The following is a 56,320-nucleotide window of genomic DNA, read 5'->3' on the forward strand; positions in this document are numbered from 1 at the left end:
AGGAACCTCGACCATCCGAAGATGGACGGGGTATCAACTAATCTGGCGTTGATTTTTGGCACGCTGTTGAGTTCTCAAGGAACGGACGCTTCCTTCGTACTCACCCTCTCGGGCTTTCCTCCGGGCTTTTCCCTTCGGTCTTTCGTGTTTCCAGCTTAGCAGATCCGATTTCCGTTTCTGCCACCCGCTGGAGCGGGCTGCCGTTTTCGGAATTCGCTTTTCGCGCTTTCCCTTGCGGCGGGGTCAAACACTACCAGGCTTTTTCGCTCCCCCTGACCACACCCTGCAGGCATGCAGAGGTGTAGACCACTGGGGTTAGGATCTGGCTCGATAGGTGCTGCCGACCCACGACTCAAAGCCGCGTTGGGGTCAGGCAGGAGTACGACAGTACATCCCACCGTCAGCTGAGGCAAATCGTTTCCGGTAGTCCCTAGGTCCGCCAACTGGTACGTCTCGTGCGGAACCGGGACTTCCTATGACTTAGGCTTCTGAACAGTACGCCGTCCAGGACAGGCAGTGACGGCGCCACACAATCTCCGCCCCTGGGAGGCTTCCCATGACATCCGTGACGTCGCCGCTTGCTGGTCGCGCCATCGGTCTCGCCGCTGTACCCGACCCGGTCTTCTCCGGCGCGATGGTCGGTCCCGGCACCGCCATCGACCCCGTACGTGAGCCGTCGGAGGCCGTGTCTCCGGTCGACGGCGTCATCGTCTCGCTCCACCCGCACGCGTTCGTCGTCGTCGACGGCGAGGGTCACGGTGTGCTGACGCACCTCGGCATCGACACCGTTCAGCTCAACGGCGAGGGCTTCGAGCTGCTCGTCAACAAGGGCGACACCGTGCAGCGCGGTCAGGTCGTCGTGCGCTGGAACCCGGCCGCCGTCGAGGCCGCCGGCAAGTCCCCCATCTGTCCCGTCGTGGCCCTCGAGGCCACGGCCGACTCCCTCTCCGATGTCGTCGAGAGCGGCGACGTGAAGAACGGCGACCAGCTCTTCAGCTGGAGCTGACGCCGGCGTCGTTCCCCGGGACGACCACGGTTCGACATTCATTTGCGGCGGCCGGATGCCGCCGCTCTATCGGAGACGGTGAGATGGAGACAACGCTGCGAGGCGTCGGCGTCAGCCACGGAGTGGCGATCGGCGAGGTCCGGCACATGGGTACGGCGGTGCTCGAGCCGCCGGCCAAGCAGATTCCGGCCGAGGAGGCGGAGCGCGAACAGGGGCGTGCCCGTCAGGCCGTGGAGGCTGTGGCTGCCGACCTGATTGCGCGCGGCAATCTGGCCGGCGGCGAGGCCCAGCATGTGCTGGAGGCCCAGGCGATGATCGCCCAGGACCCCGAGCTCATCGCTGACGTCGACCGCAGGATCGCGGTCGGCAGCACGGCCGAGCGCGGTATCTACGACGCGTTCTCCCACTACCGCGAGCTCCTGGCGGGTGCGGGTGAGTACATGGCCGGGCGCGTGGCCGACCTCGACGACGTGCGGAACCGTATCGTCGCGCGGCTGCTCGGTGTGCCGATGCCGGGTGTGCCGGACAGTGACGAGCCGTACGTGCTCATCGCGCGGGACCTGGCGCCTGCCGACACGGCTCTCCTCGACCCGGCGCTGGTGCTCGGCTTCGTGACCGAGGAGGGCGGGCCGACCAGCCACAGCGCGATCCTCGCGCGGGCGCTGGGTGTGCCCGCCGTGGTGGCGCTGCCGGGCGCGGGTGAGATCGGCGAGGGCACGGTCATCGCTGTGGACGGCTCCACGGGTGAGATCTTCGTGGACCCGAGCGACGAGAAGAAGGCGGCGCTGACGGCGGCCGCCGCCGAGCGCAAGGCCGCGCTGGCCGCGTCCAGTGGCCCGGGTGCGACCTCGGACGGGCACAAGGTGCCGCTGCTCGCCAACGTCGGGGGCCCGGCGGATGTGCCGGCCGCGGTGGAGGCCGGCGCGGAGGGTGTCGGTCTGTTCCGTACGGAGTTCCTCTTCCTGGACGACAGCAAGAAGGCTCCGACCGAGGAGAAGCAGGTCGAGGCGTACCGCAAGGTGCTGGAGGCCTTCCCCGAGGGTCGTGTGGTCGTGCGCGTGCTGGATGCCGGTGCGGACAAGCCGCTCGACTTCCTGACGCCTGCGGACGAGCCGAACCCGGCTCTGGGTGTGCGGGGTCTGCGTTCGCTGCTCGATCACCCGGAGGTGCTGCGGACGCAGCTGACGGCGCTGGCGAAGGCCGTCGAGGGTCTGCCGGTGTACCTGGAAGTCATGGCGCCGATGGTGGCGGACCGTACGGACGCGAAGGCGTTCGCGGACGCGTGCCGTGAGGCGGGGCTGCAGGCCAAGTTCGGTGCGATGGTGGAGATTCCCTCCGCCGCGCTGCGGGCCCGTTCGATCCTGCAGGAGGTGGAGTTCCTGTCGCTGGGCACCAACGACCTGGCGCAGTACACCTTCGCCGCCGACCGTCAGGTCGGTGCGGTGTCGCGGCTGCAGGATCCGTGGCAGCCGGCGCTGCTCGACCTGGTGGCGCTGTCCGCCGAGGCTGCCAAGGCCGAGGGCAAGAGCTGTGGTGTCTGTGGTGAGGCCGCTTCGGATCCGCTGCTGGCCTGTGTGCTGACGGGTCTGGGTGTCACCTCTCTGTCCATGGGTGCCGCGTCGATCCCCTATGTGCGGGCGACGCTGGCGAAGTACACGCTGGCGCAGTGCGAGCGTGCCGCGGCCGCGGCTCGGGCCGCCGACACGGCCGAGGAGGCGCGGGTCGCCGCGCAGGCGGTGCTGTCCGGGGAGTGATCCCCGCCGCGTGAGCGGGTTGTTCTGGAGGGGCTCTTCGTCACTGCGGTGACGGAGAGCCCCTTCGGCGTCCGTGGTGTCAGTGGTGGGTGGGCCAGTCGTCCTCGTCGGGGGCGAGGGGGAAGCCGGCCCGGTGGTCGACGCCGGGTTCGGGGGCGATCGGGTCTCCGGTGCGGGCGTCGGTGCAGTAGGCGCTGAAGACTTCGGCCTCGGTGAGGGGGTGGAGGTTGCCCGCGGTGAGGCGCCAGCCGTGGAGGCGGTCGCGGGTTCCCGGGGTGGTGGTGCGCAGGACGACTCCCCCGGGGCTGTCGAGGGCGATGCCGACGGCAAGCACGGTGGCGAACTCGGCTGCTTCGTCGCGGTCGAGGTAGGCGGGGCCGTGGTCTTCGCGGGTCGCCCGGAGGACGGCGAGGAGGTGTTCGTCGTCGGCGGGGACGCTGCAGACGAGGTGGTGGGTGCCGGGTCCTGCGGCTTCGAGGAGCCTGGTGAGCTGGCGTGAGGCGTGGGCGAAGGCCTCTCGGCCGATGTCCTGTCCGCAGGTGGCGCAGTCGCCGACGCCGGAGAGGAGTGTCGTGGCGAACTCCCAGGTGGCGTGGCGGACGGCGGTGTCGATGAGGGTGGGGACGAGGGTGGTCATGGGTTGGCCGGTGTAGGCGACGAGGGCGCCGGTGGCGGCCAGTTGGGCGGTGTAGCGGCTGCGGCTTGCGGGGCGGTCGGGGTCGAGGCCGGTCTCGTCGCAGTACTCCGCGTACTCCTCGGGGTCGAAGAGGGCGACGGTGGTGTGCCCGCCCTGGGTGGCCAGGGACTTGAGGAGGCCTTCGATCTGCTGGAGGTAGGCGGGGTGGTCGTCGAAGGCGAAGGTGGCGTATCGGCGCATGGCCGTGAAGTCGTCCTCGTCGGCCAGGAGGCCGACGGTGCTGGGGACTTCGCGGCGCAGGGCGCGACGCAGTGATGTGGTGGACGGGGTGGTTCCGGGTCGGGTCATGTCTCCCCCTCGGCGCTGTCGATCAGTGCTCACTCACCGTAACCTTCGGCACTGACAGTGACGGCTTGGTGAGGCGGTCGCGGATCAGGCGGTGCTGTGCCGCGCCTGCGGCGACCAGGCCGAGGCCGAGCAGGGGCCAGGCGAGCGCGCCGGCGGCCATGACGCCGGTGACGAGGAGGGGGCCGGCGAAGCGCTGGGTGGACTGGGCGAGTCCGTGGACTCCGAGGTAGGAGCCCTGTGCATGGGCGGGTGCCAGGGCGACGGAGAGTTCCCAGGAGGCGGTCGCGTGGATGATCTCGGCGAAGGTGAGGGCGATGACGGCGACGACGAGGGCCGTGATGGCCAGGGCCGTGCCGCCCGCGGCCGAGGCGGCGAGGGCGAGGGTGCCGACGAAGAGCAGGGCGGTGAGGGGGACGAGCAGTCGGCGGGCGGCTCTCGTGGTGGTCGCGAAGCGGGCGAGGGGGACCTGGAAGAGGACGACGAGGACGGTGTTGAGGACGAGCAGCAGCGGGGCGAGGCCGATGGGCGCTGTGGTGGCGTGGACGATCCAGAGGGGCACGGCGACCTGGAGGATCGTGTCGTCGAGGAAGAGGACGGCGTCGGTGGCGGTGTAGCCGAGGAAGGTGCGGTCGCGCCACGGGGAGGTCGGCGGGGTGGGCGCCGGGTCGCCCGGGTCGCCGCTCGGGTCGCCCGGTTCGGCGGAGGCGGCGGCGACGCGCGACGGGGCCGGGGGTTCGGCGCAGCGGAGGGTGAGCGCGGCGATGACGAGGTAGGTGACGACGTTGGCGAGGAGCAGCAGTCCGTAGGCGCGGGTGCTGCCGGTGGCGAGCGCGGCGGCGGCGCCGAGGCCGCCGATGGACCAGCCGATGTTGACGGTGGTCCGCTGGATGGCCTGGTAGCGGGCGCGGTCGGGGCCGGCGAGGCGGGCCGCGTAGAGCTTGATGAGGACGCTGCCGGCGCGGTCGGGGAGGGCGCCGAGGGCGGAGTAGAGCGTCAGGAGGAGCAGGTTGTCGGTGGTGAGGAGGAGCAGGAGGGCGGCGCCGCGGAGGAGTTGGGCTCCGACGATGATCTTGACGAGGGGGAAGCGGTCGGCGAGGCGGCCTGCGAGCGGGGCGCCGGCGATGCCGACTCCGCCGGAGACGGTCATGAGGAGGCCGACCTGGCCGAGGCCGAGGCCGGAGACGTAGGTGAAGTAGAGGACGGTGCAACTGGCCCAGAGGCCGGTGCCGGTCTTGTCGATGATGCTGACGACGAGCATCCGGCGGCCGTCGCGACCGCCGGGTATGCGGTTGAGGACGGTGCTGGGCCGTGGAATCGGGCGGCTCACTCGGGTTCCCCCTTGACCAGAGTTTTGTATTGATACATAATTTGGTACGTGGCAACACAATATTCGATCCAGGGGACGACGGCCAAGGGGATTGCCGCGTCCGTCGAGCGCGGCGTGACCGAGGGCGAACTCGCGCCCGGGGACGCTCTGCCCCCGGTGCGGCGGCTCGCCGACGAGTTGGGGATCAGTGCCGGCACGGTCGCGACGGCGTACAAGGAGCTGCGGCGGCGCGGTCTGGTGGTCACGCGCGGCCGGGGCGGCACGGTGGTCGCGGAGGCGCCGTCGGTCGCCTCACGGCGGCCACCGCGGGTGCCACCGGGTCTGGTGGACCTGGCCAGCGGCCTGCCCGACCCGGCCTTCCTCCCCGTCCTGCGGCCACCGGCGGAGGTCCGGCCGGTGTACGGCTCGCACCGCGCCGTGCCTCGCCTCGCCGCTCTGGAGGAGCTCACGCGCGCGTGGTTCGCCCGGGACGACGTGCCGGCGGAGCGGGTGACCTTCGCGCACGGCGCGCTCGACTGCGTCGCGCGGCTGCTCTCCGTGGAGCTGCGGCCGGGGGACGCGGTGGCCGTGGAGGATCCCGGCTTCCACCATCTCCTGGACCTGGTGCCGGCCTTGGGCCTGCGGATGGTGCCGGTCGCGGTGGACGACGTGGGCATGACGCCGGAGGCGCTGCGGACCGCGCTGCGCGCGGGGGTGCGGGCGGTGGTGTGCAGTCCGCGCGCCCAGTGCCCCACGGGGGCGTCGTTCTCGCTCGCGCGGCGGGACGAACTGGCCGCGCTGCTGCGGGAGTTCCCGGAGGTCTTGGTCGTCGAGGACGACTACCACGTGGAGCTCGCCGGTCCGGTGGCGCCCACGCTGGCCGCGGCGGGGCTCGAGCGGTGGGCGCAGGTACGGACGGTCTCGAAGCGGCTGGGCGTCGATCTGCGGTGGGCGGGGGTGGCCGGTGATCCGGTGACGCTCGCCCGGCACGACGGGCGGATGCTCATGACCTCCGGCTGGGTCAGCCACGTGCTGCAGGAGACGGTCGTCGGGCTGTTCTCCGACCCGGCCGTCGCCGGTCTCGTCGCGGCGGGCGAGGCCGCGTACGCGGAGCGGCGCGCGGCTCTGGTCGACGCGCTCGGCGCGTATGGCGTCGGGGGTGGCGGGGGCGGCGCCGCGAGCGGGCTCAACGTGTGGGTGCCCGTGGGCGACGAGTCGGCGGTCGTCAACGGGCTGCGGACGCGTGGATGGTGGGTGGCGGCGGGGGCGCGGTTCCGGATCGCCTCGCCGACGGCCGTGCGGATCACTACGGCGACGCTGGGGGTGGCCGAGGCCGGGCGCCTTGCCTCGGACTTTGCCGATGTGCTGGGTGAGGCGCAGGCGACGTACGGCGGGTAGGGCTCCCCCACCCCTTCCCGAAACTCTGACGAGACCGGGGGGGCTGCCGCCCCGAACCCCCGCGACGCGGCAGCTGCGCGCCGGGGAGTGGTGGGACGGAGGCGGGCCAGGATCCGGTGCCTCCGGCTCCCCACACAAGGCAAGGCCGGGGCCCCACCCCGAGACCCCCGCGACGCGGCAGCTGCGCGCTGCGGGTGGTCGGACCGCCGTGGGGGGTGGTATCCGGCACGGCCCGGCTTCCCTGCACGACGAGACCGGGGTCACCGCCGCGGAGCGCCCGGCTCGGCACCTGGGCGCCGCGGGGTGCCCGGCTCCCCCGCGGGACGAGAACAGGGCCGCCGCCCCGCGGCGCGGCAGCTGCGCGCCGCTTGGTGGGGAGCGCGGTTCCCTTCGCGCCCGCGGTCGCGGCGTGCTGCTCCGCCGCGCCTGCGGGCGTGGGTGTCAGGTGTTGCGTTTGTGGGCCAGGGCCTCGTAGAAGTGCAGCAGTTCCAGGTTGTCGACCGAGCCCGGGTTGACGGCCTTGGAGAGTGGTGTGCCTTGGAGGAGGCGCTTGACGGGGACTTCGATGCGCTTGCCCGTGAGGGTGTGCGGGACGGCCGGGATCTCGATGATCTCGTCGGGGACGTGGCGCGGGGAGAGTTCGGTGCGGATCGTCTGCTTGATGCGGGCGATCAACGCTTCGTCCAGGGTCGCGCCGTCCGCGAGGTGCACGAAGAGCGGCATCCAGTAGCCGCCGTCCGGCTCTTCGAGGCCGATGACGAGGGATTCGCGGATCTCGGGGAGGCGTTCGACGGCCTCGTAGATGTCGGCGCTGCCCATGCGGACGCCCTGGCGGTTCAGGGTGGAGTCGGAGCGGCCGTGGATGACGACGGAGCCGTGGTCGGTGATCGTGATCCAGTCGCCGTGCCGCCAGACTCCCGGGAACATCTCGAAGTAGCTGTCGCGGTAGCGGCTGCCGTCGGGGTCGTTCCAGAAGCGGATCGGCATGGAGGGCATCGGGTTGGTGACGACGAGTTCGCCGACCTCGCCGATCAGCGGCTTGCCGGACGGGTCCCAGGACTGGAGGTCCGTGCCGAGGCCGGCCGCCTGCAGTTCGCCGATGTGGACCGGGAGCGTGGGGACGGCTCCCGCGAAGCAGGAGCAGACGTCCGTGCCGCCGCTGACCGAGGCGATCCAGAGGTTCGCCCGTACCTCGTCGTGCAGCCAGCGGAAGCCGTCCGGCGGGAGCGGGGAGCCCGTGGTCGCGACGCACTTGATCGCGGAGAGGTCGAAGTCCCGGGCCGGGTGGACGTCCGCCTTCGCGCAGGCCATGACGTACGCGGCGGAGGTGCCGTACAGGGTGGCCCCGGTCCGTTCGGCGACGCGCCACTGGGCACCCGTGTCGGGGTAGCCGGGGCTGCCGTCGTAGAGGACGACCGTGGAGCCCGTCAGGAGGCCCGAGACCAGGAAGTTCCACATCATCCAGCCGGTGGACGTGTACCAGAAGAACACGTCCTCGGGGCCGAGGTCGCAGTGGAGGCCGAGCTGCTTGAGGTGCTCGACCAGGATGCCGCCCTGGGACTGCACGATGGCCTTGGGCAGGCCCGTCGTGCCCGAGGAGTACAGGACCCAGAGGGGGTGGTCGAAGGGGACCTGGTCGAACGTCGGTTCCGTGTCGGCCGCCGTGAGGGCCGACCAGGCCAGGGCTCCCTCGGGGGGCTCCGTGCCCAGGAGCGGGATGTGGACCACGGCGCGGAGGGTGGGGAGTTCGGCGCGGAGTTCGGCGACCGTCTCGCGGCGGTCGTGCTCCTTGCCGCCGTACCGGTAGCCGTCCACGGTGAACAGGACGACCGGCTCGACCTGCTGGAAGCGGTCGAGGACGCTGCGGGCCCCGAAGTCGGGCGCGCAGGAGGTCCATACGGCGCCGACGGCCGCGGTGGCGAGCAGGGCGACCACGGCCTCGGGGATGTTGGGCAGGTAGCCGCTCACCCGGTCGCCCGGGCGCACACCGAGGGCGCGGAGTTCGGCGGAGAGGGCGCCGACCTGGCGGCGCAGCTCGGCCCAGGTGATCGGGCGGGGCTCATGTGTCTCGTCCACATGGAGCAGGGCCGTGTCGTGGGGGCGCTCGCCGGCGGCGCGCAGCGCGTGCTCGGCGTAGTTGAGAGTGGCTCCCGGGAACCACTGGGCGCCCGGCATGGAACGGTCGCCGAGGACGCGCTCGTACGGGGTCGAGAAGCGGACGTCGAACCACTCGGCGACGGCCCGCCAGAACGCCTCCAGGTCCTCGACCGACCAGCGGTGGAGGGCCGGGTAGCCGCCCTCGGCCGGGGCTCCGTGGTGTTCGGCGGCCCAGGCCTGGAAGCGGGTGACCGCGGCGGCGGCGATGTGTGCCTCGTCCGGCTGCCAGAGCGGTTCGGTGTGCGCTGATGTCATGTGGGGTGGCTCCCTGGGCGTACGCGGGGTCTGCGTGTGTCCCGCGCACGTGCTGGGGTGTGCGCGTGACGCGGCTGACAGGGACGATGCCATGGGAGCGGCGTTCGCACCAGGGTTCCCCGCCCATGGTCGGGCTGCTGAATATGTGCTCTCACCACGGGTGAACGGCAGTTGAACGCAACCCGCCGGGGCTGTGCCGACTGGCAGGCTGAGCAGCATGGACGGTCGTGAGCTGGTGCGTTCGGTGAGGGTGTTCGGTTCGGTGCAGGGATTGCGGGCGGTTCGTTCGGCGTGGCGGCAGCGCAGGACGGACGCGTGGGGGTTGCCGCCGAGGGGTGCGGAGCGGGCCCGGGTGCCGGGTCCTGTGGGCGAGGTGGAGCCGCTGCCGGGCGGCGGAATCGTCAGGTTCGCCCGCTCCGAGCTGCGGATCAGCGTGTCGGCGGGGGGCACGGTGTTCTGGGGCTGGGACGGGGCCGGGCAGCTGCCGTCGTACGCGCTGGCCGGTGAGGCGCCGGAGGCGGACCCCCGGGCCCGGCTCGAGCCGGACACGGACGGCGGCTGGCGGGTGGTCTCCGAACGGGTGACGGTCGCGGTGTCGCGGCACGGCGCGGTGGAGATCCGTACACCCGGTGGGGTGGTCCTGCGGCGGGATCTGCCGCCGCGCTGGTGGGAGCCGGTTGCGGGCGGCCCCGCGCGGTGGGTGCAGCGCAGTGAGGTGCCCGCGGACGCGCGGTTCTTCGGGCTCGGCGGGCGGGCCTCGGGGCCGCGCCTGCGCGACGGTACGTACCGGCTGTGGAACACCGACCCCAAGGGGCGCTTCTCCCCTGGCGACGATCCGCTGTACATCACGATGCCGGTGCAGTTCGTCGTCGCCGACGCGGGGACCCATCTGGCGTTCCACGACAGCACCTGGGACGGGCGGGTCACCCTCACCGAAGGTGAGGAGGGGGCCGGTTCTGGGCACGACCGGCCGGGGACCAGCGAGGTCCGGATGAGCGGGGGGCCGCTGCGCTGCTGGGTGGTGGTCGGTACCCCCGCGCGCGTGCTGCACGGATGGGCGGCCCTGACGGGTGCGCCGGCGCTGCCGCCGTCCTGGGCGCTGGGTGCGCAGCACGCCCGGTGGGGGTTCGGCAGCGAGCGGGAGGTGCGGCGCGTGGTGGACGGCTACCGCGAGCGGGGTCTCCCTCTGTCCGTGCTGCACCTGGACATCGACCACTACGACGCGCACCAGGTGTTCACGGTGGACCGCGAGCGGTTCCCCGATCTTCCCGGGCTCGCGAGCGAGCTGCGGGAGCGGGGCGTACGGCTGGTGTCGATCGTCGACCCGGCGGTGAAGGCGGAGCCGGGGAACGCCGTCTACGACTCCGGGAAGGCGGCCGGTGCCTTCGTCCGGGACGCGCGCGGCGAGGAGGTCCACGGGGTGGTGTGGCCGGGCGAGTGCGCGTATCCGGACTTCACGGACGCGGCGGTACGGGAGTGGTGGGGCGGCCTGTACGAGGAGCGGCTCGGGCAGGGCTTCTCCGGTGTCTGGCACGACATGAACGAGCCGGTCTCCTTCGCCCCGTTCGGCGACCAGACGCTGCCGCGGTCGGCCCGGCACGCCCTGGAGGGGCGCGGCGGGGACCATCGCGAGGGCCACAACGTCTACGGGCTGACGATGGCGCGGGCCGGCTACGAGGGGCTGCGCCGGCTGCGGCCGGACGAACGGCCGTTCCTCTTCTCCCGCTCGGGGTGGGCGGGCATGCAGCGCTACGGAGGGACCTGGTCGGGCGATGTGGCGACCGGCTGGCCGGGGCTCCGGGCGTCCCTGTCGCTGGTCCTGGGCCTCGGGCTGTGCGGGGTGCCGTACTCGGGGCCTGACGTCGGCGGCTTCGACGGGAGTCCCTCGCCCGAGCTGTTCCTGCGCTGGTACCAGCTCGGGGCGTGGATGCCGCTGTTCCGCACGCACGCGGCGATCGACGCCGGGCGCCGCGAGCCGTGGGAGTTCGGCCCCGAGGTGCTGGAGCACGCGCGCGTGGCGCTGGCCGAGCGGGAGCGTCTGCTGCCGTACTTCGTGACGCTCTCCCAGCTCGCCCGGCTGACCGGGGCTCCGTACATCCGGCCCGTGTGGTGGGGGGCGCCCGAGGACCGGGCGCTGCGGGACTGCGACGACGCGTTCCTGGTGGGCGACGCGTTGCTGGTGGCCCCGGTGCTGGCCCGGGGCGCCGACCGGCGGGCGGTGCGGCTGCCGCGCGGTCGCTGGTACGACACCGCGACGGGACAGGCGTACGACGGACCGGGGCAGGTCCTGCTGGACGCGCCCTGGTCCCGGATCCCGGTGCTCGCGCGGGCCGGGGCGGTCATCCCGGTCCGGGATGCGGACGGGGGGCTCGAGCTGGAGGTGTGGGCCCCGGCCGCCGGGCGGACCGGCGGGGGGCTCGTCGTACGGGACACCGGTGACGGGTGGAAGTCCGGTGTGATCGAGCGGTACGCGTCGCGCCTTGTGGACGGGCGGGTGGTGGTGGAGCGGGTGACCGACGAGGGGTCGGCCGAGGTGGAGCTGCCGGTGCGGGTGCGAGGGGTGGAGGGGTAGAGGGAGTGTCGGGCGGCGGCGGATCAGGGTCGGTCCCGGCGTGATCCGCCGGACAGGTGCCAGGGGCCGCGGTCAGGCGTACGCACCGGACCGGGAGCCGCGGTCAGGCGTACGCACCGGACCGGGAGCCGCGGTCAGGCGTACGCGCCGGCGAACCAGCGGCGGGCCGCCTCCGTGTGCAGGGGGAAGGCCAGTTCCGTCGGCGCGCGGAGGATGTGGCGGCCGCTGGTCTCGTCCGTCGGGGCGGAGGGCGGCAGTTCGTCCGCCGTGCGGGTGGGGAGGAGGCCGAAGAGGAGCAGGTGGCCGCCCGGGGAGCTGAGCGCGTCGGCGAGGCGCACGTCGTCCGCGGACGCCTCGATCCAGGTCTCCTCCCGCAGTTCGCGGACCACGGCGTCCCGCCAGTCCTCGGAGTGGTCGATGAAGCCGCCGGGGAGGGCGACGCCGCCCAGCGCCGGTTCGATGGTGCGGGTGATGACGACGAGTCCGGTGCCGTGGTCGTCCGTGACGGGGAGCAGGGCGACGGCGACGGGAAGCGGGTTGCGGTAGGCGACCGCGCCGCAGGCGGCGCAGGTGCGGGGCCAGTCGGCCGGTTCGGCGTAGCGGGTGCCGCAGCTGGAGCAGTGGGTGTCCTTCACGTCAGGACCGTACGCGATCACTCTTTCCCGTGCCCCGGGAACCTGATAGACGGTGCGCATGACGAGACGTGCTTCCGTTTTACGTACCCTCGGTGTGCTCGCGGCCGCGGCGATGCTGGCCGCGACCGCCGCCGTGCCGTCGGCGCAGGCCAGGCCGGAGCCGCGGGCTCCGAAGGAGTTCGTGGCCCTGAGTTCGGTGGACCGGACGATCCTTCAGGAGATGCGCTACACCACGGTGCACAACTTCGTGGGTGAGCGCGTGGACGGCTACCGGCAGCCGCTCTGCATCCTGACCCGTCCGGCGGCCGACGCGCTGCACCGGGCCCAGGTGAGACTGCGCGCGTGGGGCTACACGCTGAAGGTCTACGACTGCTATCGCCCGCAGCGGGCCGTCGACCACTTCGTGCGCTGGGCGAAGGACCTGGACGACGAGCGGATGAAGAAGGAGTTCTATCCACTCGTCGACAAGTCGAGGTTGTTCGAGGACGGTTACATCGCGGAGAAGTCCGGGCACAGCCGGGGCTCGACGGTCGATGTGACGATCGTGCGGCTGCCGGCCCTGCCCACGCGTCCGTACGTACCCGGCGAGCCGTTGGCGGAGTGCTTCCAGCCGCAGGCCGAGCGTTTTCCGGACAACTCCGTGGACATGGGCACGGGCTTCGACTGCTTCGACACCCTCTCGCACACCGACGATCCCCGGATCCAGGGGGCCCAGCGGGCGAACCGGCAGCTGCTGAAGGAGACGCTGGCCGCGGAGGGCTTCGTGAACCTGCCCGAGGAGTGGTGGCACTTCACCTTCAAGCCGGAGCCGTTCCCGAGCACGTTCTTCGACTTCCCGGTGGCCCGCAGGTCGGTCGCGGGGCACTGATCGCGAAGGAGGGAACGGGCGGCCGGAACCACCCCCGTGGGTCCCGGCCGCCCGTTCCGTACGTAGGGACGCGATAAAGGTCCGTACGGTTCTCAGCGCGCGGCATCCATGACAGACTTCCTGACGCTTCGTCAGATCAGGGTGATCTCGGGTCGGGGAGGGCCGTCGTGACACGGACGCGCAGGCCGGTGGTGGCCGGATGGTTCACGGACGACGGCGGTGGCGCCGGGCCGGGCGGGGCGGCGGAGTTCCGGCTCCTCGGCACCCGCTGCACGGCCTGCGCCTCGGTCTTCTTCCCCCGCGAGGACGGCTGGTGCCGCAACCCCGGCTGCCCGGGCGGCGGAACGCTCGTCGAGACGCCGCTCTCGCGGCGGGGCCGGGTGTGGTCGTACACCGACGGCCGCTACCGCCCGCCCGCGCCCTACGTCTCCGACCCGGACGCGCCCTGGGAGCCGTACACCCTCGTCGCCGTCGAGCTGGCGGCCGAGGCGATGGTGGTGCTGGGACAGGCGGCGCCCGGAGTGCGGACCGCGGACCTGGCCGTCGGCATGGAGGTGGAGGTGGTGCCGGGCGTCCTCGACGGGGACGACCAGCACATCTGGACCACGTGGAACTGGCGACCCGTCCACGCGCGCGTGGAGCCCTCACAGACGACCGAGCCGAAGGAACGGTCATGAACGACATCGCCGTCCTCGGCGCCGGGATGCATCCGTGGGGCAAATGGGGCCGGAGCTTCGTCGAGTACGGTACGGCGGCGGCGCGGGCGGCCCTCGCGGACGCCGGCATCGGCTGGCGGGACATCGGCTCGGTGGTCGGCGCGGACACCGTGCGGTGCGGCTACCCGGGCTACGTCGCGGGCGCCACGTTCGCCCAGGCCCTCGGCTGGCAGGGAGCGCGGGTCACCAGCGTGTACGCGGCCTGTGCCTCGGGCGCGCAGGCCGTCGGCACGGCCCGGGCCCAGATCCTGGCCGGCCTGGCGGACGTGGTCCTGGTCGTCGGCGCGGACTCCGCGCCCAAAGGGTTCTTCGCCCCGGCGGGCGGGGAGCGGCCCGACGACCCCGACTGGCTCCGCTTCCGTGTGCTCGGGGCGACCAACCCCGCGTACTTCGCGCTCTACGCCCGCCGCCGGATGGCGTTGTACGGCGACACGGTGGACGACTTCGCCCAGGTGAAGGTCAAGAACGCGGCGGCAGGGGCGCTCAACCCGCTGGCGCGCTACCGCAAGACGGTCACCGCCGAGGAGGTCGCCGCCTCGGCCGTCGTCGCCGATCCGCTGCGGCTGCTCGACATCTGCGCCACGTCCGACGGGGGCGCCGCGCTCGTGCTCTCCAGCATGGAGTTCGCCCGCAGCCACGGACACCCGGACCCGGTCCGGATCCGGGCCGTCTCCACCGTGACGCCTACGTACCCGAAGGCCGTCCTGGACCTGCCGGACATCGCCACCGACTCGGCCGTCGCCGCATCCCCCGCGCCGCACACCTTCCGCGCGTCGATCGCGCGGGCGGCGTACGAGGAGGCGGGGCTCGGGCCCGAGGACCTGTCGCTCGCGGAGGTCTACGACCTGTCGACCGCGCTGGAACTGGAGTGGTACGAGGACATCGGCCTGTGCGGCGCCGGTGAGGGCGCGAAGCTGGTACGGGACGGGGTCACGGCCCTCGGCGGCCGTGTCCCGGTCAACACCAGCGGCGGACTGGGGTCGTTCGGCGAGGCCGTGCCCGCCCAGGCCATCGCCCAGGTCTGTGAGCTCACCTGGCAGCTGCGGGGCACGGCCGGCGACCGGCAGGTGCCGGGCGCCCGGGTCGGCATCACCGCGAACCAGGGGCTGTTCGGGCACGGTTCGGCGGTCGTCGTGGTGCGGTGAGCCGACCCGTCAGGTGGACACCGGCGCGCCCTGGTCCGCCAGGACGAGGGCGTGTTCGACGACCGCGACGAGCACGTTCTTCACCGACTCGCGGTCGCGGGCGTCGCACATCAGCAGCTCGACCTCCGGGTCGAGATCGAGCGCGCCCCGGACGGTCTCGGTGGGGAAGCGCCGGGCGCCCTCGAAGCAGTTGACCGCGACCGTGAACGGGATGCCACGCCGTTCGAAGTAGTCGATCGCCGCGAAGCTGTCCTCCAGGCGCCGGGTGTCCGCCAGGACGACCGCGCCGAGCGCGCCCTGCGCGAGCTCGTCCCAGAGGAACCAGAACCGGTCCTGCCCGGGCGTGCCGAACAGGTAGAGGACCAGGTCCTCGCGGAGCGTGATCCGGCCGAAGTCCATGGCGACCGTGGTGGTCGACTTGTTCTCCACTCCGTGCAGATCGTCGACGGGCCGACCGGCCTCGCTGAGGATCTCCTCGGTGCGCAGGGGCCGGATCTCGCTGACGGCGCCGACCAGCGTCGTCTTGCCCACCCCGAAGCCGCCCGCGACCAGGATCTTCAGGGTCACCGGTTCGACGAGCGGCTTGGTGCGGCTAGAGCGCCCGAAGGCCATTGATCACCTCGCGGAGAATGCTCACGTCCGGCAGCTCGGCCGGCGGAACGGGGCGGGTCACATGGACGAGTTCGTCGTCGACGAGATCGCCGACGAGGACCCGGACGACTCCGACGGGGAGGTCGAGTCCGGCGGCGAGTTCGGCGATCGACTGCGGTGTGTCCGAGCAGCGTTCGACGATCTCCACGTGTTCGGGGGACAGGGTCTGGTCCCGGCCGGGGTCGTCGGCGGCGGGTTCGGGCACCACCACGGCGATCAGGTCGAGACGGTGGCGGGTGGCGGTGCTGGTTCGGCCGCGGGTCATCGCGTACGGACGGACCACGGGCCCGGCGTCGTCGTCGAACCAGTGGTGGGCGGGCTGCGGACCCTGGTCCCACGAGTCCGGGGCGCGTTCGCCCTCGGTCGTGGGCCAGGCCGTGCCCTCCGTCGAGCCGTCAGTCATGGTGTCCCCCCACTCACCCTCCGGCGGTCAGCCCGGAGCGAGGCGCCGTCCCCAGGTGGATGCCGACCCGCTTGACCATCAACGTCATCTCGTACGCGACCTGGCCGACGTCCGAGTCGGCGTCGGCGAGCACGGCGAGGCAGCTGCCGTCGCCCGCCGCGGTGACGAACAGGAACGCCTCGTCCAGCTCCACCACGGTCTGGCGGACCTGGCCCGCCTCGAAGTGGCGTCCGACGCCCTTGGCGAGGCTGTGGAAGCCGGAGGCGACGGCGGCCAGGTGCTCGCCGTCCTCGCGGGTCAGGTCGGCGGAGGCGCCGGTGGCGAGTCCGTCGCTGGAGAGCACCAGTGCCTTGCGGATGGACCCGACCCGCTGGACCAGCTCGTCGAGGAGCCAGTTCAGCTCGCCGTTGCCGTTTCCGGAGGTCTGGGTTCCTGCGGCGTTCGGTGCGGTCATCGACCGTCCCCCTCGGGTGTCGTTCCTGGTGCTGTCGTCTCGGCGTTCTGCCGCCGTCCGCGCTGCCAGCCCCGTTGCATCGAAGCCATGCGGTCGCGCACTTCGTCGGCGTCGCGCTCGAAGTCCGTGCCGGCCGGGGCGGTGGAGCCCGTCGCGGCCGTGGAGTCGGTGCGATCGTCCGTCTCGCGCAACTGGGGCGCGAGGCTCGCCTGCCGGACCCGGCGGGGCAGCCCGCCGAACGGTGCCGGTCCTTCGGGCGGTACGGGGACCAGGGTGGGCGGCATGCCCGTGCTCCCGGCGCCCGCGCTTGTGCCGGTGCCGGCGCCGATGCCCTTGCGGGTGCCTCTGCCCGGTGTCTCGGGCTCCTGGGCCGGGACCGGATGGGCGCGGCCCGGCTCGTCGACGCGGCGGCCCCGGTCCACGACGAGCGTGGGCGGACGGCGCCGGGGCAGCGGTACGGGGCCGCGGTCCTCGGACCGGTCGGGCGACTGGTCCGGGGCCTGGCTGTGCTGCTCGCCGTCCGGTGCGGGTGCCGGGGCGAGGCCACCGCGCCGGCTCCGGGGCCGGAAGAGGCCACCGCGCTCGCTCTCGGTGTCCTCCAGGTCGGCGGCCGCGGAGGGCTTGAGCAGCTCGTCGTAGCCGGCCGTGCCCAGGGGCGCCTCGAGTTCGACCGGGCCGTCGAGCGGGGCGCCGAGGGCCGTGTCGAACCCGGTGTCCTTCCGGCCGTCGAGGAGCGAGTGGGCGGCGGACCGGGTGGGTCCGGTGGCCGGCGCGGCGCCGCCGGGCACCTTGGTGAGCGCGGGCCTGCGCTCCGTCGCCGAGCGGTCCAGGCGGAAGCCGCTGCCCTCGGTCTCGGGGGCGTCGGTGAGCAGGGCGGCCGGGATGAAGACGACCGCGGTGGTCCCTCCGTACGGCGAGGGCTGCAGCGAGACCCGGACGTTCTGGCGCTGGGCGAGCCGGCTGACCACGAAGAGGCCGAGGCGGTCGGTGTCCGAGAGCTCGAACTCGGGGGTCTCCGCGAGGCGCAGGTTGGCGTCGAGGAGGAGGTCGGGGTTCATGCCGAGGCCACGGTCGTGGATCTCGAGGGTGAAGCCGTTCGCGACCCGCTCGCCGAGGACCTGCACGGCGGTGTGCGGGGGCGAGAACACCGTGGCGTTCTCCAGGAGTTCGGCGATGAGGTGGGTGAGGTCGGCGACGGCAGGGCCGCCGACGCCGAGCCGGGGCAGGCGCCGGACCTCGATCCGCTCGTAGTCCTCGACCTCGGCGACGGCCGCGCGGACCACGTCCATGAGCTGGACGGGCTTGCGCCACTGCCGGGAGGGCGCGGCGCCGGAGAGGATCACCAGGCCTTCGGCGTGGCGGCGCATGCGGGTGGTCATGTGGTCGAGGCGGAACAGGTCGGCGAGTTCCTCGGTGTCCTCGGTGCGCCGTTCCATGGTGTCGAGGAGGGTCAGCTGGCGGTGCAGCAGGACCTGGTTGCGGCGGGCGAGGTTGACGAAGACCTCGGAGACACCGCGGCGGAGCTCGGCCTGCTTGACGGCGGCCTCGACGGCGGCCCGCTGGAGGGTGTTGAGGGCCTGGCCGACCTGGCCGACCTCGTCGTCCTCGTACCGCAGGTGCGGTACTTCGGTCTCGACGTCGACGAGTTCGCCTGCGGCGAGGCGGCGCATCACGCTCGGCAGCCGTACGCCGGAGACCTCCTGGGCCTCCTTGCGGAGCCGGCGCAGGTCGCGGACGAGGTCGCGGCCGACCCGGACGGAGACGACGACGGAGAGGAGCAGGGCGAGGAAGCCGAGGACGCCGGCGATCCCGGCCTTGAGGAGCACGCTGTAGGCGGCGGGCTGGACGCGGTCCTGGTAGCGGTCGCCGGCTGCGGTGTTCTCCCGCGCGAGGTCGTCGAGGACCGGGGTCGCCCGCTCCTCCCAGCGCTCCGCGGTGACGGCGCGCGGGTTCTTGGTGGCGCCCGCGGCGATCAGGTCCTCTTCGGCGCTGCGCAGCGGTTCGGTGTCGGGGCTGCCCCAGTAGCGTTCGAATCGCTCGCGTTCGACGGTGGGGAGGATCTCGAGGTTGACCTCGTAGAGCAGCTTGCGCTGGGCGACGAGGTCGGTGATCTCGCGGATCTCCTCGCCGGTGACGCGCCCCGACCTGAGCGCGGAGAGGACCAGGGCGTCCTCGCGGGAGAGCAGCTCGCGGGCGCGGGTGACGCCGACGAGGGCCCGGCCCTGCTTGTCCATCTCCACGTTCTCCAGGGCATGGAGGGTGATGAGGAAGCTGTAGCAGGGGTCGACGAGGCGGTTGTAGAAGTCGAGGGCCTGGATCCGGCCGATGCTGCGGTTCTCCACCGAGCGGCGCAGCGAGTCGAGGCCGTCGAGTGCCGTGAGGAAGGAGTCGAGGCGCTGCGACGCGACGGGCCGCATCTCCTCCCGTACGCCGGAGTCGGCCGCGTTGCGCCGGACGAGGGCGATCTGACGGTCGGTCGCCTCGCGCTGCTTGCGCAGGCTGGTGAGAGCGTCGGAGGCGCGCGGGTCGGCGAGGTAGGCGAGCGACTGGCGGCGTTCCTTCTGGATGACGCGCGCGGTGTCCTCGATGGGGTAGCCGACCTTCTCCACGATGTAGCCGACGTCGAGGAGTTGGTCGGCCTCGCGGCCGGTGAGCACGGTCGCGAAGCCCCAGAGGGCGGTGAGGGAGACGAGCGGTACGAGGAGCAACGCCACGATCTTCCGGCGGATGGACTTCCCGCGAAAGCGCATGGCCTCCCCCAGTTCGGCAGGCCTCCACCCGGCGCGGAGGCCTCCTGCGCGACGCGCGGCGTCAACACACAGCGTCAACCCGGGGCGTCAACCATCAGCTTCAACAATTGGCGGCGTGAGCCTACTACTGCATCACAGCCAACTCGAAGGCGCATCCAGGCGATTTTCAGCCTCTTGAGTGAGCGTTGATCTAGAGATGTCCCGCTATCCGGGGAGTTGGGATTCCGCAATGTGGCGCAGGACACGTGGCCGAACCTTGCGGTCGGCCGTCGAGCGGATGGCTGGAATTTTTCGTTCCGGTATGGGCGCGGGGAAACCTTTTCCCCCCGCTGAGCGTCTTTGTCCGTGGGGAGGGGTGCGCCCGAGTAAAGCCGCTCAGGACGGGCAGCCACCCCTGAGGACGGTCGGCTGTGGGGAGTGACGAAGCGATGGAGCACGAGGCGCGGTCCGCGCGGCAGTTGTGGGTGGAGGACGAGAGGGGCCGGCGCCGCATGCCGGACCCGGTGCGTACCGCCGCCGTACGAGCCGTCATGATCGCGTCGATCACACTGGTACAGGCCGTGGTGGCCTTCTTCTGCGCGGTCACGAACTCGTGGCTCGCGTTTCCGATGCTGCTGTCCACCGTGGGCAGCACGGTCGTGGCGACCTGGAGCGTGCTCGATGTCTGGGTGACGCGCCAGGTCTGGCGGCAGCGGAACGGCGTGGTGTCCGAACCGAGCAGCACGGCGCGCGTGTCGCGCCGTGAGCGGCGCCGGGAGCAGAAGGCCGAGAAGGCCGCGAGGGTCGCGGAAGGCGACCCGGGCGGTCACGGAGCGGCGGCGGCGCCCGCCGTACGGCGCGCGGAGGCAGCGGCGCTGTCCGAGGCGGCCTGAGGAACGGACGCGAACGGCCCGGTCCCCTTGGGGGGCCGGGCCGTTCGCCGTTGCAGCGCCGCCGATTCACTGCTGCCGCGGGCTCCGGTTCACCGCTGCGCGGGCTCCGGCTGTTCCTCGGGCGCGCGCCGGAACATCCGCGTCGCGGTGATCTCGCCGTGCACGGCGCCGTCCTCGACGGTCGGCTGCGGCAGGCCGGGCCGCAGGTGCTCCTCGACGATGATGTACTTCAGCCCCGCCCGCAGGTCGGCGTCGTTGCGCAACCGGATGACCAGCGGGAACTCTGCGAGCGCGGTCGTGTCGAACAGACCGGTCGTGTAGAGGAGCTGGACGCCGAGGGCGTCCGACACCGCGCGCTGCAGCTCCAGCAGGTACGTGGCGTTGGCGCGGCCGATCGGGTTGTCGAGGAACAGGGTGCCGGCGTGGCGGTGCTTGTCGCGGCCCCGGTCGTTGGAGCGCAGCGCGGCCATCGTGCAGTAGAGGGCGATGGCGGCGGTGAGGAGCTGGCCGCCCGAGAAGACGTCGCCCATCTGTCCGACCGGCACGCGCTCGGCCCGCAGCACGGCGTCCGGCTTCAGGATCTCGACCGCGATGCCGCGCGGCTCGAGGGCCGCCTGTACGCCCCGCAGGAGCAGGGACATGCCGTCCCGGCGCAGGTCGGAGTTCTTCCTGACGGCGGCGCGGGTCGCCTCGTCGATGACCTCGCCGAGCCGCTCGGTGAGCGTGGCCTGGTCCGGCTCCTCGAAGCGGATGCGCAGGAACTCCTGGCCCGACCACTCGCCGAGCCCCTCGGGAAGCCGCGAGAGCCGCTGGGCGGAGCGGAGCGTGGTCAGCGCGGACTCCACGAGGCCGCGCAGGCGGTCGACGATGGAGTCGCGGTTGCGCTCCAGCTGCTCCAGTTCGTCGGTGAGGACACGGAGCCGCGGTGCGAAGGCCTCGGCCCACTTCGCGGCGTGCTCCGGGAGCGCGGCGGCGGGCAGTTCACGGATCTGCTGCCGGGCGGGGGTGCGGACCTGCTCGTAGCGGGTCGCGTTGGCGTGCCGGACGAGGATGTCGCTCGCCTCGCGGACGGCCGCGTCGGCCCCGGAGAGGTCGGCGGCGCAGCCGCGCAGGGAGCGGCGGGCCTCGGCCGCGGTCTGCCGTGCCTCCTCCAGGGTGCCGGGGTACGGCTCCGGGCCGTCCTCCTCGTCCTCGGTGTGGTCGCGGAGCAGGTCGCGCAGGAGGGCCGCGGTCTCGTCGAAGCCGCCGGCGGCGTCCTCGGCGGCGCGGTGGGCGCGCAGCAGGCCGGTGTGCGCCGTGCGGGCGGCCTCCAGGGCGTCGCTGCGGGCCGCGAGTTCGGTGGTGGCGGTACGGAGCAGGGCCTGGGCCTGCTCGGCGTCGGCGGGGACCAGCTCCTCCGGGAGTTCGGTGTGCGACTCGCCGTCCTCGGGGGCCAGCCGCTCGGACTCGCCGCGGAGCCGGCCGAGCTTCTCGCTCGCCTCGCTCGCGCGGCTCTCCAGCATCTGGACGAGGGACTCGGCGCGGGCGGCGGCCGCCTGCCGGGACGGGCCGTCGGCGCCGTCCGTGGACTCCAGGAGCTGCTCGGCGCGGACGCGGACCTTGTTGGTGAGGCGGTCCAGTTCGGCGAGTGCGGCGGACTCGTCGCTCTCGGCGCGCGCCTGCTCGGCGCGGAGGTCGGCGCCGACGCCGACCTTCTCGTACACCTGGGACGCGGCGCGGTAGGCCTCCCGCAGGGTGGGCAGTGCGGTGCGCGGGGCGTCCGCGTCCTCCTCGGGGAGCTGGTCGGGGGCGCCGGCGATCTCCGCGCGCTCGGCGCGCAGGGCGCGGGCGGTGCGGTGGGCGTCGTCGGCGGCGCGCTGGGCGGCACGGCGGTCCTCGTCGGCGGCCCTGGCGCGCTCCAGGCAGGTCTGGGCGCGGGCCTCGGACTCGGTGGCGTCGTCGGCCAGTTCGCGGAGCTTGGCCTGCCAGGCGGAGCGCTCGCGGAGCCGGAACGCCAGGCCCGCGAGGGCGTCGGCGGCGCGGCGGGCGCGCTGGGCGGCCTCCTGGCGTTCGTCGCGGACGCGGGCGGCGTCGCCGGCGGCCTCGTCGGCCTCCGCGCGTACCGTACGGGCCTCGGTGAGGGTGGCCGCGGCCGCCTCGGCGGTCTCGCGGGCGGTGGCGGCGACGGCGGCCAGTTCGGCGAGCATGCCGTGCGGGCAGTCGGTGCGCCAGGAGCCGATCCGGGCGGCGAGCGAGCGGTCGCCGGTGAGGCGGGCGGCGAGCTTGCGGATCTCCTCGTCGCGGGCGGCGGCGCGGGCGCGCAGGGCGTGCCGTTCCTCGTCGGCCGCGTGCTCGTCGTGCATGGCCGGGTTCGGCGGCACGAGGAAGACGCCGGCTTCCTCGCCGGACTCCGGAGCGGGCACAGGCGCCAGGAGCGCGGCGGCGGTGCCGACGGCGACGGTGGAGCGCGGCAGCAGGGCGGCGGTGCTCAGCACCTCGCGGGCGCGGGCGTACGAGACGGGGTCGGTGATCACGACACCGTCGACCAGCTCGGGGCGGGCGGCGAGGACGGCGGCGTGGTCGGCGGGGTCGACGGCCTGGGCGAGATAGCGCCAGCCCGGGAGGGCCGGGATGCCCTGCTCACCGAGGTACTCGACGGTGGCGAGCACGTCGGGTCCCGGCGGCAGGAGTCCGCCGTCGCCGAGGGCGCCGAGGATGCGGGAGTCGTCGGCCGCGGCGGTGCGCAGGTCGAAGAGCTGGCGCTCGGCGGAGGCGATGGACTGGTCGAGCAGGCGCCGCAGTTCGTCGGCGTACCGGTCGAACTCGGTGACGGTGAACGGGCCGTGGGTCCCTTCGGGACCGGTGGCGCGGTCGGCGGCGGTGGCGCGGTCGGTGCCGGAGGCATGGTCGGGTGCGGCCGCGGGGCCGTCTTCGCCCGGCGGGAGGTCCTGGCCTTCGGCGGGGCCCGGCCGGGCCTCTCCTTCGGCCTCGCTCACGCGCTGGCCCGGCAGCGGGGACGTCGTCCGGGGCGGGAGGCTGAGGAGTTCGGCGAGGCGGTCGTCGGCGGCGAGGGACTCGGCCGCGCGGCGCTCCGCGTCGTAGGCGTTCTCAGCGGCCTCGGCGGCGTCCGTGGCGCGGGCCGCGGCGAGTTCGGCACGGGACTCGGCGGCGGCCGCCTCGCGGGCGCGGTCGGCCGCCTCGCGGGCGGCGTCGCGGGCCGCGTCGAAGGCGGCGACCGCGGTCTTCTCGGCGTCGCTCGCGGCGAGGGCGGCGCGGGCCGGGTCGGCGTCGGGGGCGGAGTCGTCGAGCCAGCCCGCCCGTACCGCCTCGGCCGTCTCCTGCTCGACCTCCGCGAGACGCTGGCGCAGGTGCCCGGCCTCGCTGCGGGCGCGCTGGGCCTCGGTCGCGGCGACGGTCGCGTCCCGGTGGGCGGTCTCGCCCGCCTCCTGGAGGGCGGCGGAGCGCTCCTCCTCCTCGGCCGCGTGCCGTTCGCCTTCCTCGGCCGCCGCGTGCAGGGCGCGGACGAGGTCGGCGGCGGCCTTGGCGCGGGCGGCGAGCGCGGGGGCGGCGTCCCGCTCGGCCTCGCGGATGGCCGCGGCCACGCGCGCGGAGCGGTCGCCGGCGGCCCGGTGGCGGAGCACGGCCTCGGCGGCCTGCCAGGCGGAGTGCAGCGTGCGGGCCTCGATGAGCTCGCGCCGCTGGGAGGCGGCGCCCTTCTCGGCGACCGTGAGGGCCAGGGAGGCGTGCCGGAAGGCGAGTTCGGCCGCGATGAGGGAGCTGCGGCCGCGGGCCGCCTCTGCCTCGGAGACGGCGTGCGCGGCGGAGGTGACCTGCTGGGCGAGCTCAGCCGTACGGGCACGTTCCTCGGTGGCGCGGGCGGAGAGCCGGCGGGCGAGCGTACGCGTGCGGCGCTCGGCCCCGGCGTGGACGTCACGCGCGCGTGCCCGGGTCTCGGCGGCTTCGACGATCCGGCCGAGGAGGTCGACGGAGCCGGCGGTGAAGTCGCGTTCGGCGGTGAGTTCGGCGCGCCGCCCGAGCTTGTTGCCGAAGCCGCTGACCAGGTCGGCGAGGCCGTCGGTGTCCCGGGTGTCGGTGACGGCCCGCAGGAGCAGGTCGGTGAAGTCGGAGTCCTTCTTGACCGCGAAGAGGCCGGCGGCCTCGCCCTCGTCGGCGTTCATCTCCCGCTGGTAGCGGAAGAGTTCGGGATCGAGGCCCAGCTCGCCGAGGTGCTCGTTCCAGCGGTCGTGAATCTCCTCCCAGTACACCTCCAGATGCGGGTACGCCTTGCCCGCCTCGGTGAGGGCGTCCCGGAAGCCCTTCATGGTGCGGCGGCGGCCCTGCGCGCCGGACGCGCCCTCGACGGGCGGGCGTACGGAGGTGGCCTCCGCGACCGGCAGGTTGTCCAGGCTGAGGCCGGGGCCGGGGCGGAAGGAGTACCAGGCCTCGGCGAACTTGCGGGGGTCGTTGGAGACCTGGCGCCCGCGCCACTCGCTGGCCTTGCCGACGACGACCAGCTCGCCGGTGAGGGTGTGCTGCCACTCCAGGGCGACATGGCCGCAGTCGTCGGCGAGCAGGAACTTGCGCAGCACACCGGAGCTGGCGCCGCCGAGGGTGTTGCGGTGGCCGGGGAGCATGACCGAGAAGATCAGCTTGAGGAGGACGGACTTGCCTCCGCCGTTCTCCAGGAAGAGCACGCCCGCCGGGGCGGGCCGGCGCGGCGGGCCGACCGGCTCCTCCTCGAAGAACTCCGCCTGAGTGGGGGCGGGGTTGGGCACGGGCGCGCCGACTCCGCGCAGGTCCAGGACGGTGTCGGCGTAACGCGCACCGGCGGGACCGATGGAGTAGAGGCGGACCCGGGACAACTCGTACATGGCGGCGGGGCTCTCAGTCGTCTTCTGAAGCTTCTGAAGTCTGGTTCTGCAGTCTGGCGGTCAGGCGTGGAAGGGCAGGCCGGCGTCGGCGGCGAGGTCCAGGTCGTCGCCCTGTGGCGGCGGCAGGAGCGTCGCACTGCCGTCGCTGACGGGGACCACGCCGAGGTCGAGCAGCTCGGCCATGGCGGCGCTGCCGGCCATGTCGCGGACCTGGAGCTGGTAGCGGGCGGTCGTGCGGTAGGCGCCGCCGGAGTCGTCGCCGGTGCGCTGGAGGAAGCCGGAGTCGGTGAGGAAGGCGACGGCCTTGCCGACGATGCCGGTGGTGGAGCCGGCCAGGCGGCGGGCGTCCTTGGTGGCGCCGGTGGAGCTGCGGCGGGCGTAGATCCGCCAGGCGGCCTCCAGGCCGGGGGCGTCGGACGCGGGGTCGGTGTTCTCGCCCAGCTCCTCGGCGCGCTCTTCGAGCCGGCGGCAGGCCTGGCGTACGAAGGCGTCGACTCCGTTGACGGTGAGCCGGCCGATGTAGCCGTCGTCGGCGAGGTCCTCGGGGCGGGGGAAGGCCATGGCGGCGACGGCGAGGTGGGCGAGTCCGTGCAGGAAGCGGTCGGCCGAGTCGGTGTTGGCGCGGCGGGCGTAGTCGCCCATGCGGACGGCGAAGACGGAGTCCTCGCCCGCGGTGACGGCCATTCCCGCGCGCGGGGAGACCTCGAGGACGACGAGACCGAGGCCGGTGGCGACGGCGTCGGCGAGACGCGCGAAGGCGGGGTCCTCGCGGTAGCGCCGGAGCAGCTCGGTGTACTCGGTGTCGCGGGCGGGCAGCAGCTTGGGCTGGAGCCCGAAGGAGACGAGCCGTGCGGCGTCGGCCGCGTCGGCGGGGGTGACCGCGTGCGCCGCGGCCTGGGTGCCGTGGTGCGGTGCGGCTGACGTGACCGGTGTTGCTGGTGTGCCCGGTGTGGCGGCGGGGGTGTGCGGGGGCTCCGGCTCGCTCCACGCGTCGGCGTGCTCGGCGTGGTGTTCGCTCACGGCTGGGGCTCCTCGGTACGGATGGTGCGGGTCGTCGGTGGTGCGGGCGGTCCGGTCGGCTCGGGCGCCGCGGTCTGTTCCGTTGCTGCGGTCGGCTCGGGGGCATCGGACGGTTCCGTCGCCGCGGTCGGCTCGGGCGCTTCGGGGCGGGGCAGCGGGAGGCGGACCGGGATCACGCGCACGGCGGGCCGCCTGGGCGGGGCCGGGTCCGCCCCGACCGGGCGGGTGACGGCGAGCCGCATGGCCCGCACGAACGGCGCGGGACTCCGGCGGACGGGCGTCGCGGGCGGAGGTACGGGCACGACCCCCAGGACCATGGGGGCCGGGGGCTGGGCGGGTACGTGCGTGCCCGGCACGGGAGTCGCGGGGGTCTGCGGAGCGGCGTGAGCCTCCGGAGTGGCGGGAGTCTCGGAAGCCTCCCGTGCCTCGGGGACCGTCGCGGGGGCCTTCTGCTCGGTGGTCATGAGGCCTCCGTGCGGTCCGCGGCCATGCCGAGCGCGTCCAGGAGTGCCGTACCGACTATCAGGTCGGCACCGCCGAACTCCGGGTCGTCCAGCTGCGTGCCGTCGTCCACCGCGAAGAGCAGGCGCTCCTCGCCCTGGCGGTACGCGGTGCCGACCGGCGGGCTCGCGGCGTGGACGGCGAGCAGGGCGACCAGGTACGGGAGATCGGTGTCGCCGGGGTCGCGCAGACGGGCCTCGGCGAGCAGGCCGGAGAGGCGGCGCGGGGCGTCGTGCTCCAGGTCGAGCAGCTCCTTCGCGCGCGCCAGCTGCTCGTCGCTGAAGCGGCTGTCGTCGGGCGTCGCGATCAGGTCGGGTTCGGGCATCTCCGCGCCCAGGTGCTCGCGCTCGACGGGCGGGGTGAGGAGCATCTCGACGAGGTCGCCGACGCGCACGGAGGCGGGGGTGCGCAGGCCGGTGCCGCGGGCGAAGAACGCGTCGGTGACCCGGGTCGCCCGCTCGACGGGGAGCGGCAGGATCGGCGCGACGAGCTGACCGTAGAGGTCTATCCCGGTGTACGAGGTCGGCGCGGCGAAGGCCTGCCGGTCCTGCTCCGCGCGGAAGAGCGGGCCCGCCTCCAGGAGGCGGGACTGGAGCTGGGTGTGACGGCGGATGCAGTCCTTGACGATGTCGACGAGTTCGGCGGCGCGGCGCTTGTGCTCGGGCTCCTCGGCCTCGTCGCGGGCCTTGCGGATGTTCGTGAGGATCGCGTTCTCGTGGCGGTAGCGGTCGGCGACGTGGTCGAGGGCCTCGGCGATCATGTCGGGGACGGTCTCGAGCCAGTCCACCGCGCGCACGTTCCGACGGGTCGCCTCCAGGGTCCTGCGGAGGGTCTCGGCGTACTGCACGGTGCGGTACCGCGCCTGCTCGGCGGCGAGCTGGGCGTCGGCGAGCCGGCCCCTGCTGATCAGCACCTCCAGCTTCACCTCGGCGGCGATCTGGGCGCTGGTGACATCGGTGTCCAGGGCTCCGACCAGGACGTTGACCGCTTCGTCGGTCGTCCGGAGGTAGACCCCGCCGCCGTAGCCCGGGACCTCTTCGATCAGTTTGAAGTCGTAGTCGCGACGGGTGTAGACGCCGTCCGCGCCGAAGGTGCCGTAGACGGCGCGGAAGCCGCGGTCCACGCTGCCGACGTTGATCAGGTTCTCCAGGACCCAGCGGGCGACCCGCTCGTGCTCCGCGGCGGGGCGCTCGGGGGCCTGGGCGGCGACGCGGGGCAGCAGGCGCGAGACGATCTGCTCGTGGTCGGCGCCCGTGTCGAAGTCCATGTTGAGTGTGACGAGGTCGATGGCGGAGAGGGCGACCTCGGCCATCGCGTAGACCGAGTACTCACCCGCCAGGTTCGCCTTGCGCGTGTCCAGGTCGTGCAGCGGGGCGGTGCACGCGAGCGCGCGGAGCCGCCGCGCGAGCCCTTCGTCGGCGGCCGGACCCGGCGCGGGCCGCGGCCCCGCGCTGAGCTGGGGCGGAACGAGGTCCGTCGAGGCAGGCGAAGTCACGGTGCACAGATTAGGTCCTCGAACTGACAACGGTCGAAACGGCGCAGATACGACCCGGCCGCGCCGGGGCCTCCGCCGCCCCCGTCCCTCCGGGGGGGCCGCCCTCCGTCCCTCCGGGGGCCGCGGGCCGCCGCTACGCCTCCGCCCGGTCCGGTTCGTCGACCGCCTTGGCGTACGCCGCGGCGACCCGGGTGCGGGAGTCGTCGAGGTAGCCGGCCAGAAGCTGTTCCGCCGTCTCGCGTTCCCCGGCGAGCAGAGCGTCCAGAATCTCCTGGTTTCGTACGAGATAAGGCTCGTGCAGTCCGCGCGGGTCGTCGACGATGTGGAAGGCGAGCCGGAGTTCGGCGAGGACGCCCCGCATCAGCTCGTCCGTGCGCGCGCTGCCCGCGAGGGCGACCAGTTCGCGGTGGAAGTGGATGTTGGCGGTGGAGACACCCCTCCAGTCCTCCGCGCCGGCGGCCGCCCTGCCCTCCTCGACGGCGGCGAGGAGTCCGTCCACCGCGAACGGCGGCTCCCCCAGCGCGTGCACGACCGCGCATTCGACGAGCCGGCGGGTGCGGTAGATGTCGGCGACGTCCTCGACGGCGAGCACCCGGACGAAGACCCCCCGGTTGAGTTCGTGGACGAGCAGCCGTTCGTGGGTGAGCAGCCGGAACGCCTCGCGCAGGGTGTTGCGGGAGACCCCGAGCGCGCCGCCGATGCTGTCCTCGGAGAGCCGGGTGCCGGGCGGGAAGAAGCCCTCGGCGATCCGGGTGCGCAGGATGTCCGCCACGCGCTCCGCCGTGCTGGTCCGCCCGAGCAGCGCCCGGTCGTCGGCGAGTTCGCCGAGTTCACCGGACTGCCCGATTCCACCCGTTCCGCCGCTTCCGCCGATTCCGCCCACCGCGCCTCGTTCCTCTCGTCGTTCGCGGCCGAGTCAATCGCAGCCGCCGCCCGGAAACAAGAACGTGACGACATGCCTCTTGTCGGATCGTTCAACGATCCCCTACCTTGACAACACCGCACGGTCCTTCAGTACGTCTCTCAGGCACGCTCCTCCCCCTCTGCGAGGTGCAGATGAGCACGACACAGACCCAGCAGCAGACCCAGGGCGAACGGCCCGACGACACGGGCGCGTTCGCCTGGCTGCGCGCCCTCGGGCCGCGCGGGCGCCGCGCCTTCGGCGGCGCGTTCGGCGGATACGCCCTGGATTCCTACGACTTCTTCACCCTGCCGCTCTCGATGGTGGCGATCGCCGCCTACTTCAGCCTCGACAAGGGACAGACCGGTCTGCTCACCACGGTCACCCTGGTCGTCTCGGCGGTCGGCGGCGCGCTGGCCGGCATCCTGGCCGACCGCATCGGCCGGGTGAAGGCGCTGATGATCACGGTCATCACCTACGCGCTCTTCACCGTCCTGTGCGGCTTCGCGCCCAACTACGAGACCCTGATGGTCTTCCGCGCCCTCCAGGGCCTCGGCTTCGGCGGCGAGTGGGCGGTCGGCGCGATCCTGGTCGCCGAGTACGCCTCCGCCAAGCACCGGGGCCGTACGCTCGGCGCCATCCAGAGCGCGTGGGCGGCCGGCTGGGCGCTCGCGGTGATCGTGTACACCCTGGTCTTCGCGTTCGTCGAGGCCGATCTCGCCTGGCGGGTCATGTTCTGGACGGGCGCCCTGCCCGCGCTGCTCGTGGTCTACGTCCGGCGGAACGTCGAGGACGCCCCGCAGGCCGCCGAGATCCGGCGCGACTCGGCCGAACGCGGCTCGTTCACGGCCATCTTCAAGCCGTCCCTGCTGCGCACCACGCTCTTCGCCGTACTGCTCTCGACCGGCGTGCAGGGCGGCTACTACACGCTCGCCACCTGGGTGCCGACCTTCCTGAAGACCGAACGGGGGCTGACGGTCGTCGGCACCGGCGGCTATCTGGCGTTCCTGATCTCCGGGGCCTTCATCGGGTATCTGACCGGCGGGTACCTCACCGACCGGCTCGGCCGGAAGAAGAACATCGCGCTCTTCGCCGCCCTGTCGGCGCTGTCCGTCCTCGCCTACACGAACATCCCGTCCGGGGCGAACACGCTGCTCCTCGTCCTCGGGTTCCCGCTCGGCTTCTGCATGTCGGCCATCTTCAGCGGGTTCGGTTCCTTCCTCGCCGAGCTGTACCCGACGGCGGTACGGGGCACGGGGCAGGGCTTCACGTACAACACCGGGCGCGCGGTCGGCGCCGTCTTCCCGACGCTGGTGGGCTTCCTCGCCGAGAGCTGGGGCGTCGGCGGCGCGCTGGTGTTCGGGGCGATCGGCTACGGGCTCGCGGTCCTGGCCCTGCTCGGCCTGCCGGAGACCCGCGGAAAAGAACTGGTATGACCCCCGCGGCGGTTGTCACCCATGGGCGAGACGCCGAACACCGCGTCGCGGCCTGAGCCGCCCGCGCCGCCGCACGTGACGGAAGGAACCACCATGACCTCGGCCTCGATCGATCTCAACGCCGACCTCGGCGAGGGCTTCGGCCGCTGGACGCTCACCGACGACGAGGAGCTGCTCTCCGTCGTCACCAGCGCCAACGTGGCCTGCGGCTTCCACGCCGGGGACGCGGTCACCATGCGCCGCGTCTGCGATCTGGCGGCGCAGAGAGGCGTGACGATCGGGGCCCAGGTCTCCTACCGGGACCTGGCCGGGTTCGGCCGGCGCTCGATGGACGTCCCGGCGGACGAGCTGGCCGCCGAGGTGGCGTACCAGATCGGCGCGCTCGACGTGTTCGCCCGGGCGGCCGGTGCGCGGGTGGCGTACGTCAAGCCGCACGGCGCGCTGTACAACAGGGTGGTCCGGGACGAGGCGCAGGCGGCGGCCGTCGTGGCCGGTGTGCTGCTCGCGGGCGGCGGGCTGCCCGTGCTCGGGCTGCCCGGTTCGCGGCTGCACGAGGCGGCCGGGAAGGCGGGGCTGCCGGTGGTGACCGAGGCCTTCGGCGACCGGGCGTACACGGCCGACGGTTCCCTGCTGCCACGGGGGCAGGAGGGGGCCGTCGTCACCGATCCGGCCGAGGTCGTGGAACGGTCGGTGTCCATGGCCAGGTTCGGGGTGGTCACCGCGCACTGCGGCCGGTCCGTCGCCGTACGGGCGCGTTCGCTCTGTCTGCACGGCGACACCCCGGGCGCGGTCGGCCTGGCCCGGCGGGTGCGCGCCGAACTGGAGGCGACCGGAGTCAGGGTGGAGGCGTTCGTATGAAGGCGCGACGGGTGTACCGGGTCGGCGAGCGGGCGCTGCTCGTCGAGTTGGGGAGCGGGACGGAGACGGAGGCGTTCCACGCCGAGCTGCTGCGGCGGCGGGCGGGCGGTGTGCTGCCGTCCGTACGGGAGATCGTGCCGGCGGCGCGGACGGTGCTGCTCGACGGGGTCGACGCGCCGGACGTGCTGGCCGGGCAGCTTCGGGAGTGGTCGGTTCCGCCGCTCCACGCGCGCGTGGAGCGGGCCGTCGAGGTACCGGTCCGCTACGACGGGCCCGATCTGGCCGAGGTCGCCTCGCTCTGGGGGGTGTCCGTGGAGACGGCGGTCCGGATCCACTCGGCCACCGAGTTCCGGGTCGCGTTCTGCGGGTTCGCGCCGGGCTTCGGGTATCTGACCGGGCTCGGCGAGCAGTACCAGGTACCGCGGCGGGCGACGCCGAGGACGGCCGTCCCCGCCGGGTCGGTCGCGCTCGCGGGGCCGTACACCGGGGTCTATCCGCGCTCCTCGCCCGGCGGCTGGCAGTTGATCGGCTCCACGGACGCGGTGCTGTGGGACGCGGGCCGTGAGCCCGCGGCGCTGCTCACGCCCGGTGCCCGGGTGCGCTTCGTCGTGGAGAGCCGGTGACCGATCGTGCGTTGGCGGTGGTCCGGGCGGGTGCGCTGACCACCGTGCAGGACCTGGGGCGGACCGGGTACGCGCATCTGGGCGTGCCCCGCTCCGGGGCGCTGGATCCGGGCGCTGCCCGCCTGGTGAACCGGCTCGTGGGCAACCCCGAGGACGCGGCCGTCCTGGAGACCACGGTCGACGGGTGCGCGGTACGGCCCCGTGGTCCGGTGACGGTCGCCGTGGGCGGCGCGCCGTGCCCGGTCACGGTCGACGGCCGGCCGGCCGCCTGGGGGACGGCGGTACGGGTACCTGCGGGGGCGCTCCTCGATGTGGGGCGGGCCACTCGTGGCCTGCGCGCGTACGTGGGGTTCGGGGGCGGGCTCGCCGTCGAACCCGTCCTCGGCAGCCGCTCGACCGACCTGCTGTCCGGGCTCGGCCCGGCGCCGCTGGCGGACGGGGCCGTGCTGCCGCTGGGAGCGGAGTCGGCCCCACGGGGGTGGGTCGACGCTCCCCCCTGGCCGGGCGCGGCGGACGAACTCGTCCTCCGGGTCCGGCTGGGCCCGCGTGACGACTGGTTCACCCCGGCGGCCCTGCGCACCCTGGTCACGCGCGCGTACCGGGTCTCCCCCGCCACGAACCGCATCGGCCTGCGGACCGAGGGACCGCGACTGGAGCGGGCGGTGACGGCCGAACTCCCCAGCGAGGGCATGGTCCTGGGCGCGGTCCAGGTGCCGCCGGACGGCCGGCCGGTGATCTTCCTCGCCGACCACCCGACGACCGGCGGCTATCCGGTCGTCGCGGTGGTGCGGGAGGCCGACCTGGCCGCGGCGGCGCAGGCGGTGCCGGGGACGGTGGTGCGGTTCGTGCCCGTGCGCTGAGGCGAACCGTACGGCTTGGGGGCTGGGTACGGTCTCACGGCGTGCCGTAGCCCCCGCCGCCCGGGGTACGTAGGACGAGGACGTCGTCACGGGCGACCTCGGTCGTGTCGACCCCGCCGAGGTGGTCGACCGTGCCGTCGGCGCGTTCGACCAGGTTCTCCCCGAGCCGTCCCGGCCCGCCGCCCGCCATTCCGTACGGCGGGACCCGGCGGTGGCCGGTCAGCAGGGTGACGGTCATCGGTTCCAGGAAGCGGATCCGGCGTTCGACGCCGTCGCCGCCGTGCCAGCGGCCGGTCCCGCCGCTGTCCCTCCGTACGGCGAAGGAGTCCACCCGGACCGGGTGGCGCCACTCCAGGATCTCCGGGTCGGTGAGCCGGGAGTTGGTCATGTGGGTCTGGACGGCGTCGGCGCCGTCGAAGCCCTCGCCCGCTCCGGAACCGCTCGCGACGGTCTCGTAGTACTGCACGCGCGCGTTGCCGAAGGTCAGGTTGTTCATCGTGCCCGAGCCCTCGGCCTGGACCCCCAGGGCCGCGTAGAGGGCGCCGGTGACCGCCTGGGAGGTCTCCACGTTCCCCGCGACCGTCGCCGCCGGGTAGCGCGGCGCGAGCATCGAGCCGGGCGGCACGCGGACGTCCAGGGGCTCCAGGCAGCCGCTGTTGAGGGGGATGTCGTCGTCGACGAGGGTCCGGAAGACGTACAGCACGGCGGCCATGACCACGGAGGTGGGCGCGTTGGCGTTGCCGGGCAGCTGCGGCGAGGTGCCCGTGAAGTCCAGGACGGCGGAGCGCCGTTCACGGTCGACGCGGACCGCCACCCGGACGACGGCGCCGCCGTCCGTCTCGTAGCGGCAGGAGCCGTCCCGGAGACCCGCCACGATCCGGCGTACGGACTCCTCGGCGTTGGCGCGGACGTGCCGCATGTAGGCGTGGACGACGGCGAGGCCGAACTGGTCGACCATGGCGCGCAGTTCCTCGATCCCCTTCTCGTTGGCGGCGACCTGGGCGCGCAGGTCGGCGAGGTTGGTGTCCGGGTCTCGGGACGGGTACGGGGCGCCGGTGAGCAGCGCCCTCGTCTCGTCCTCGCGCAGCCGGCCGTCCCGTACGAGCAGCCAGTTGTCGAAGAGGACGCCCTCCTCGTGGACGGTCCGGCTGAAGGCGGGCATGGAGCCGGGGGTGATGCCGCCGATCTCGGCGTGGTGCCCGCGCGAGGCGACGAGGAAGAGCAGTTCGCGGCCCGCCTCGTCGAAGACCGGCGTCACCACGGTCACGTCCGGCACGTGGGTGCCGCCGTGGTACGGGTCGTTGATGGCGTATACGTCACCCGGGCGCAGCTCGTCGCCGCCGCGCCGCAGCACCTCCTTGATGGACTCGCCCATGGAGCCGAGGTGGACGGGGATGTGGGGCGCGTTGGCGATCAGGTTGCCCTCGGGGTCGAACAGGGCGCAGGAGAAGTCGAGCCGCTCCTTGATGTTGACGGAGTGGGCCGTGTTCTCCAGGCGTACACCCATCTGCTCGGCGATCGCCATGAAGAGGTTGTTGAAGACCTCCAGGAGGACCGGGTCGACGTCCGTGCCGACCGCCACGCGCGCGGGGCGGGGTGTGGCGCGGGTGAGGACGAGGTGCCCGCCGTCGCCGACGGCGGCGCGCCAGCCGGGGTCGACGACGGTGGTCGCGTCCGCCTCGGCGAGGATCGCGGGGCCCGTGACGGTGTCTCCGGGGCGGAGGTCCTCCCGGCGGTACAGCGGGGTGTCGAGGGCCGTGCGGCCATGGTGCGTCCGTACGGTGGCGCGGGGTTCGGGGGCTCCCTTCCCGGCGCCCGCGTCGACGACCACGGGACCGTGGGGTCCGGCGAGGCCCACGGCCTCGACGGACACGGCCTCCACGACGAGCGGCCGCTCCATGGTGAAGGCGTACCGCGCGCGGTGGATTCCCTCGAAGGCCGCGCGCATCCGCTCGGCCGGGGCGAGGTCGACCTGGAGGCTCGCGTCCGTGCCCGCGTAGCGCAGGAGCACGCGCGCGTGGGTGGTGATCGCGGAGTCGGGCAGCCCGTCGGCGCGCAGGTCCTCCCTGGTGCGCTCGGCGAGTTCGGCACAGAGCTCCGCCACGCGCGCGTGCGTGCCTTCCGCGTCGAGTTCGGCCTCGACCGAACGTTCCCGCATCGCGGTGGCGTCGGCGAGGCCGATGCCGTACGCCGAGAGGACACCGGCCAGCGGCGGTACGAGGACGGTGTCGACGCCCAGGGCGTCGGCGACCGCGCAGGCGTGCTGGCCGCCGGCGCCGCCGAAGCTGGTGAGGGCGTAGCGGGTGATGTCGTGGCCGCGCTGGACGGAGATCTTCTTGACGGCGTTGGCCATGTTGAGGACGGCGATCTCCAGGAAGCCGGCGGCGACCTCCTCGGGCGTGCGGCCGTCTCCGATCTCCCGGGCGAGGGCGGTGAACCCCTCCCGTACGACGGTGTCGTCGAGCGGCTGGTCGCCCTCTGGGCCGAACACGGCGGGGAAGTGGGCGGGCTGGACACGGCCGAGCATCACGTTGGCGTCGGTGACCGTCAGCGGCCCGCCCCCGCGGTAGCAGGCGGGGCCGGGGACGGCGCCCGCGGAGTCGGGGCCGACGCGGTAGCGGCTGCCGTCGTAGTGGAGGACGGAGCCGCCGCCCGCCGCGACGGTGTGGATGTTCATCATGGGGGCACGCATGCGGACGCCCGCGACCTGTGTACCGAGTTCACGCTCGAACTCGCCCGCGTAGTGAGACACATCGGTGGAGGTGCCGCCCATGTCGAAGCCGATGACCCGGCCGAAACCGGCCTGCTCGGACGTCCGGGCCATGCCGACGACACCGCCGGCCGGTCCGGACAGGACGGCGTCCTTGCCCCGGAAGTGGGCCGCCTCGCGCAGGCCTCCGTTGGACTGCATGAACATGAGCCGGATCCCGGCGAGTTCGCGGGCCACCTCGTCGACGTACCGGCGCAGGATCGGCGAGAGGTAGGCGTCGACGACGGTGGTGTCGCCGCGCGGGACGAGTTTGATCAGTGGACTGACCTCGTGGGAGCAGCTGACCTGGGTGAATCCGTGCGCGCGGGCGAGGTCGGCGATCCGGCGCTCGTGGGCGGGGCTGCGGTAGCCGTGCAGCAGGACCACGGCGGCGGAGCGGTAGCCGTCGCGGTGGGCGGCCCGCAGCTCCGCGGCGACGGCGTCCTCGTCGAGGGAACGGACCGTCCGGCCCTGGGAGTCGACCCGTTCGGGGACCTCCACGACGCGTTCGTACACGGCCTCGGGGAGCACGATGTGCCGGTCGAAGAGCCGGGGCCGGTTCTGGTACGCGATGCGCAGGGCGTCACGGAAGCCCTCGGTGACGAGGAGGACCGTCGGTTCCCCGCGCCGCTCCAGCAGGGCGTTGGTGGCGACGGTGGTGCCCATCTTGACCACGGAGACCCGGTCGGCGGGGACCGGCTCGTCGGGGCCGAGCCCGAGGAGGAGGCGGATGCCCGCGACGGCCGCGTCGTGCGGACGGGCGGGGTCGTGGGAGAGCAGCTTGCGGGTGACGAGCCGCCCGTCGGGCCGCCGGCCCACGATGTCGGTGAACGTGCCGCCTCGGTCGATCCAGAACTCCCAGCGCCCGGTCATTCCCCCATTGTGGCCACCGGGGCCTCCAGGGACACGGCCGCGAGCGCGGCCTTCAGGGCGTGTTCGGCCTTCCGGTCGAGCCGGTCGTCGGTGCCGCGTGCCCGGTGGCCCAGTTCGGCGCCCGCCAGGTGCAGGAGCTGGGGCAGCAGGTCGGTGCAGCGCCGCAGGACCCAGCCGGTGCCCGCGGTGGCGAGCCAGAGCACCGCTTCCGTACGGGTGGGCGGCGGCTGCCGGGGCTCGGGCGAGGGCGGGGCGCCATGGGCGAGGTCCCTGGCGCTCAGCAGGTCGTGGAAGCGCGCGGCGATCGCCCGGTGGCCACGCTCGCCGGGGTGCAGCCGGTCCGCGCTCCACAGGGTCCTGTCGTCGGTCCACGTGCTGTCGGCGAGGTGGAGGTGGACGGCGTCGTAGCGGCTGGAGAGCGCGTGGACGAGGGTGTTCACCGCCCGCTGGCGCCGGGCGAGCGGGCGGGCGAGCGGGGCGGGGAGGGCGAGCATCCGGCCCGGGTCGGGCAGGCAGGCGGTGAGGAGGACGGCTCCGCTCGCGGTGAGGTCCGCGCAGACACGGTCGAGGCGGCGGGCCAGCTGTTCGATGTCGAAGGTGTGGCGGAGGGTGTCGTTGACGCCGACGACCACGGAGGCGAGGTCGGGCCGGAACGCCACCGCCGCGGGCGCCTGGTACTCCGCGACCTCCCGGCTCTGGGCTCCGCTGACGGCGAGATTGCGGAACTCCAGGCGCTGTCCCGGCCCCGCGAGGCCCTCGGCGAGCAGGGCCGCCCAGCCGCGCCAGGCGCCGTCGACCCGGTCGCCGACGCCCTCGCTGAGGGAGTCGCCGAGGACGGCGAACCGCAGCGGCGGGGGCGCCGCCGGATCGGATCCGGTCGCGCGGCGCGGGGCGGGGACGGCGGCACTTCGGGCAGGGATTGGATCCGATATCCAGGGCAGTGGGGCCGGGGTATTGGATATTGGATCCGATGCCAGGGTCGCGCCCGGCGGCACGGCTTCCTCCCGGGCTTCCTCGGCAGCTTCCTCCGGGGCGGGGACCGTCGTGGTCATGTCCGCACCCCCTGCTGCGGAACGAGGATCGTGGCGGGGGCCGCCTCGTGCGCGTCGAGGAACGCGGCGATCGAACGGTCCCAGCCGAAGAGTTCGGCACGCGCGCGTGCCGCCGCGCGGCGGACCGGCTCCGGGCGGTCGAGCAGCGTGCGCACCGCGGCGGCGAAGTCCGCCGGGTCGTCCGACGCGCAGGCGCCGGCGTCGCCGATGACCTCCGGGAGCGCCGAGGAGGCGCTGACCACGACGGGCGTGCCGCAGGCGAGGGCCTCCAGGGCCGAGAGGCCGAAGGTCTCGGCCGGTCCGGGGGCCAGGCACAGGTCGGCGGAGGCCTGCAGGTCGGCCAGGGCCTCGCGGTCGGCGACGTGCCCCAGGAAGCGGACCGGGAGCCGTTCCTCCCGGGCCCGGCGCTCCAGCGCGCCCCGCAGCGGCCCCTCACCGGCGACGGCGAGCGTGGCCCCGACCCCTTGGCCCCGGAGCCGGGCGAGCGCGTCGAGGGCGGTGCCCGGGCGCTTCTCCACGGAGAGCCGCGAACACATCAGCAGCAGGACCCCCTCGCCGCCCGCGTGCGCGGCGCGCAGCGCGGCACTGTGCCGCTGGGGGCGGCACCGCTCCAGGTCCACGCCCAGCGGCGCACGCAGGACGTTGCGGGCGCCGATCCGGACGAACTCCCGCTCGGCCCATTCGGTCGTGCACACGATCCGTGAGTACGCCCACGCGGTACGGCGGTTGAGCCGGTCGGCGGCGCCGGCGGCGGCGGCCGCCGGTACGCCCCAGGTCCGCAGGACACCGTTGGCGGTCTCGTGGGAGACCATCACCGAGGGCACCCTGGCCCGACGTGCCCACTCCCCTGTCCAGCGCAGGGTCGTGCGGTCGGAGACCTCGATCCGGTCGGGGGCGAGTTCCTCCAGGATCCCGCGGACGCGGCGCCGGTCGGCGAGGACGCGGTAGCCACCGGTTCCGGGCAGGACGGGTCCCGGCAGGGTGATGATCCGCCCCTGGTCGGTGAGACGGTCGCTCTCCACGTCGCCGGGGACGATGAGGACGGGCTCGTGCCCGGCGGCGAGGTAGCCGCGACCGAGCTGTTCGAGGGCGGTGCGCAGGCCCCCCGAGGTGGGGGTGACGAAGTTGGCGAGCCGGACGATGCGCAGCGGGCGGGCTGTCGCGGGGCCTCTCATGCCGCCACCGCCGTCCGGTCGCGCAGGACCTCCAGGTAGTGGCCGATCAGCTCGTCGCCGACGGCCTCCCAGGTCCGGCTCTCGACGGCCGTCCGGCCCGCCCGCCCGTAGGCGGCGCGCAGGGCCGGTGCCGCCGCGAGGGAGGCCACCGCGTCGCGCAGGGCGGCGGTGTCGTCCGGCGGGACGAGGAGACCGGTTCTTCGGTGGTCGACGAGGTCGAGGGGGCCGCCGGCGGCGGGGGCGACGACCGGGACGCCGCTGGCCATGGCCTCCTGGACGGTCTGGCAGAACGTCTCGTACGGACCCGTGTGGGCGAAGACGTCGAGCGAGGCGAAGATCCTGGCCAGGTCGTCGCCCGTGCGGCGGCCGAGGAACCGGGCGCCGGGCAGGGCCGCGCGCAGGGCCGGTTCGCTGGGCCCGTCGCCGACGACCACGACGCGCACGCCGGGCAGTCCGCAGACGCCGGAGAGCAGTTCGACGTGCTTCTCGGGGGCGAGGCGGCCGATGTAGCCGACGAGGAGTTCGCCGTTCGGGGCGAGTGCGCGGCGCAGGGCCTCGTCGCGCAGGTCGGGGCGGAAGCGCACGGTGTCGACGCCGCGCCGCCAGAGCCGTACGCGGCCGATGCCGTGGGTCTCCAGGTCGCGCGCGGCGGCGGTGGACGGCGCGAGGGTGCGGTCCGCGGCGCCGTGGACGGCCCGCAGCCTGCGCCAGGCGGCGCCCTCCCCCGCGCCCATGTAGGTGCGGGCGTATCCGGCGAGGTCGGTCTGGTAGACGGCCACGGCGGGCAGGCCGAGGCGGGTCGCGGCCGCCATCCCGCGTACCCCGAGCACGAAGGGGCCGGCGAGGTGGACGACGTCGGCCCGGTGCGCGGCGATGGCCGTGGCGAGGCGGCGGCTGGGGAGCGCGACGCGCACCTGGGGGTAGCCGGGGAGGGGCAGGGACGGCACGCGGACGACGGGGCACGGGGCGTCGGCGTCCAGGGTGTCGGTGGCTCCGGCGACGGCCGGGGCGACGACGAGCGGGTCATGTCCGCGGCGGACGAGGTGGCGCGCGGTCTGCTGGGCGCAGTGCGCCACACCATTGACATCGGGTGGGAAGGATTCGGTGACGATGACGACACGCATACCGGTGTTGTCGTCGCGCCCGGCGTGTTCCCGCCGACGGGGATCTGGACGCCCGGGGAACGTCCCATGAGCGTTTGCCCCTGGGCCGGAGCAGGGCCCGGGGGCCGGTACGGAGCCGATCCGACGCCCCGCCCGACGGCGAAGTCGGCGCCTGGCCCGAGGCGGGAATCAGCCTCTCGTCCGAGGCCGGGAATCAGCGCCCCGCCGGGGCCGGCCCCGACAACCCGCCCGCGGCCCGGCACCCGACCCGGCCACGCCCCCACGCGCCTCGGCACCCGCCGGTGGACGGCGGGTGCCGGGCTCCCATGCAGGGTGGGCCGCGGGCGTCAGGCGGGTTCAGACCTGGAGGTCGGGCCCTATGCGGTTGCGGACCGCCGTCTGTACCTCGGCCTCCTCGGCCGGGTCGGCGGCCAGCCGCCGCAGCCGCTCGGCGACGCGGACGTCACCGGTCTCCGCGTGCAGGGCCGCGACCTCGCGCGTGGTCTCCTCGCAGTCCCAGAGGCACTCGACGGCGAAGCCCGTCGGGAAGGTCGGGTCGGTGGCGGCGAGGGCGCGGGCGGTCCGGCCGCGGAGCTGCGAGGAGGCGGTCTCCCGGTAGACGTGGCGCAGCACGGGCGCGGCGCAGCCGATGCCGAGCCGCCCGGCGCCGTCGACCAGGGCGTAGAGGGCGGTCGCGTCGGGGCCTTCGGCCCGGACGGTCTCGCGGAGCGCGCCGAGGACGAGCAGGGAGTCCTGGGCCCCGCCCCGGCAGGCGAGGACGGCGCCGGCGGCGGCGCCGAGCGCGTCGGGCCGGTGGACCCAGCCCCGGGCGCGGTCGACGGCGGGCTCGCCGCGCATCCGCTCGAACGCGGCGACGGCGACGTCGGCGACGGTACGGGAGTCAGCGCCGGCCGCGGCCTCGATCAGGTCGAGGACGGCGGGATCGCATGATTCGGCCAGGTAGTGCAGGGCGGCGCAGCGCGCCCCGTCGGGTCCGCTGCGGGCGGCCTCGATGATCCGCGGCCGGTCCTCGGGTCCGGCGACGGCGGTCAGGCAGCGCGCGGCAGGACCGTGCAGTGCGGCGCCGCGCTCCAGGCCCTCCTGGGCCCAGTCGAAGACCGCCTGGACGCTCCAGCCGGGCCGGGGCCCGCTCGGCCGCATCTGGCGCTGCCAGCGGTCGAAGGAGCCCTGTTCCTGGGCGGCTCTGACCCGGGCGCCCACGGCGTCGCGCTGGTCCTCGGCCCACAGCCGCCACGGGCGGGGCTCGAAGGCGTCCCGTACGGCGCTCGCCAGCTCGGCGTCGCCTTCGCGGCCGGCCGGGAAGCGGGCCAGGACGGGGAGCGCGAGGGCGCGCAGCCCGGTGTCGTCGTCGCGCAGGGCGAGCTCGTCGAGGGCCCAGGCCCAGTTCGTGCCGGTCGCGGCGTACCGCCGGAGCAGCAGCAGGGCGTCCTGGCGCCCGTAGGACGCGAGGTGGCCGAGGACGGCGAGCGCGAGCCCGGTCCGGTTCTCCTCGGTGTCGAGCTGGTCCTCGGCGCCGAAGAGGTGGGCCTCGATCGCGTCGAGCCCGCCGGCGAGGTCGAGGTAGAGCCGCGCGTAGTAGAGGGACCGGTTCTCGACCTGCCAGTCGTGGCGGGGGTCGCTGAGAACGCAGTGGTTGAGGGCCGCGAGGGCCTCGGCACGGGGGGCGGCGAGGGCGTGCAGGGTGCCGTCGCCGCGGCCCCTCTGCAGCAGGCCGAGCAGGGTGCCGCTCGGCGCTATGACTGGATCGAACATGGAAGACGCCTCACATCAAGCTGTCGACACGACCGGAAGTACGGGGCACTGGTGATCGCCTAGGCCGCGCAGCAACATGTCGAGCCGCCCGTCGTCCTTCGCTTGGTGTTGACCATCTTCCTCTGCCTCTCGTCGGTGGCCCCTTGCGGGCCCGACGTCATGATGACCCAGCCATTTCGCCACCGCGACCACATTTACGACACCGCTCTCACCTGGGGTTCAGCACCCGTTCATCCGGATACCGCCCGGAACCTCAGCGGCTCCCGAACAGCTCCAGGAGTTCCGCCTTCCCAAACATCCGAGCAGTATCCACGGCAGACGGAGTCCCCGCTTCCGGATTTGCGCCGCCGGCGAGCAGCGCGCGCACGACGGCGTCCTCGCCCTTGAAGACCGCGCCCGCGAGCGGGGTCTGGCCGCGGTCGTTCGCGCGGTCGGCGTCGGCGCCTCGGGCCAGCAGGGCGGCGACCGCGTCGGCGTGGCCGTGATAGGCGGCGAGCATGACGAGCGAGTCGCCCCGGTCGTTGGTGAGGTTCGCCGGTACGCCCGCGTCGACGTAGGCGGCCAGCGCCTCGGCGTCGCCGGTGCGCGCCAGCTCGAAGACCTTGCTCGCCAGCTCGATGACCTCGGGGTCCGGAGTCTCGCTCATCCGACGTACCCGCCTTTCGTTCCTCGGAACCCAGAACCGTGAATCTTGACCTGCGCACGGCAAGCGCAGCCGTACGGGTGAATCGACAGGGTACTGCCCGTCGGACGACATGACGCGAGGCGTCCACGGCAAAGATCACCGCAGCTCAAACGTGATGCAACCCCAGCTGAACCCGACTCAACCCCAGCTGTCCCGGACCGGCCCGACCCGCCCTCGACCCCACCCGCAACCCCACCCGCAACTCGGGCAAGCCCCCCATGTCCGCCAGTCAAGTGAAATCGCCCGACTTTCACCCATATGCACCTTTAATCGCATAGATACTTGCTGTGAACCTGGAAGGACTCATGGTGACTGTCCCCTCAACCAGGAGAACCCCAAATGATCCTGTCCATCTCAGGCGTGGTCCTGCTCGGCATCATCTGCTTCCTGTTCTTCAAGAAGGACGGCATGAAGGCGTCCCACGCCCTCGTCAGCGCCCTCTTCGGTTTCTACCTCGCGGGCACCGCCATCGCCCCGAGCATCACCGCAGGCGGCCAGAGCCTCGCCAGCCTCTTGGGCGGGATCAAGTTCTGACGCCCGACAGTCCCTTCCACAACTCCAGGAGTACGACGTGGCCCGGCGACCACTCCCCCGCATTCTGACCAGCGGCAGCGACCGGATCGCTCGCAGTCGAGAGATCGCTCGCACGGCCGCCGACAGCGCCACCGACGTGCTCCATCCGCTGATCACCATCTCGCGTGGTCTGCGGAAGCTGGCCGCGACCGCGCGCGCCAGGTGGGCCGCGACCCCCAAGGAGCGGCGCGGTCCCACGCTGCTCCTGGTCGCGGCCTGCATCCTCGTCGTCGCGCTCGTCCCCTACGGTCCGCTGCTCGCCCTCGTCTCGGTGATGGGCGCGGCCGCGTGGACGGGTCGTGAGCGCCCGGTCGTGAAGACCGGGCCCGACGACGCCGAGGTCGAACGGCTCCAGGGCCTCTACGAGGCACTGGTGCCGTATCTCTCCGTCCCCGAGGACCCGGCTCCCCTCTTCGCCCACGGCGGCGACTGGAGCGGCGCCTTCGGGGACTTCTCCTTCGACGACGACGGCCGCCTCACTCGGCTGCGCATCCGCTATCCCGCGTACTTCACCGACGGCGAGGCGGCTTCCCGGGCCAGGATCGAGCAGCTGCTGCACGCCAAGTCCGGGCGCGGCCGGGAGTACCTCTTCGACTGGGACGAGGAGGGCAACCAGCTCGTGATGAGCGTGCTGCCCGCCCTGCCCACCACGATCGCCGCCCAGCGCTTCGTCACCGTGCCGGGCGAGACGGTCCTCGGCTTCACGGACGCCGACGCCGTCCAGCGGACGGTGCCGGTCGTCACCGCCGACGGCGAGGAGGACGCGCCCCCGGTGCTCTGGCGGACGGGCCCCCGCTCGACCGAGCCGCACCTGCTCGCGGTGGGCCAGCCCGGCGCCGGCACGACCTCCCTGCTGCGCTCGATCGCCCTGCAGACCCTGCCGTACGGCGATGTGCTGATCGTCGAGGGCAGCGGCACCGGCGAGTACGCCTGTCTGACCGGCCGGGCGGGCGTCCTGGCCGTCGAGTGCGGTCTCGCGGGCGCGCTCGCGAGCCTGGAGTGGGCGGCGCACGAGACCGAGCGGCGGCTGATCGCCGCGAACCGGGCCCGGCAGGCGGGCCGTCCCGCGCCCGACGACACCCGGCGCCCGCTGTGGATCCTCCTCGACCGGCCGAGCATCCTCGGCCACCTGGCCGCGGCCGACGGGCGTCCCGACCCGCAGGACCTCCTCCAGGTACCGCTGCGGCACGGTCGGACCGTACAGGTCACGGTGGTGGTGGCCGAGCAGTTCGACGGCGCGGACGCGCTGAGCGAGACGGTACGGACGCACACCCGCGCCCGCGTCGTCCTCGGCCCCGCCGCACCCGGCCAGATCGCGTCGGTCCTCGGCGCCGCGCCGCACACGACACCGACCCCGTCCGTCCCGCCGGGGCGGGGGTACGCCCGGCTCGGTACGGGACCGGTGCTGCGCCTGCAGGTGCCGGCGACGCCGGATCCGTACGACGAGGCGACCGGCGAGGCGCACCGGCAGGCCGTGCTCGCCCTGCTGCCGGAGCGGCAGGACGCGACGGCGACGGCGGTGCCGCCGGCCCCCGGTTCGGCCCCGGATCCGGCCCCGGCCCCGCCCCGGGCCACGACCGCCGGCCCCACCCTGGACCTCGGCCCCGCCCCGGTCCCCGCGGAGGGCTGACCGCCGCCCGCATCGCGGCGAAGGGCGCCCCCGAGCCGGGGGCGCCCTTCGCCGTCTGCGCGCGCTACGCCACGAACGCCCGCGGCTGTTCGTTGCCCGTGCCCGCCCCGGACTCCACCAGCCGGGCCGCCGCCGCCAGCCGGGCCGCGGCCTCCTCCGCGACCGGGCCGCCGACGGTGAACGGCAGGCGCACATACCCCTCGAACGCGCCGTCGACACCGAAGCGCGGCCCCGAGGGCACCCGGACCCCGACCCGCTCGCCGACCTCGGCGATCCGCGAGCCGGAGAGCCCGCCCGTGCGGACCCAGAGAGTCAGGCCGCCGGCCGGGACGTGGAACTCCCACTCGGGCAGCTCCGCCCGCACCGCCGCCACCAGCGCGTCGCGGTTCTCGCGCGCCTGGGCCCGGCGGATCGAGACGGCCTGCTCCCAGCCGCCGGTCCGCATCAGCCAGTTGACGCCGAGCTGTTCCAGGACCGGGGTCCCCAGGTCCGCGTAGGCCCGCGCGGCCACCAGCGAGCGGATCACGTCGGGCGCGGCCCTGACCCAGCCGATCCGCATGCCCGCCCAGAACGCCTTGCTCGCCGAACCGACCGTGAGCACCGTGGCGCCGGACGGGTCGAAGGAGCAGACCGGCGGTGGCATCGTCAGGCCCTCGTCCAGGTGCAGCTCGGACATCGTCTCGTCGACGACGAGCACCGTGCCCGCCGACCGGGCGGCGTCCACCAGCTGCCGTCGCTGGTCCTCGTCGGCCAGGGCGCCGGTCGGGTTGTGGAAGTCGGCGACGACGTACGCGAGGCGGGGCGCCGCGTCCCGCAGCACCTGGCGCCAGCGGTTCAGGTCCCAGCCGGCCAGCCCCTCGGCCATGGCCACGGACACCAGACGGGCGCCCGCCGCGCGCATGAGCTGGAGGATGTTGGCGTACGAGGGCGACTCGACGGCGATCCGCTCGCCGCGCCCCGCGAACAGATGGCAGATCGCGTCCATCGCGCCCATGGCGCCGGTGGTGACCATGATCTGCTCGGGCATCGTCGGGATGCCCCGCTCGGTGTAGCGGTCGGCGAGCATCTGGCGCAGCGCGGGCAGCCCCGCCGGGTAGTCCCCGTGCGTGTGGGCGTACGGGGGCAGCTCCTCGAGGGCGCCCTGGACGCTCCGGGTCAGCCACGGCTCGGGGGCGGGAAGCGCCGCGCACCCGAGGTCGATCATCGAGCCGAGCGACTCCGGCGGCAGCGGTTCCAGGCCGCGCGCGGGCAGCGGGTTCCCGGCCGGTACGGCGGTCCAGCTGCCGGCCCCGCGCCGCGACTCCAGGAACCCTTCGGCGCGCAGCGCCTCGTACGCGGCGGCCACGGTCGTCCGGCTCACCGTCAGCGCGACCGCGAGCTCGCGCTCGGCGGGCAGCCGGGCCGCGACGGGCACCCGGCCCTCCAGGACGAGCAGGCGGATGCCGTCGGCGAGGGCGCGGTACGCGGGCGGCTTGCGCGTGCCCGGCCCGGCGGGGCGGGGCTGCTGCGCCTGGAGCTGCCGGGCGAGCTGAGCCGGCCCGACGGCCGAGGTCCACTGAGCCATGGAATCAGTCCACCTTCCTCGAATTGGCCATGGTTGGCATCCGATCGCTCCCCACAGAGTGTCATGACCCAGTCCACCACCACCGCACAGGGGGCACCACCTTGTCCATCGCCACCGGCCTCCGCGGCCGGCTCTCCGGCCGCCGACTGACCCGCCGGCTGACGCAGCTGTACATCGGACTGGCGCTGTACGGGTGCAGCGCGGCGCTGTTGGTGCGCGGCGGTCTCGGCCTCGAGCCGTGGGGCGTCCTCAGCCAGGGTCTCGCCGAGAGGACCGGGCTGACCATGGGAACGGTCTCGATCGTCGTAGGGGCGCTCGTCCTGCTCCTGTGGATTCCGATCCGGCAGAAGCCGGGCCTCGGGACGGTCTCCAACGTCTTCGCGATCGGCCTCGCCATCGACGGCACCCTCGCCCTGGTCCCCGACGCCCAGGGGCTGCTCGCTCGGATCTCCCTCCTCGTCCTCGGCATCGTCCTCAACGGCGTGGCGACCGGCCTCTACATCGCCGCCCGTTTCGGCCCCGGCCCCCGGGACGGCCTGATGACCGGCCTCCACCGGCTCACCGGCCGCTCGATCCGGCTCGTGCGTACCGCTATCGAGGTGGCCGTGGTCGCCACCGGCTTCCTGCTCGGCGGCTCCGTCGGCGTCGGCACGGTCCTGTACGCGCTGTCCATCGGCCCCCTCGCGCAGTTCTTCCTGCGCCGGTTCGCCATCCCCGAGCAGAACGCGAGCAGCGCCGTCGTCGCCTCCGGGACACCGGAACAGGCGATACTGCGGCCGTGACTCGCGTACGCCACCCCTATCTCGACCACCCGTCCCCCATCCCTTTCGCCCACCGCGGCGGCGCGGCGGACGGCCTGGAGAACACCGCGGCCGCCTTCCGACGGGCCGCGGCGGCCGGTTACCGGTACTTCGAGACCGATGTGCACACCACCGCGGACGGCGCCCTGGTCGCCTTCCACGACTCCACGCTCGACCGCGTGACCGACACCACCGGCCGGATCCGCGACCTCCCGTGGGACGCCGTCCGCGAGGCGCGGGTGGCGGGCAAGGAGCCGCTGGCGCTCTTCGAGGAACTCCTGGACGAGTTCCCGGAGGCCCGCTGGAACGTGGACCTCAAGGCGGAGTCCTCGCTGGCTCCGCTGGTCGACCTGGTCCGCAGGACCGGGGCCTGGGACCGGGTCTGCGTCGGCTCCTTCACCGAGAGCCGGGTGGCCCGCGCGCAGCGCCTCGCGGGGCCGCGGCTCGCCACCTCGTACGGCGTCAAGGGCGTCCTCGGGCTGCGGCTGCGCTCGCTCGGGATCCCGGCGGCGATCCGGGCGGGCGCGGTCGCGGCGCAGGTCCCGGAGAGCCAGGGCGGCATCCCGGTCGTGGACCGCCGCTTCGTCCGCGAGGCCCACGCCCGGGGGCTCCAGGTGCACGTCTGGACGGTCAACGATCCGGAGCGGATGAACTCTCTCCTGGATCTCGGAGTCGATGGCATCATGACCGATCATCTGGAGACGCTGCGCACAGTCCTGACCGAGCGGGGCGTGTGGGTCTGAGCGCGCGCGTCCCGCCACGGGGACGAACGAGGGGGCCGCGGTCTTGACTGCCGACACCACCGAACCGGACCGGTCCGCCGCCGGTCCGGCGGATCCTGCCGACCGCAGACGCGAGCAGCGCGGCTGGTACTTCTACGACTTCGCCTGCTCGGTCTACTCGACGAGCGTGGTCACGGTCTTCCTCGGCCCGTACCTGACGTCGGTCGCCGAGGCGGCGGCCGACGCGGAGGGCTTCGTCCATCCCCTGGGCGTGCCGGTGCGGGCGGGCTCGCTCTTCGCGTACGCCGTCTCCGCCTCGATCATCGTCGCGGTGCTCGTGATGCCGCTGGTGGGCGCGGTGGCGGACCGTACCGGCCGCAAGAAGCCGCTGCTCGCCGCCGCCGCCTACACGGGCGCGGCGGCGACCGGGGCCATGTTCTTCCTGAGCGGCGACCGGTATCTGCTGGGCGCGTTCCTGCTCATCGTGGCGAACGCCTCGCTCGCGGTCTCGATGGTGCTCTACAACGCCTATCTGCCGCAGATCGCCGAGCCGGACGAGCGGGACGCGGTCTCCTCGCGCGGCTGGGCGTTCGGCTACACCTCGGGCGCCCTGGTCCTCGTCCTGAACCTGGTCCTGTACTCGGGCCACGAGTCCTTCGGGCTCACCGAGGGCGAGGCGGTGCGGATCTGTCTGGCCTCGGCGGGCCTGTGGTGGGGCGCGTTCACCCTCGTACCGCTGCGGCGGCTGCGCGACCGGCGGGTGCAGCCGCAGGGCGAGGGCGCGGTCGGCGGCGGCTGGCGGCAGCTGATGGCGACGCTGCGGGACATGCGCCGGCACCCGCTGACGCTCTCCTTCCTGCTCGCCTACCTCGTCTACAACGACGGGGTGCAGACGGTGATCTCGCAGGCGTCGATCTACGGCTCCAAGGAGCTGGGCCTCGACCAGACGACCCTGATCACGGCGGTGCTCCTGGTGCAGGTCCTCGCGGTGGCCGGCGCCCTCGGCATGGGCCGGCTCGCGCGGACGTACGGCGCCAAGCGCACGATCCTGGGGTCGCTGGCGATCTGGACGCTGATCCTGGCCGCCGGATACTTCCTGCCGGCCGGCGCGCCGGTGGCGTTCTTCTGTCTGGCGGCGGCGATCGGTCTGGTGCTGGGCGGCAGCCAGGCGCTGTCGCGCTCGCTGTTCTCACATCTGGTGCCGCGCGGCAAGGAGGCGGAGTACTTCTCGGCCTACGAGATGAGCGACCGGGGCCTGAGCTGGCTGGGCCCGCTGGTGTTCGGTCTCGCGTATCAGCTGACCGGCAGCTATCGGGATGCCATCATTTCCCTGGTGATCTTCTTCGCGGCCGGTTTTCTGCTGCTCGCGCGGGTACCGGTACGGCGTGCCGTGGCCGCCGCGGGCAACCCGGTTCCGGAGCGGATTTAGACGCGGAAGTGAAAGGCCGGTAGTGTACGCCTTTGGCCTGCCAGGCGGACCGTTACTGCGTGCTGCTTCGGTGAAGACGCTGGGTGACATCTGCTGCCAGATGTGACAAACCGGGCACTGGTGGGTAGAACAAGGGGCGGCACGACGGGCGACGCATGACCCGGAACGGGAATCTTTACCGCCGACCGGACGTTGACCGGATGACGACGACAGCGACACCTGTCCTGTGGGCGACAAGCCCGGGAGGCACGATTCATGAGTGAGCGAGCTCTTCGCGGCACGCGCCTCGTGGTGACCAGCTACGAGACCGACCGCGGCATCGATCTGGCCCCGCGCCAGGCCGTGGAGTACGCATGCGAGAAGGGCCATCGTTTTGAGATGCCCTTCTCTGTGGAAGCGGAAATTCCGCCGGAGTGGGAGTGCAAGGTCTGCGGCAGCCAGGCACTTCTGGTGGACGGGGACGGCCCCGAGGAGAAGAAGGGCAAGCCGGCGCGTACGCACTGGGACATGCTGATGGAGCGGCGCACCCGTGAGGAGCTGGAGGAGGTGCTGGCCGAGCGGCTGGCGGTCCTTCGTTCCGGCGCCATGAACATCGCCGTGCATCCGCGCGACAGCCGCAAGTCCGCCTGACGGACGGCACGGCTCGAGCAACGCCGAGGGGCCCGGTACACCTTGTGTGTACCGGGCCCCTCGGCGTTGCTCGTCAGGAGGCTCGCCCTTGGCGCCTACGGCGTCAGCGGCGGCCGGGGGTCCTGGGGCTGCCGCGGGCCCGGGCCCTGAGGGGCGTCCTCGCGGATGACCTCACCCTGGACGACCTTGCCGTCCGGGCGGTGGATACGAGCCTGCTGGAAGGCGTCCTGGAGGCTGCCGGGCGGCGCCGCGGCCATCCGGCGCTCGGCGACCTTGTCCGCGTACCGGCCGAGGACCGATCGGACGGGCGGGACGAGCAGCAGCAGACCGGCCGCGTCGGAGATCAGGCCGGGGATCATGAGCAGCAGACCGCCGAGCATCAGGAAGCCGTTGCGGTCGCGGGAGCCCGTCCGGTCGGCGGCCGGCGGCGGGGCTCCGTTCTGCGCCGCCGCCTGGGCCTGCTGGAAGGTCTCGGTGAGGTTCTTGAAGGCGCGGCGGCCCGCCCGCTTGATGACCACGGCACCGAGGACGGCGCCACCGACCAGCAGGGCGAACACGGTCAGCCCGCCGACCTTGCCCGCCACCACGATGAGCAGCCAGATCTCCAGGACCGTCCAGGCGGCCAGAGCCAGCGGGAGGAACGTACGCGCGCGTGAGCGCTTGGGGGCGAGGGGAGGCGGTGCGCCGGTCGTCATGCCCCCCAGTGTGCCTGGCGCCCCGCCGGAACGTCGTAAAGAAGGGATCAGCGGGACCGGAGGCCCCGGTTCAGCTCCCGGACTTCCGCCCGAGCATCTTGCCGACCTTGTTCGCACGGGCCGTCAGACCCCAGCCGGTGACCCGCCACAGCGCCTCGACGACGATGTTGCGGCTCATCTTGGAGTCGCCGATCTCCCGCTCCACGAAGGTGATCGGGACCTCCACGACGTGGAAGCCGGCGGCGACGGCGCGGCGGGCCAGATCGACCTGGAAGCAGTAGCCGGCCGAGGCCACGTCCTCGAGCCCCAGACCCTCCAGGGTCTCCTTGCGGAAGGCCCGGTAGCCGCCGGTGACGTCGCGGATCGGCACGTCGAGCATGACGCGGGAGTACAGGCTGCCGCCGCGGGAGATGAACTCGCGGGACTTGGGCCAGTTGACGATGCGACCGCCCGGGACCCAGCGGGAGCCGAGCACGAGGTCCGCGCCCTTGAGGGCGGTCAGCAGCCGGGGCAGCTCCTCGGGCTGGTGCGAGCCGTCGGCGTCCATCTCGACGAGGACGCCGTAGCCGTGCTCGATGCCCCAGCGGAAGCCGGCCAGGTAGGCGGCGCCGAGCCCTTCCTTGCCCTTGCGGTGCAGCACGTGGACGTGGTCGTCCTCGGCGGCGATCTCGTCGGCGAACTTGCCCGTGCCGTCGGGGCTGTTGTCGTCGGCGACGAGGATGTGCGCCTCCGGTACGGCTTCCCGTACGCGCGAGACGATCGGCTTGATGTTCTCCGCCTCGTTGTAGGTCGGAATGATCACCAAGGCTCTGCCGAGCGGGCCGTAACGCCTCTGGCCACCGTCGTTCACTACTGCCCCTTCGGATACATACGCGAACCCCCACCATAGCGAGCCCGTCTCGCGGGTCGGTCGCGGCGGGGCTGGTCGCGCGTCGGTGCCCCCTCCGGGGCCGCGGCGGGGGCACCCCTGCGGGGCGGCGGACGGCGGCACGCGGGGCGTGCGGATCGGGGCCCGGCGCCCTTCGGGCCGACCTGGAACCCGCTGGCTGCGGGTCGACCGAGAGCCGTTGTCTACTGGACGTCCGGGCCCCACCCGGGTCGCACCCTCCGCCGGAAAAAACCTTCCCTCGCCCCCGAGGCACGGGTGCTGGACCTGAGGCTTGAAACCGGTCGGACGTCCCTTGGTGGACGCGGAGAACCTACCCGCCCCCCGCCGGACGCTGTCAACACTCGCTTGACCTGCGGAGATGACCGATATTGCCAGGTCAGTGGGGAGGATCCGCAGGTCGCCGACCGGCCGGTTGATCATCGATCGGCGGTACGAAATGTCCCGACGTCACTCGTTCGGCCGTACGTAGACCGTTTGTCCGAAGACCACCGTGCGCAGACAGACGGGCAGCTCTCCGCCGGGGGTCAGATCGGGCAGGCCCGGCGTCCCCGAGCGCGGATCGGTCGACCAGCGGGCCACCCGGTCGTCCGGCGCCTGCACCACGAGTTCGTCGGCGCGCCAGATCGCGTAGTCGGCCGGGGCGCCGGGGACGAGGGTGCCGGCGTCGTCGCGGCCGACGGCCCGCCAGCCGCCCCGCGTGTGGGCGGTGAAGGCGGCCCGGACGGAGATCCGGTGCTCGGGGGTGCGGTGGAAGGCGGCGGCGCGGACGGTGCCCCAGGGGTCCAGCGGGGTGACCGGGCTGTCCGAGCCGAAGGCCAGCGGCACACCGGCCCGGAGCAGGGCCGCGTACGGGTTGAGGGTGCGGGCCCGCTCGGCGCCGAGACGCTCGGCGTACATGCCGTCCTCGCCGCCCCAGGCCGCGTCGAAGGCCGGCTGGACGGAGGCGGTCAGGCCGAGTTCGGCGAAGGCCGCGATCGTCTCGGGGGTGAGCATCTCGGCGTGCTCGACACGGTGGCGGGCGGCCCGGATCCGGGCGAGTCCGAGCTTCTCGGCGGCGGCCCGGACGCCGTCGACGACGGCGGAGACGGCGGCGTCACCGATGGCGTGGAAGCCGGCCTGGAGCCCCGCCTCGGTGGCGGCCACGACATGGGCCGCGACGGTGGCGGCGTCGAGGTGGGCGACGCCGGTGTGGCCCGCGTGGTCGGCGTACGCGTCGTGCAGGCAGGCGGTGTGGGAGCCGAGCGAGCCGTCGGCGAAGAGGTCGCCGGCCGCGCCGACGGCGCCGAGCGCACGGGCCCGCTCGACGTCGAGGTCGGCCCAGTAGCCGACGACGCGGGGTCCTGACTCGGTGCGGGCGAGGTCGAGGAGGCCGGTGAAGTCGTCCTCGGAGGAGATCTCGGGGCCGCCGCACTCGTGGAGGGTGCCGATGCCGAGCGAGGCGGCGTGCAGGCGGGCCGCGCGCTGGGCCTCGGTGCGCTGCGCGGGCGAGAGGGCCGCGTAGGCGGCGGCGCGGACGGCGTGGTGGGCGTCGCCGGTCAGCGGTTCACCGTCGCGGAAGCCCGTGCGGTCGCGGACACCCGGGACGAGGTCGAGCAGGGCGGTGGTGACGACGGCCGAGTGGACGTCGATCCGGGTGAGGTAGAGCGGCCGGCCGCCGGTGAGTTCGTCCAGCTCGTCGCGGCGCGGCGCGCGGCGCTCGGGCCAGCGCGCCGCGTCCCAGCCGTGGCCGATGAGGATCCGGTCTGCGGGGCGGGAGCCGGCGTACGAGCGGATCAGCTCGGCGGCCTCGGCGAGCGAGGCGGCGGCGGACAGGTCGAGGCCGGTGAGCGCGAGACCGGTGGCCGTGGTGTGCACATGGGCGTCGACGAACGCGGGGGTGACGAGCGCGCCTTCGAGGTCGACGACCTCGTCCACGCCCGAGGCGAAGGCGTCGGCGGCCCCCTCCGACCCCACCCAGGCGACGTGCCCCCGCTCCACCACCATGGCGGTGGCGAAGGGGTCTGCGGGGCTGTGGACTTCTCCGCCGCGCAGCAGGACGGTGCGGTGCTCGGTGTCGCTGAGGGTCTCGCTCATGGTGACCAGGCTAGAGCCGCGGCCGTGCCCGGCCGTACGCCGGGGCCGGGCACCTGGCCGGAGAAGGTCAGACGCGCGGCGGCCTGGCTTCGTACGGGGTGGACAGGACGACCGTCGTACGGCTGGAGACACCCGCCTGGGAGCGGATCCGGGTGAGCAGGTGCTCCAGTTCGAGCGGGGTCGCGACGCGCACCTTGAGGATGTAGTTCTCCTCGCCCGCGACGCTGTGGCAGGCCTCGATCTCCGGGATGTCGGCGAGCCGGTCGGGGGTGTCGTCCGGGGCGCTGGGGTCGAAGGGTTTGACGGAGATGAAGGCGGTCAGCGGAAGGCCGACGGCCTCCGGGTCGACGACGGCGGCGTAGCCGCGGATGACACCACGCTGCTCCAGTCGGCGGACGCGCTGATGTACGGCCGAGGTGGACAGGCCCGTGGCCTTGCCCAGGTCGGTGTAGCTCATGCGCCCGTCCCTGACGAGCAATTCGACGATCTGACGATCCAGCTCCTCCATGCGGTCAACCTATTGCCCCGGGGGTCCTTCGGCACAGTGGGGGTGGCATCCTCGGGGCACCTGCGAGCGGCATGTGACGAACGCCACAGGTTTGTCGACGGCTGGATCGAGACCTCACGGTTATGCACCCGGCCGTATGGGAATTGCTTGCTGTGGTCGAGGCCATACGTACTTCGGTCGACCCACCCGAGGGGGAGATTCTCCATGCAGGAGCCTGTTGATTCGGTCGAGACGACCGACGAGCTCGACGCGTACGACACGTTCGAGATGTACCGGGTGATCTGCCCGGACTGCGTCCAGCCGATCGCGCTGCTCGCGGACGAGGACACGCTGCCGGAGCACGCGCTGTGCCCGACGCCCTGGAACCCGTTCGTGCTGACGGTCTGCTCCGGCACCGGCCTGGCCGCGGCGGAGGCGCGCCCCGCCGACGAGACGCTGGACGTCCAGGAGCAGGACACCGCGCTGCTGCTGACGCTCCCCCAGGGGCTCGACTGGCGCACGCAGCCCTTCTCGCACGTCGGCGGTCCGGGCTCGCGTCCGATCAAGGTGCCGCAGATGCGGCGCGCGGCGTAACGACGCCTACCAGTAGTCGCCCCGCACCATCGCCGCGAGCGTGGCGTGGTGCAGGATCAGGCTGTCCGGATTCTCCGGCACCTGGACCTCCCCGAAGTGCGCCTGGCGGTACGCGACCCTGAGCATCACGATCGCGTGCCGCAGCGCCGCGTAGAGGGTGTGGAACTCCATGGCGCGCGGCGTGTGTCCGGTGAGTGCGGCGTACCGCCGCTCGATCGCGTCGCGCCGGAGGAAGCCCGGAAGGCCCGGCTGGCCGAAGCTGACGGTCAGGTCCTGGAAGAAGCGGTGGAGATAGACGGTCCAGCCGAGGTCGACCTCGCGCGGGGCGCAGCCGGCCATCTCCCAGTCGAGGACGGCGGCGGGCCGGAAACCGTCGTAGACGATGTTCCCGATGCGCGCGTCGCCCCAGTTGAGGACGGCGGGCCCCTCGTCGGCGGGCCAGTGCGCCTCCAGCCAGTCGAAGGCCGACTCGATGAGCGGGGACGGCGCGAGGCCCTTCACGACCCAGGCGTAGTAGGCGCGTTGGGCGTCGACATGGCGTCGCAGCGGGCTCCCGGCGCCGTCGGGCAGCAGGAACTCCGCCTCATCGGCGGGGAACTGGTCGTGCAGCCGGGCGAGCAGGGAGACGGACTCGGCCTCCAGGAGGGCGCGTTCGTCGTCGGTGGCGGCGTGCAGCCAGTTCCCCTCGTACGTATAGGGCATGACGTCCGGCGGTACGCGCCCCTCGGCGCGGGCCATCACGAAGAACGGGGCGCCGAGCGGCCCCGGGTCGCTCTCCAGCCAGAGGACGCGCGGGACGGGGATGTCGGTGTGCTCCCCGACCAGGCGCATGACCCGGTGCTGCCGTTCCATGTCGTAGACCGGGAAGATCGTGTACGCGGCGGGGTCGGCGGCGAGCCGCAGGGCGCAGCCGCGTACGGGGGCGTCGGGGTGCTCGACGTCGAAGAGCAGGGTCTCGCTGGACATGCCGTTGGACCCGGGCACGGCGAGCCCGGTGACGCGGGCGCCCGGGAGGCGGGGTTCGAGCCAGTCGGTGAGCCGGCGGCCCAGCTCCTCGGGGTCGCGGGTGCTGGTGCGCGGGCGGGGGGCGGTGGCCATGGACGCTCCTTGTCGTGGGCGGCTCGGTTCGCCGGTGGTCGCTCGGCCGGAGTCGGTCGGCGGTGGTCAGTCGGCCGTGGAGGTGTAGTCGGCGAAGCCGCTCGGGTCGTGGCGGCCGAAGGAGCCGTGCTCGAAGATCCCGTAGCCGGTGCGGCCTTCGAGGGTGAAGCGGGCCGCGTGGTCGGTGACGCCATAGGCGGCCATGGGGTGGGCGGCCGGGTCGGAGAGGTCGTAGACCCGGCGGTCGGTCCACCCGCGGCCCTGCCAGGTGCCGTGCTGCCAGTCCGTGGCGGGCGGGTACCCCGCGCCGACGGCGAGCGGGGAGGAGGCGAGGATCTCGACGTCGACCTCCAGGGGCTTCCCGGACGGGTCGGCGAGATGGACGACGGCCCGTTCGGGGGTACGGGTGCCGGGGCGGTACGTGATGTCGGTGCGGGGCCAGCCGAGTTGGGCGTCGCGCTGCCCGTTCCGTACCAGCAGCGCCTCGTTGAGGGTGCGGTAGCCGTCCGCGTCCTCCTGCGCGATGACCATGAGGAAGCGGTCGTCGAAGCGCATGGGTATCCAGAGCCAGTGGAAGCCCTCGGGCCGGAACTCCTCGGCGCGGCCGGGCTCCTCGCCGGGGATGGGCCGTACGCCCCAGCTGCGGTCGCGGGTGCCGGTCCACTCCCCCGCCGTGACGGCGAACTCCTCACCGCCCGCCCGGACGGTGCCGACGCAGTGGCCGGCCTGGACGAAACGGCGGCCCTCCAGGGTGAGCCGGTCGCCGCGGCGCTGGGTGTGGTGCGGCTCCCAGACCGGCGGGAAGTCGCCGGTCCAGGTGAGGTCGAAGGAGAGCGCATCGGGGTCGTCCGGGTCGGGCTCGCAGCGCAGGCTCAGCGTCTTCAGGGGTTCGTCGACCGTGATGCGCAGGGGGCCGACGGCGAGGCTCATCCGGTCGTCGCCGAGGGCGTCGGAGGCGCGGACCGCGTGCAGGCGGTCGCCGGTGCGCAGGGTCGCGTAGGCGTCCACGACCCCGGTGTTGGGGTAGACGCCGAGTCCGGCGATGAGCAGGGCGCGGCCCTCGTGGTCGAAGACGTGGAAGATGCACCGGTCGTAGGCGTTGCGGTCGCCGCTGACGTGGTGCTTCATCGAGAGCGGCGCCTGGTGCACGGGGTACTCGTCGAGCGGTACGGGCCGGTCGTCTGACACGTGTGACCTCCTGGTCGACAGCGGGATCTGACGGTAAGTCAGAATCCCGGTCGGAGGCCAGAGCCGT

At 73.5% G+C, this 56,320-nt stretch carries 45 protein-coding genes; 19 read left to right on the plus strand and 26 right to left on the minus strand.

Annotated features, from left to right (window positions below):
* Nucleotides 1-556: 556 nt before the first annotated feature.
* The gene (locus ACF09C_RS20380) at nt 557-1,006 is read left to right on the plus strand and encodes a PTS glucose transporter subunit IIA (protein WP_392093022.1); all 450 of its coding nucleotides are present in this window, start codon (nt 557-559) and stop codon (nt 1,004-1,006) included.
* 83 nt (nt 1,007-1,089) lie between these two features.
* Nucleotides 1,090-2,760 carry a phosphoenolpyruvate--protein phosphotransferase gene (gene ptsP / locus ACF09C_RS20385; protein WP_392093023.1) on the plus strand — a complete coding sequence of 557 codons (1,671 nt, stop codon included), beginning with the start codon at nt 1,090-1,092 and terminating at the stop codon, nt 2,758-2,760.
* Nucleotides 2,761-2,839: 79 nt separating this feature from the next.
* Here the strand turns inward: ptsP and ACF09C_RS20390 are convergent, their stop codons facing one another.
* Together ACF09C_RS20390 and ACF09C_RS20395 are read right to left on the minus strand one after the other, a co-directional pair.
* Entirely contained in the window at nt 2,840-3,745 is a 906-nt protein-coding gene (locus ACF09C_RS20390; RefSeq protein ID WP_392093025.1) for a hypothetical protein, read from the minus strand.
* 22 nt (nt 3,746-3,767) lie between these two features.
* Nucleotides 3,768-5,072: an MFS transporter gene (locus ACF09C_RS20395; RefSeq protein ID WP_392093026.1), complete on the minus strand. Its 1,305-nt coding sequence runs from the start codon at nt 5,070-5,072 to the stop codon at nt 3,768-3,770.
* 48 nt (nt 5,073-5,120) lie between these two features.
* Here ACF09C_RS20395 and ACF09C_RS20400 point away from each other — a divergent pair, with 48 nt between their 5' ends.
* Nucleotides 5,121-6,449, plus strand: a complete 1,329-nt coding sequence (locus tag ACF09C_RS20400) for an aminotransferase class I/II-fold pyridoxal phosphate-dependent enzyme (RefSeq protein ID WP_392093028.1) — start codon at nt 5,121-5,123, stop codon at nt 6,447-6,449.
* 441 nt (nt 6,450-6,890) lie between these two features.
* Here ACF09C_RS20400 and ACF09C_RS20405 read toward each other — a convergent pair whose 3' ends face one another.
* Nucleotides 6,891-8,861, minus strand: a complete 1,971-nt coding sequence (locus ACF09C_RS20405; protein WP_392093030.1) for an acetoacetate--CoA ligase — start codon at nt 8,859-8,861, stop codon at nt 6,891-6,893.
* A 217-nt stretch (nt 8,862-9,078) separates the two neighbouring features.
* On the opposite strand from ACF09C_RS20405, the gene ACF09C_RS20410 reads away from it, so the two are divergent.
* The gene (locus tag ACF09C_RS20410; protein ID WP_392093032.1) at nt 9,079-11,433 is read left to right on the plus strand and encodes a glycoside hydrolase family 31 protein; all 2,355 of its coding nucleotides are present in this window, start codon (nt 9,079-9,081) and stop codon (nt 11,431-11,433) included.
* Between the two features lie 134 nt (nt 11,434-11,567).
* Here the strand turns inward: ACF09C_RS20410 and ACF09C_RS20415 are convergent, their stop codons facing one another.
* Complete coding sequence (locus ACF09C_RS20415; protein ID WP_392093033.1) at nt 11,568-12,128, minus strand: NUDIX domain-containing protein; 561 nt, start codon at nt 12,126-12,128, stop codon at nt 11,568-11,570.
* Between ACF09C_RS20415 and ACF09C_RS20420 the strand changes: the two genes are divergently transcribed.
* The 3 genes from ACF09C_RS20420 (at nt 12,127) to ACF09C_RS20430 (ending at nt 14,797) form a co-directional block, all read left to right on the plus strand.
* On the plus strand, nt 12,127-12,936 hold the full coding sequence (locus ACF09C_RS20420; RefSeq protein ID WP_392093035.1) for a M15 family metallopeptidase: 810 nt from the start codon (nt 12,127-12,129) through the stop codon (nt 12,934-12,936). The genes ACF09C_RS20415 and ACF09C_RS20420 overlap by 2 nt on opposite strands.
* Before the next feature lie 167 nt (nt 12,937-13,103).
* Entirely contained in the window at nt 13,104-13,613 is a 510-nt protein-coding gene (locus ACF09C_RS20425; RefSeq protein ID WP_392093037.1) for a Zn-ribbon domain-containing OB-fold protein, read from the plus strand.
* The gene (locus ACF09C_RS20430) at nt 13,610-14,797 is read left to right on the plus strand and encodes a lipid-transfer protein (RefSeq protein WP_392093038.1); all 1,188 of its coding nucleotides are present in this window, start codon (nt 13,610-13,612) and stop codon (nt 14,795-14,797) included. Before ACF09C_RS20425 ends, ACF09C_RS20430 begins: the two co-directional genes overlap by 4 nt.
* Before the next feature lie 9 nt (nt 14,798-14,806).
* Here the strand turns inward: ACF09C_RS20430 and ACF09C_RS20435 are convergent, their stop codons facing one another.
* From ACF09C_RS20435 to ACF09C_RS20450, 4 genes are read right to left on the minus strand one after another with little or no spacing between them, the layout of a single operon-like run.
* Nucleotides 14,807-15,409 (minus strand): ATP/GTP-binding protein, encoded by a 603-nt coding sequence (locus ACF09C_RS20435; RefSeq protein ID WP_392093040.1) that lies wholly within the window; start codon nt 15,407-15,409, stop codon nt 14,807-14,809.
* Nucleotides 15,390-15,851, minus strand: a complete 462-nt coding sequence (locus ACF09C_RS20440) for a DUF742 domain-containing protein (protein ID WP_392093042.1) — start codon at nt 15,849-15,851, stop codon at nt 15,390-15,392. Before ACF09C_RS20440 ends, ACF09C_RS20435 begins: the two co-directional genes overlap by 20 nt.
* A 13-nt stretch (nt 15,852-15,864) precedes the next feature.
* Nucleotides 15,865-16,305 carry a roadblock/LC7 domain-containing protein gene (locus tag ACF09C_RS20445; protein WP_362428216.1) on the minus strand — a complete coding sequence of 147 codons (441 nt, stop codon included), beginning with the start codon at nt 16,303-16,305 and terminating at the stop codon, nt 15,865-15,867.
* Nucleotides 16,302-19,055, minus strand: coding sequence for a nitrate- and nitrite sensing domain-containing protein (locus ACF09C_RS20450; protein ID WP_392093044.1), 2,754 nt, complete (start codon nt 19,053-19,055; stop codon nt 16,302-16,304). Before ACF09C_RS20450 ends, ACF09C_RS20445 begins: the two co-directional genes overlap by 4 nt.
* 410 nt (nt 19,056-19,465) lie before the next feature.
* Between ACF09C_RS20450 and ACF09C_RS20455 the strand changes: the two genes are divergently transcribed.
* A complete protein-coding gene (locus tag ACF09C_RS20455; protein WP_392093046.1) occupies nt 19,466-19,927 on the plus strand; it encodes a hypothetical protein in 462 nt (153 codons plus the stop codon).
* A gap of 89 nt (nt 19,928-20,016) precedes the next feature.
* On the opposite strand, the gene ACF09C_RS20460 is transcribed toward ACF09C_RS20455, so the two are convergent.
* From ACF09C_RS20460 to ACF09C_RS20480, 5 genes are all read right to left on the minus strand, one after another.
* The gene (locus tag ACF09C_RS20460; protein WP_392093048.1) at nt 20,017-24,777 is read right to left on the minus strand and encodes a hypothetical protein; all 4,761 of its coding nucleotides are present in this window, start codon (nt 24,775-24,777) and stop codon (nt 20,017-20,019) included.
* Nucleotides 24,778-24,837: 60 nt separating this feature from the next.
* Nucleotides 24,838-25,797: a hypothetical protein gene (locus ACF09C_RS20465; protein ID WP_392093050.1), complete on the minus strand. Its 960-nt coding sequence runs from the start codon at nt 25,795-25,797 to the stop codon at nt 24,838-24,840.
* Nucleotides 25,794-26,261 carry a hypothetical protein gene (locus ACF09C_RS20470; protein ID WP_392093052.1) on the minus strand — a complete coding sequence of 156 codons (468 nt, stop codon included), beginning with the start codon at nt 26,259-26,261 and terminating at the stop codon, nt 25,794-25,796. The genes ACF09C_RS20465 and ACF09C_RS20470 overlap by 4 nt, the downstream gene beginning before the upstream one ends.
* Nucleotides 26,258-27,793, minus strand: a complete 1,536-nt coding sequence (locus tag ACF09C_RS20475) for a hypothetical protein (RefSeq protein WP_392093053.1) — start codon at nt 27,791-27,793, stop codon at nt 26,258-26,260. Before ACF09C_RS20475 ends, ACF09C_RS20470 begins: the two co-directional genes overlap by 4 nt.
* Before the next feature lie 133 nt (nt 27,794-27,926).
* Entirely contained in the window at nt 27,927-28,676 is a 750-nt protein-coding gene (locus ACF09C_RS20480; protein WP_392093055.1) for a GntR family transcriptional regulator, read from the minus strand.
* A gap of 173 nt (nt 28,677-28,849) precedes the next feature.
* Here ACF09C_RS20480 and ACF09C_RS20485 point away from each other — a divergent pair, with 173 nt between their 5' ends.
* The 4 genes from ACF09C_RS20485 to ACF09C_RS20500 all read left to right on the plus strand — a co-directional run bounded on the left by ACF09C_RS20485 (nt 28,850) and on the right by ACF09C_RS20500 (nt 32,471).
* Nucleotides 28,850-30,130, plus strand: a complete 1,281-nt coding sequence (locus ACF09C_RS20485; protein ID WP_392093056.1) for an MFS transporter — start codon at nt 28,850-28,852, stop codon at nt 30,128-30,130.
* 93 nt (nt 30,131-30,223) lie between these two features.
* Complete coding sequence (locus ACF09C_RS20490; protein ID WP_392093058.1) at nt 30,224-30,988, plus strand: LamB/YcsF family protein; 765 nt, start codon at nt 30,224-30,226, stop codon at nt 30,986-30,988.
* Nucleotides 30,985-31,611 (plus strand): 5-oxoprolinase subunit PxpB, encoded by a 627-nt coding sequence (gene pxpB / locus ACF09C_RS20495; protein WP_392093060.1) that lies wholly within the window; start codon nt 30,985-30,987, stop codon nt 31,609-31,611. Before ACF09C_RS20490 ends, pxpB begins: the two co-directional genes overlap by 4 nt.
* Nucleotides 31,608-32,471: a biotin-dependent carboxyltransferase family protein gene (locus ACF09C_RS20500; protein ID WP_392093061.1), complete on the plus strand. Its 864-nt coding sequence runs from the start codon at nt 31,608-31,610 to the stop codon at nt 32,469-32,471. Before pxpB ends, ACF09C_RS20500 begins: the two co-directional genes overlap by 4 nt.
* A gap of 34 nt (nt 32,472-32,505) precedes the next feature.
* Here the strand turns inward: ACF09C_RS20500 and ACF09C_RS20505 are convergent, their stop codons facing one another.
* From ACF09C_RS20505 to ACF09C_RS20530, 6 genes are all read right to left on the minus strand, one after another.
* Entirely contained in the window at nt 32,506-36,093 is a 3,588-nt protein-coding gene (locus tag ACF09C_RS20505; protein ID WP_392093063.1) for a hydantoinase B/oxoprolinase family protein, read from the minus strand.
* The gene (locus tag ACF09C_RS20510) at nt 36,090-37,145 is read right to left on the minus strand and encodes an SGNH/GDSL hydrolase family protein (protein ID WP_392093065.1); all 1,056 of its coding nucleotides are present in this window, start codon (nt 37,143-37,145) and stop codon (nt 36,090-36,092) included. Before ACF09C_RS20510 ends, ACF09C_RS20505 begins: the two co-directional genes overlap by 4 nt.
* Nucleotides 37,142-38,320, minus strand: coding sequence for a glycosyltransferase (locus ACF09C_RS20515; protein WP_392093067.1), 1,179 nt, complete (start codon nt 38,318-38,320; stop codon nt 37,142-37,144). The genes ACF09C_RS20510 and ACF09C_RS20515 overlap by 4 nt, the downstream gene beginning before the upstream one ends.
* Nucleotides 38,317-39,444: a glycosyltransferase family 4 protein gene (locus tag ACF09C_RS20520; protein ID WP_392093069.1), complete on the minus strand. Its 1,128-nt coding sequence runs from the start codon at nt 39,442-39,444 to the stop codon at nt 38,317-38,319. Before ACF09C_RS20520 ends, ACF09C_RS20515 begins: the two co-directional genes overlap by 4 nt.
* Before the next feature lie 336 nt (nt 39,445-39,780).
* A complete protein-coding gene (locus tag ACF09C_RS20525; protein ID WP_392093071.1) occupies nt 39,781-41,196 on the minus strand; it encodes a HEAT repeat domain-containing protein in 1,416 nt (471 codons plus the stop codon).
* Between the two features lie 253 nt (nt 41,197-41,449).
* Nucleotides 41,450-41,842 (minus strand): ankyrin repeat domain-containing protein, encoded by a 393-nt coding sequence (locus tag ACF09C_RS20530; protein ID WP_392093073.1) that lies wholly within the window; start codon nt 41,840-41,842, stop codon nt 41,450-41,452.
* A gap of 378 nt (nt 41,843-42,220) precedes the next feature.
* On the opposite strand from ACF09C_RS20530, the gene ACF09C_RS20535 reads away from it, so the two are divergent.
* Complete coding sequence (locus tag ACF09C_RS20535) at nt 42,221-42,415, plus strand: hypothetical protein (RefSeq protein WP_046907412.1); 195 nt, start codon at nt 42,221-42,223, stop codon at nt 42,413-42,415.
* Between the two features lie 37 nt (nt 42,416-42,452).
* A complete protein-coding gene (locus ACF09C_RS20540) occupies nt 42,453-44,084 on the plus strand; it encodes a hypothetical protein (RefSeq protein WP_392093075.1) in 1,632 nt (543 codons plus the stop codon).
* Nucleotides 44,085-44,148: 64 nt separating this feature from the next.
* On the opposite strand, the gene ACF09C_RS20545 is transcribed toward ACF09C_RS20540, so the two are convergent.
* Entirely contained in the window at nt 44,149-45,648 is a 1,500-nt protein-coding gene (locus ACF09C_RS20545; protein ID WP_392093077.1) for a PLP-dependent aminotransferase family protein, read from the minus strand.
* A 101-nt stretch (nt 45,649-45,749) separates the two neighbouring features.
* Between ACF09C_RS20545 and ACF09C_RS20550 the strand changes: the two genes are divergently transcribed.
* From ACF09C_RS20550 to ACF09C_RS20565, 4 genes are all read left to right on the plus strand, one after another.
* Nucleotides 45,750-46,430: a YitT family protein gene (locus tag ACF09C_RS20550; protein ID WP_392093079.1), complete on the plus strand. Its 681-nt coding sequence runs from the start codon at nt 45,750-45,752 to the stop codon at nt 46,428-46,430.
* Nucleotides 46,427-47,191 carry a glycerophosphodiester phosphodiesterase gene (locus ACF09C_RS20555; protein ID WP_392093081.1) on the plus strand — a complete coding sequence of 255 codons (765 nt, stop codon included), beginning with the start codon at nt 46,427-46,429 and terminating at the stop codon, nt 47,189-47,191. The genes ACF09C_RS20550 and ACF09C_RS20555 overlap by 4 nt, the downstream gene beginning before the upstream one ends.
* A 43-nt stretch (nt 47,192-47,234) precedes the next feature.
* Nucleotides 47,235-48,599, plus strand: coding sequence for an MFS transporter (locus tag ACF09C_RS20560; protein WP_362424404.1), 1,365 nt, complete (start codon nt 47,235-47,237; stop codon nt 48,597-48,599).
* Between the two features lie 255 nt (nt 48,600-48,854).
* Complete coding sequence (locus ACF09C_RS20565; RefSeq protein ID WP_026278069.1) at nt 48,855-49,229, plus strand: RNA polymerase-binding protein RbpA; 375 nt, start codon at nt 48,855-48,857, stop codon at nt 49,227-49,229.
* A 95-nt stretch (nt 49,230-49,324) separates the two neighbouring features.
* On the opposite strand, the gene fxsA is transcribed toward ACF09C_RS20565, so the two are convergent.
* The 4 genes from fxsA to ACF09C_RS20585 form a co-directional block, all read right to left on the minus strand.
* Entirely contained in the window at nt 49,325-49,924 is a 600-nt protein-coding gene (gene fxsA / locus ACF09C_RS20570) for an FxsA family membrane protein (RefSeq protein ID WP_392093083.1), read from the minus strand.
* Nucleotides 49,925-49,994: 70 nt separating this feature from the next.
* A complete protein-coding gene (locus ACF09C_RS20575; RefSeq protein ID WP_362424410.1) occupies nt 49,995-50,774 on the minus strand; it encodes a polyprenol monophosphomannose synthase in 780 nt (259 codons plus the stop codon).
* 486 nt (nt 50,775-51,260) lie between these two features.
* Nucleotides 51,261-52,886, minus strand: coding sequence for an amidohydrolase (locus ACF09C_RS20580; protein WP_392093084.1), 1,626 nt, complete (start codon nt 52,884-52,886; stop codon nt 51,261-51,263).
* 67 nt (nt 52,887-52,953) lie between these two features.
* Nucleotides 52,954-53,394, minus strand: a complete 441-nt coding sequence (locus tag ACF09C_RS20585) for an Lrp/AsnC family transcriptional regulator (RefSeq protein WP_361968103.1) — start codon at nt 53,392-53,394, stop codon at nt 52,954-52,956.
* A 204-nt stretch (nt 53,395-53,598) separates the two neighbouring features.
* Here ACF09C_RS20585 and ACF09C_RS20590 point away from each other — a divergent pair, with 204 nt between their 5' ends.
* Nucleotides 53,599-53,967, plus strand: coding sequence for a hypothetical protein (locus tag ACF09C_RS20590; protein WP_392093085.1), 369 nt, complete (start codon nt 53,599-53,601; stop codon nt 53,965-53,967).
* Nucleotides 53,968-53,973: 6 nt separating this feature from the next.
* Here ACF09C_RS20590 and ACF09C_RS20595 read toward each other — a convergent pair whose 3' ends face one another.
* Nucleotides 53,974-55,065, minus strand: coding sequence for a phosphotransferase family protein (locus ACF09C_RS20595; RefSeq protein ID WP_392093087.1), 1,092 nt, complete (start codon nt 55,063-55,065; stop codon nt 53,974-53,976).
* Nucleotides 55,066-55,131: 66 nt separating this feature from the next.
* On the minus strand, nt 55,132-56,253 hold the full coding sequence (locus tag ACF09C_RS20600; RefSeq protein ID WP_392093088.1) for a hypothetical protein: 1,122 nt from the start codon (nt 56,251-56,253) through the stop codon (nt 55,132-55,134).
* Nucleotides 56,254-56,320: the final 67 nt, after the last annotated feature.

The sequence above is a fragment of the Streptomyces sp. NPDC014870 genome (assembly GCF_043081505.1).
GTDB lineage: Bacteria > Actinomycetota > Actinomycetes > Streptomycetales > Streptomycetaceae > Streptomyces.

Excerpts from the sequence above, each read along its gene's own strand:
- ACF09C_RS20590 (WP_392093085.1), top strand. The coding sequence starts at position 53,599 with ATGCAGGAGCCTGTTGATTCGGTCGAGACGACCGACGAGCTCGACGCG.
- ACF09C_RS20525 (WP_392093071.1), bottom strand. The coding sequence starts at position 41,196 with ATGTTCGATCCAGTCATAGCGCCGAGCGGCACCCTGCTCGGCCTGCTG.
- ACF09C_RS20380 (WP_392093022.1), top strand. The coding sequence starts at position 557 with ATGACATCCGTGACGTCGCCGCTTGCTGGTCGCGCCATCGGTCTCGCC.
- ACF09C_RS20520 (WP_392093069.1), bottom strand. The coding sequence starts at position 39,444 with ATGCGTGTCGTCATCGTCACCGAATCCTTCCCACCCGATGTCAATGGT.
- ACF09C_RS20545 (WP_392093077.1), bottom strand. The coding sequence starts at position 45,648 with ATGGCTCAGTGGACCTCGGCCGTCGGGCCGGCTCAGCTCGCCCGGCAG.
- ACF09C_RS20510 (WP_392093065.1), bottom strand. The coding sequence starts at position 37,145 with ATGACCACGACGGTCCCCGCCCCGGAGGAAGCTGCCGAGGAAGCCCGG.
- ACF09C_RS20445 (WP_362428216.1), bottom strand. The coding sequence starts at position 16,305 with ATGACCGCACCGAACGCCGCAGGAACCCAGACCTCCGGAAACGGCAAC.
- ACF09C_RS20440 (WP_392093042.1), bottom strand. The coding sequence starts at position 15,851 with ATGACTGACGGCTCGACGGAGGGCACGGCCTGGCCCACGACCGAGGGC.
- ptsP (WP_392093023.1), top strand. The coding sequence starts at position 1,090 with ATGGAGACAACGCTGCGAGGCGTCGGCGTCAGCCACGGAGTGGCGATC.
- ACF09C_RS20490 (WP_392093058.1), top strand. The coding sequence starts at position 30,224 with ATGACCTCGGCCTCGATCGATCTCAACGCCGACCTCGGCGAGGGCTTC.
- pxpB (WP_392093060.1), top strand. The coding sequence starts at position 30,985 with ATGAAGGCGCGACGGGTGTACCGGGTCGGCGAGCGGGCGCTGCTCGTC.
- ACF09C_RS20470 (WP_392093052.1), bottom strand. The coding sequence starts at position 26,261 with ATGACCACCGAGCAGAAGGCCCCCGCGACGGTCCCCGAGGCACGGGAG.
- ACF09C_RS20595 (WP_392093087.1), bottom strand. The coding sequence starts at position 55,065 with ATGGCCACCGCCCCCCGCCCGCGCACCAGCACCCGCGACCCCGAGGAG.
- ACF09C_RS20405 (WP_392093030.1), bottom strand. The coding sequence starts at position 8,861 with ATGACATCAGCGCACACCGAACCGCTCTGGCAGCCGGACGAGGCACAC.
- ACF09C_RS20505 (WP_392093063.1), bottom strand. The coding sequence starts at position 36,093 with ATGACCGGGCGCTGGGAGTTCTGGATCGACCGAGGCGGCACGTTCACC.
- ACF09C_RS20415 (WP_392093033.1), bottom strand. The coding sequence starts at position 12,128 with ATGCGCACCGTCTATCAGGTTCCCGGGGCACGGGAAAGAGTGATCGCG.
- fxsA (WP_392093083.1), bottom strand. The coding sequence starts at position 49,924 with ATGACGACCGGCGCACCGCCTCCCCTCGCCCCCAAGCGCTCACGCGCG.
- ACF09C_RS20530 (WP_392093073.1), bottom strand. The coding sequence starts at position 41,842 with ATGAGCGAGACTCCGGACCCCGAGGTCATCGAGCTGGCGAGCAAGGTC.
- ACF09C_RS20515 (WP_392093067.1), bottom strand. The coding sequence starts at position 38,320 with ATGAGAGGCCCCGCGACAGCCCGCCCGCTGCGCATCGTCCGGCTCGCC.
- ACF09C_RS20460 (WP_392093048.1), bottom strand. The coding sequence starts at position 24,777 with ATGTACGAGTTGTCCCGGGTCCGCCTCTACTCCATCGGTCCCGCCGGT.
- ACF09C_RS20420 (WP_392093035.1), top strand. The coding sequence starts at position 12,127 with ATGACGAGACGTGCTTCCGTTTTACGTACCCTCGGTGTGCTCGCGGCC.
- ACF09C_RS20390 (WP_392093025.1), bottom strand. The coding sequence starts at position 3,745 with ATGACCCGACCCGGAACCACCCCGTCCACCACATCACTGCGTCGCGCC.
- ACF09C_RS20535 (WP_046907412.1), top strand. The coding sequence starts at position 42,221 with ATGATCCTGTCCATCTCAGGCGTGGTCCTGCTCGGCATCATCTGCTTC.
- ACF09C_RS20485 (WP_392093056.1), top strand. The coding sequence starts at position 28,850 with ATGAGCACGACACAGACCCAGCAGCAGACCCAGGGCGAACGGCCCGAC.
- ACF09C_RS20435 (WP_392093040.1), bottom strand. The coding sequence starts at position 15,409 with ATGGCCTTCGGGCGCTCTAGCCGCACCAAGCCGCTCGTCGAACCGGTG.
- ACF09C_RS20565 (WP_026278069.1), top strand. The coding sequence starts at position 48,855 with ATGAGTGAGCGAGCTCTTCGCGGCACGCGCCTCGTGGTGACCAGCTAC.
- ACF09C_RS20450 (WP_392093044.1), bottom strand. The coding sequence starts at position 19,055 with ATGCGCTTTCGCGGGAAGTCCATCCGCCGGAAGATCGTGGCGTTGCTC.
- ACF09C_RS20410 (WP_392093032.1), top strand. The coding sequence starts at position 9,079 with ATGGACGGTCGTGAGCTGGTGCGTTCGGTGAGGGTGTTCGGTTCGGTG.
- ACF09C_RS20430 (WP_392093038.1), top strand. The coding sequence starts at position 13,610 with ATGAACGACATCGCCGTCCTCGGCGCCGGGATGCATCCGTGGGGCAAA.
- ACF09C_RS20585 (WP_361968103.1), bottom strand. The coding sequence starts at position 53,394 with ATGGAGGAGCTGGATCGTCAGATCGTCGAATTGCTCGTCAGGGACGGG.
- ACF09C_RS20580 (WP_392093084.1), bottom strand. The coding sequence starts at position 52,886 with ATGAGCGAGACCCTCAGCGACACCGAGCACCGCACCGTCCTGCTGCGC.